Origin of the sequence: Pantoea sp. B9002 (assembly GCF_013385945.1) — a bacterium.
Classification (GTDB): Bacteria; Pseudomonadota; Gammaproteobacteria; order Enterobacterales; family Enterobacteriaceae; genus Pantoea.
Genome location: NZ_JACAPA010000047.1, coordinates 1 through 57671, shown reverse-complemented (window position 1 = coordinate 57671; position 57671 = coordinate 1). Strand labels below are relative to the sequence as shown.

54 protein-coding genes (1 of these 54 running past the window's edge) are annotated in these 57671 nt (G+C 56.9%); 21 read left to right on the top strand and 33 right to left on the bottom strand.

Features of this window, described 5'->3' with window-relative positions:
- On the top strand, positions 1–1642 hold the 3' portion of the coding sequence (gene betA / locus HX773_RS20910) for a choline dehydrogenase (RefSeq protein ID WP_176973141.1). It extends 41 nt beyond the left edge of the window; only the last 1642 of its 1683 coding nucleotides appear in the window; its start codon lies off the left edge, out of view; its stop codon occupies positions 1640–1642.
- Between the two features lie 194 nt (positions 1643–1836).
- Here the strand turns inward: betA and HX773_RS20905 are convergent, their stop codons facing one another.
- Positions 1837–2970, bottom strand: a complete 1134-nt coding sequence (locus HX773_RS20905) for an MFS transporter (RefSeq protein WP_176973140.1) — start codon at positions 2968–2970, stop codon at positions 1837–1839.
- A 138-nt stretch (positions 2971–3108) separates the two neighbouring features.
- On the opposite strand from HX773_RS20905, the gene HX773_RS20900 reads away from it, so the two are divergent.
- A complete protein-coding gene (locus tag HX773_RS20900) occupies positions 3109–3858 on the top strand; it encodes an IclR family transcriptional regulator (protein WP_176973139.1) in 750 nt (249 codons plus the stop codon).
- Here HX773_RS20900 and HX773_RS20895 read toward each other — a convergent pair.
- The 5 genes from HX773_RS20895 to HX773_RS20875 form a co-directional block, all read right to left on the bottom strand.
- Entirely contained in the window at positions 3855–4166 is a 312-nt protein-coding gene (locus HX773_RS20895; RefSeq protein ID WP_176973138.1) for a cupin domain-containing protein, read from the bottom strand. The genes HX773_RS20900 and HX773_RS20895 overlap by 4 nt on opposite strands.
- A gap of 142 nt (positions 4167–4308) precedes the next feature.
- Positions 4309–4524 carry a YdgH/BhsA/McbA-like domain containing protein gene (locus HX773_RS20890; RefSeq protein WP_154157496.1) on the bottom strand — a complete coding sequence of 72 codons (216 nt, stop codon included), beginning with the start codon at positions 4522–4524 and terminating at the stop codon, positions 4309–4311.
- 194 nt (positions 4525–4718) lie between these two features.
- Entirely contained in the window at positions 4719–4934 is a 216-nt protein-coding gene (locus tag HX773_RS20885; RefSeq protein WP_176973137.1) for a YdgH/BhsA/McbA-like domain containing protein, read from the bottom strand.
- Positions 4935–5055: 121 nt separating this feature from the next.
- Positions 5056–5949, bottom strand: a complete 894-nt coding sequence (locus HX773_RS20880; protein WP_176973136.1) for a dihydrodipicolinate synthase family protein — start codon at positions 5947–5949, stop codon at positions 5056–5058.
- A gap of 116 nt (positions 5950–6065) precedes the next feature.
- Positions 6066–7154, bottom strand: a complete 1089-nt coding sequence (locus tag HX773_RS20875; protein ID WP_176973135.1) for a YncE family protein — start codon at positions 7152–7154, stop codon at positions 6066–6068.
- A 451-nt stretch (positions 7155–7605) separates the two neighbouring features.
- On the opposite strand from HX773_RS20875, the gene fhuE reads away from it, so the two are divergent.
- A complete protein-coding gene (gene fhuE, locus HX773_RS20870; protein WP_176973134.1) occupies positions 7606–9759 on the top strand; it encodes a ferric-rhodotorulic acid/ferric-coprogen receptor FhuE in 2154 nt (717 codons plus the stop codon).
- Positions 9760–9821: 62 nt separating this feature from the next.
- On the opposite strand, the gene HX773_RS20865 is transcribed toward fhuE, so the two are convergent.
- Together HX773_RS20865 and HX773_RS20860 are read right to left on the bottom strand one after the other, a co-directional pair.
- The gene (locus HX773_RS20865; protein ID WP_176973133.1) at positions 9822–10373 is read right to left on the bottom strand and encodes a C40 family peptidase; all 552 of its coding nucleotides are present in this window, start codon (positions 10371–10373) and stop codon (positions 9822–9824) included.
- 239 nt (positions 10374–10612) lie between these two features.
- Entirely contained in the window at positions 10613–11590 is a 978-nt protein-coding gene (locus tag HX773_RS20860) for an isopenicillin N synthase family oxygenase (protein ID WP_176973132.1), read from the bottom strand.
- 511 nt (positions 11591–12101) lie between these two features.
- On the opposite strand from HX773_RS20860, the gene HX773_RS20855 reads away from it, so the two are divergent.
- The gene (locus HX773_RS20855; protein WP_176973131.1) at positions 12102–13070 is read left to right on the top strand and encodes an ABC transporter substrate-binding protein; all 969 of its coding nucleotides are present in this window, start codon (positions 12102–12104) and stop codon (positions 13068–13070) included.
- Positions 13071–13077: 7 nt separating this feature from the next.
- A complete protein-coding gene (locus HX773_RS20850) occupies positions 13078–14493 on the top strand; it encodes an amidohydrolase family protein (RefSeq protein WP_176973130.1) in 1416 nt (471 codons plus the stop codon).
- 5 nt (positions 14494–14498) lie between these two features.
- Here HX773_RS20850 and HX773_RS20845 read toward each other — a convergent pair whose 3' ends face one another.
- Positions 14499–16019 (bottom strand): MDR family MFS transporter, encoded by a 1521-nt coding sequence (locus HX773_RS20845; RefSeq protein ID WP_176973129.1) that lies wholly within the window; start codon positions 16017–16019, stop codon positions 14499–14501.
- A 79-nt stretch (positions 16020–16098) separates the two neighbouring features.
- Here HX773_RS20845 and HX773_RS20840 point away from each other — a divergent pair, with 79 nt between their 5' ends.
- From HX773_RS20840 to yahO, 8 genes are all read left to right on the top strand, one after another.
- Complete coding sequence (locus HX773_RS20840) at positions 16099–16764, top strand: TetR/AcrR family transcriptional regulator (protein ID WP_176973128.1); 666 nt, start codon at positions 16099–16101, stop codon at positions 16762–16764.
- A 148-nt stretch (positions 16765–16912) separates the two neighbouring features.
- Positions 16913–17155, top strand: coding sequence for a type II toxin-antitoxin system antitoxin HipB (hipB, locus tag HX773_RS20835; RefSeq protein ID WP_176973127.1), 243 nt, complete (start codon positions 16913–16915; stop codon positions 17153–17155).
- A complete protein-coding gene (locus HX773_RS20830; RefSeq protein WP_304623164.1) occupies positions 17149–18462 on the top strand; it encodes a type II toxin-antitoxin system HipA family toxin in 1314 nt (437 codons plus the stop codon). Before hipB ends, HX773_RS20830 begins: the two co-directional genes overlap by 7 nt.
- 91 nt (positions 18463–18553) lie before the next feature.
- Positions 18554–19120: a peroxiredoxin gene (locus HX773_RS20825; RefSeq protein ID WP_176973126.1), complete on the top strand. Its 567-nt coding sequence runs from the start codon at positions 18554–18556 to the stop codon at positions 19118–19120.
- Between the two features lie 15 nt (positions 19121–19135).
- Positions 19136–20368, top strand: coding sequence for a protein-disulfide reductase DsbD (locus HX773_RS20820; protein WP_176973125.1), 1233 nt, complete (start codon positions 19136–19138; stop codon positions 20366–20368).
- A 17-nt stretch (positions 20369–20385) separates the two neighbouring features.
- Positions 20386–20943 (top strand): sigma-70 family RNA polymerase sigma factor, encoded by a 558-nt coding sequence (locus HX773_RS20815; protein ID WP_176973124.1) that lies wholly within the window; start codon positions 20386–20388, stop codon positions 20941–20943.
- Positions 20930–21559, top strand: coding sequence for an NrsF family protein (locus tag HX773_RS20810; protein WP_176973123.1), 630 nt, complete (start codon positions 20930–20932; stop codon positions 21557–21559). The genes HX773_RS20815 and HX773_RS20810 overlap by 14 nt, the downstream gene beginning before the upstream one ends.
- A 162-nt stretch (positions 21560–21721) precedes the next feature.
- Entirely contained in the window at positions 21722–21991 is a 270-nt protein-coding gene (gene yahO, locus HX773_RS20805; protein ID WP_176973122.1) for a DUF1471 family periplasmic protein YahO, read from the top strand.
- Positions 21992–22148: 157 nt separating this feature from the next.
- Here yahO and HX773_RS20800 read toward each other — a convergent pair whose 3' ends face one another.
- Positions 22149–23216 (bottom strand): SDR family oxidoreductase, encoded by a 1068-nt coding sequence (locus HX773_RS20800; RefSeq protein ID WP_176973121.1) that lies wholly within the window; start codon positions 23214–23216, stop codon positions 22149–22151.
- A 100-nt stretch (positions 23217–23316) separates the two neighbouring features.
- Between HX773_RS20800 and HX773_RS20795 the strand changes: the two genes are divergently transcribed.
- Positions 23317–24219, top strand: coding sequence for a LysR family transcriptional regulator (locus HX773_RS20795; protein ID WP_176973120.1), 903 nt, complete (start codon positions 23317–23319; stop codon positions 24217–24219).
- A gap of 90 nt (positions 24220–24309) precedes the next feature.
- Here the strand turns inward: HX773_RS20795 and HX773_RS20790 are convergent, their stop codons facing one another.
- From HX773_RS20790 to HX773_RS20760, 7 genes are all read right to left on the bottom strand, one after another.
- Positions 24310–24960 carry a methionine ABC transporter permease gene (locus tag HX773_RS20790; RefSeq protein ID WP_061719142.1) on the bottom strand — a complete coding sequence of 217 codons (651 nt, stop codon included), beginning with the start codon at positions 24958–24960 and terminating at the stop codon, positions 24310–24312.
- Complete coding sequence (locus HX773_RS20785; RefSeq protein WP_176973119.1) at positions 24944–26044, bottom strand: methionine ABC transporter ATP-binding protein; 1101 nt, start codon at positions 26042–26044, stop codon at positions 24944–24946. The genes HX773_RS20790 and HX773_RS20785 overlap by 17 nt, the downstream gene beginning before the upstream one ends.
- A 2-nt stretch (positions 26045–26046) precedes the next feature.
- The gene (locus HX773_RS20780) at positions 26047–26853 is read right to left on the bottom strand and encodes a MetQ/NlpA family ABC transporter substrate-binding protein (protein ID WP_176973118.1); all 807 of its coding nucleotides are present in this window, start codon (positions 26851–26853) and stop codon (positions 26047–26049) included.
- 20 nt (positions 26854–26873) lie between these two features.
- Positions 26874–28235 (bottom strand): LLM class flavin-dependent oxidoreductase, encoded by a 1362-nt coding sequence (locus tag HX773_RS20775; protein ID WP_176973117.1) that lies wholly within the window; start codon positions 28233–28235, stop codon positions 26874–26876.
- Positions 28232–29434 (bottom strand): SfnB family sulfur acquisition oxidoreductase, encoded by a 1203-nt coding sequence (locus tag HX773_RS20770; protein ID WP_176973116.1) that lies wholly within the window; start codon positions 29432–29434, stop codon positions 28232–28234. Before HX773_RS20770 ends, HX773_RS20775 begins: the two co-directional genes overlap by 4 nt.
- Positions 29435–29443: 9 nt before the next feature.
- Positions 29444–30649 carry an SfnB family sulfur acquisition oxidoreductase gene (locus HX773_RS20765; protein ID WP_176973115.1) on the bottom strand — a complete coding sequence of 402 codons (1206 nt, stop codon included), beginning with the start codon at positions 30647–30649 and terminating at the stop codon, positions 29444–29446.
- A gap of 443 nt (positions 30650–31092) precedes the next feature.
- The gene (locus HX773_RS20760) at positions 31093–32523 is read right to left on the bottom strand and encodes a hypothetical protein (RefSeq protein ID WP_176973114.1); all 1431 of its coding nucleotides are present in this window, start codon (positions 32521–32523) and stop codon (positions 31093–31095) included.
- Positions 32524–32747: 224 nt separating this feature from the next.
- Between HX773_RS20760 and HX773_RS20755 the strand changes: the two genes are divergently transcribed.
- Together HX773_RS20755 and HX773_RS20750 are read left to right on the top strand one after the other, a co-directional pair.
- Positions 32748–34142: an amidase gene (locus HX773_RS20755; protein ID WP_176973113.1), complete on the top strand. Its 1395-nt coding sequence runs from the start codon at positions 32748–32750 to the stop codon at positions 34140–34142.
- Between the two features lie 118 nt (positions 34143–34260).
- Positions 34261–35214, top strand: coding sequence for a helix-turn-helix domain-containing protein (locus HX773_RS20750; RefSeq protein WP_176973112.1), 954 nt, complete (start codon positions 34261–34263; stop codon positions 35212–35214).
- Here HX773_RS20750 and HX773_RS20745 read toward each other — a convergent pair.
- The 7 genes from HX773_RS20745 to HX773_RS20715 form a co-directional block, all read right to left on the bottom strand.
- Entirely contained in the window at positions 35203–35781 is a 579-nt protein-coding gene (locus tag HX773_RS20745) for an ANTAR domain-containing response regulator (protein ID WP_176973111.1), read from the bottom strand. The two genes, HX773_RS20750 and HX773_RS20745, sit on opposite strands and share 12 nt — an antisense overlap.
- A 270-nt stretch (positions 35782–36051) precedes the next feature.
- Positions 36052–36756, bottom strand: coding sequence for an ABC transporter ATP-binding protein (locus tag HX773_RS20740; protein ID WP_176973110.1), 705 nt, complete (start codon positions 36754–36756; stop codon positions 36052–36054).
- Complete coding sequence (locus HX773_RS20735) at positions 36749–37480, bottom strand: ATP-binding cassette domain-containing protein (protein WP_176973109.1); 732 nt, start codon at positions 37478–37480, stop codon at positions 36749–36751. Before HX773_RS20735 ends, HX773_RS20740 begins: the two co-directional genes overlap by 8 nt.
- The gene (locus tag HX773_RS20730; RefSeq protein ID WP_176973108.1) at positions 37477–38505 is read right to left on the bottom strand and encodes a branched-chain amino acid ABC transporter permease; all 1029 of its coding nucleotides are present in this window, start codon (positions 38503–38505) and stop codon (positions 37477–37479) included. The genes HX773_RS20735 and HX773_RS20730 overlap by 4 nt, the downstream gene beginning before the upstream one ends.
- The gene (locus tag HX773_RS20725) at positions 38505–39374 is read right to left on the bottom strand and encodes a branched-chain amino acid ABC transporter permease (protein ID WP_176973107.1); all 870 of its coding nucleotides are present in this window, start codon (positions 39372–39374) and stop codon (positions 38505–38507) included. The genes HX773_RS20730 and HX773_RS20725 overlap by 1 nt, the downstream gene beginning before the upstream one ends.
- 11 nt (positions 39375–39385) lie before the next feature.
- Positions 39386–40627, bottom strand: coding sequence for an ABC transporter substrate-binding protein (locus HX773_RS20720; protein ID WP_008109387.1), 1242 nt, complete (start codon positions 40625–40627; stop codon positions 39386–39388).
- Positions 40628–40955: 328 nt separating this feature from the next.
- Positions 40956–42068, bottom strand: coding sequence for a lactonase family protein (locus HX773_RS20715; protein ID WP_176973106.1), 1113 nt, complete (start codon positions 42066–42068; stop codon positions 40956–40958).
- A gap of 388 nt (positions 42069–42456) precedes the next feature.
- Between HX773_RS20715 and HX773_RS20710 the strand changes: the two genes are divergently transcribed.
- On the top strand, positions 42457–43095 hold the full coding sequence (locus HX773_RS20710; protein WP_101761716.1) for a LysE family translocator: 639 nt from the start codon (positions 42457–42459) through the stop codon (positions 43093–43095).
- A gap of 142 nt (positions 43096–43237) precedes the next feature.
- Here HX773_RS20710 and HX773_RS20705 read toward each other — a convergent pair whose 3' ends face one another.
- From HX773_RS20705 to HX773_RS20690, 4 genes are all read right to left on the bottom strand, one after another.
- Positions 43238–44038 carry an inositol monophosphatase family protein gene (locus tag HX773_RS20705; RefSeq protein ID WP_176973105.1) on the bottom strand — a complete coding sequence of 267 codons (801 nt, stop codon included), beginning with the start codon at positions 44036–44038 and terminating at the stop codon, positions 43238–43240.
- 14 nt (positions 44039–44052) lie between these two features.
- A complete protein-coding gene (locus tag HX773_RS20700) occupies positions 44053–45114 on the bottom strand; it encodes an ABC transporter ATP-binding protein (protein WP_008109395.1) in 1062 nt (353 codons plus the stop codon).
- Positions 45111–47333, bottom strand: coding sequence for an iron ABC transporter permease (locus HX773_RS20695; RefSeq protein ID WP_176973104.1), 2223 nt, complete (start codon positions 47331–47333; stop codon positions 45111–45113). The genes HX773_RS20700 and HX773_RS20695 overlap by 4 nt, the downstream gene beginning before the upstream one ends.
- 139 nt (positions 47334–47472) lie before the next feature.
- Positions 47473–48501, bottom strand: coding sequence for an ABC transporter substrate-binding protein (locus HX773_RS20690; protein ID WP_176973103.1), 1029 nt, complete (start codon positions 48499–48501; stop codon positions 47473–47475).
- Between the two features lie 217 nt (positions 48502–48718).
- Here HX773_RS20690 and HX773_RS20685 point away from each other — a divergent pair, with 217 nt between their 5' ends.
- On the top strand, positions 48719–49753 hold the full coding sequence (locus tag HX773_RS20685) for a LacI family DNA-binding transcriptional regulator (RefSeq protein WP_176973102.1): 1035 nt from the start codon (positions 48719–48721) through the stop codon (positions 49751–49753).
- On the opposite strand, the gene HX773_RS20680 is transcribed toward HX773_RS20685, so the two are convergent.
- Positions 49711–50646, bottom strand: coding sequence for a LysR family transcriptional regulator (locus HX773_RS20680; RefSeq protein ID WP_176973101.1), 936 nt, complete (start codon positions 50644–50646; stop codon positions 49711–49713). The two genes, HX773_RS20685 and HX773_RS20680, sit on opposite strands and share 43 nt — an antisense overlap.
- A gap of 132 nt (positions 50647–50778) precedes the next feature.
- Between HX773_RS20680 and HX773_RS20675 the strand changes: the two genes are divergently transcribed.
- Positions 50779–51459 carry an SDR family NAD(P)-dependent oxidoreductase gene (locus HX773_RS20675; protein ID WP_176973100.1) on the top strand — a complete coding sequence of 227 codons (681 nt, stop codon included), beginning with the start codon at positions 50779–50781 and terminating at the stop codon, positions 51457–51459.
- Positions 51460–51601: 142 nt separating this feature from the next.
- On the opposite strand, the gene HX773_RS20670 is transcribed toward HX773_RS20675, so the two are convergent.
- Complete coding sequence (locus HX773_RS20670) at positions 51602–52540, bottom strand: LysR family transcriptional regulator (RefSeq protein ID WP_176973099.1); 939 nt, start codon at positions 52538–52540, stop codon at positions 51602–51604.
- Between the two features lie 82 nt (positions 52541–52622).
- On the opposite strand from HX773_RS20670, the gene HX773_RS20665 reads away from it, so the two are divergent.
- Both HX773_RS20665 and HX773_RS20660 read left to right on the top strand, forming a co-directional pair.
- Positions 52623–53444 (top strand): MBL fold metallo-hydrolase, encoded by an 822-nt coding sequence (locus tag HX773_RS20665; protein WP_176973098.1) that lies wholly within the window; start codon positions 52623–52625, stop codon positions 53442–53444.
- 4 nt (positions 53445–53448) lie between these two features.
- Positions 53449–54777 carry an amidase gene (locus tag HX773_RS20660; protein WP_176973097.1) on the top strand — a complete coding sequence of 443 codons (1329 nt, stop codon included), beginning with the start codon at positions 53449–53451 and terminating at the stop codon, positions 54775–54777.
- 40 nt (positions 54778–54817) lie between these two features.
- Here HX773_RS20660 and HX773_RS20655 read toward each other — a convergent pair whose 3' ends face one another.
- From HX773_RS20655 to HX773_RS20645, 3 genes are read right to left on the bottom strand one after another with little or no spacing between them, the layout of a single operon-like run.
- A complete protein-coding gene (locus HX773_RS20655; RefSeq protein WP_176973096.1) occupies positions 54818–55225 on the bottom strand; it encodes a DUF2000 family protein in 408 nt (135 codons plus the stop codon).
- 34 nt (positions 55226–55259) lie between these two features.
- Entirely contained in the window at positions 55260–56117 is an 858-nt protein-coding gene (locus HX773_RS20650; protein ID WP_176973095.1) for an AraC family transcriptional regulator, read from the bottom strand.
- A gap of 21 nt (positions 56118–56138) precedes the next feature.
- On the bottom strand, positions 56139–57437 hold the full coding sequence (locus tag HX773_RS20645) for an SLC13 family permease (RefSeq protein ID WP_176973094.1): 1299 nt from the start codon (positions 57435–57437) through the stop codon (positions 56139–56141).
- Positions 57438–57671: the final 234 nt, after the last annotated feature.

Sequence of the window (57671 nt, the reverse complement as noted above, 5' to 3'; positions counted from 1 at the left end):
GGGTTCAGCCGGTAACGTGCTGGCCACGCGCCTGACCGAAGACGCCAACGTCAGCGTATTGCTGCTGGAAGCCGGCGGCCCGGACTATCGCCAGGATTTCCGCACGCAAATGCCCGCCGCGCTGGCTTTCCCGCTGCAGGGCCGCCGCTATAACTGGGCTTACCAGACCGATCCTGAACCGCATATGAATAACCGTCGCATGGAGTGCGGACGCGGCAAAGGTCTGGGCGGATCGTCGCTGATCAACGGCATGTGCTACATCCGTGGTAACGCGCTGGATTACGATAACTGGGCGAAGCAGCCGGGACTGGAAAACTGGAGCTATCTCGATTGCCTGCCTTACTTCAAAGCCGCCGAGCGTCGCGATATCGGCGGTAATGACTACCACGGCGATTGCGGCCCGGTCAGCGTAACCACGCCAAAAGCCAGCAATAATGTGCTGTTCCACGCGATGGTGGAAGCGGGCGTGCAGGCCGGTTATCCGCGTACCGACGATCTGAACGGTTATCAGCAGGAAGGTTTCGGTCCGATGGACAGAACCGTGACGCCGAAAGGCCGTCGCGCCAGCACCGCACGCGGTTATCTCGATCAGGCCCGTTCGCGTCCTAACCTGACGATTGAAGTTCACGCGCTGACCGACCGCATCCTGTTTGATAACAAACGTGCCTGCGGCGTTAAATGGCTGCAGAAAGAGCAGTCGCATGAAGCGCGCGCGCGTCGTGAAGTGCTGCTGTGCGCCGGCGCGATTGCCTCGCCGCAGGTATTGCAACGTTCGGGTGTTGGGCCAGCAGAGTTGCTGAGAAGTCTGGATATTCCGTTGGTACACGATCTGCCGGGCGTGGGCGCGAACCTGCAGGATCATCTGGAAATGTATCTGCAATATGAGTGCAAACAGCCGGTTTCGCTGGCACCTGCGCTCAAGCTGCACAATCAACCGGCGATTGGTGCCGAATGGTTATTCAATGGCAGCGGCATCGGTGCCAGCAACCAGTTTGAAGCGGGTGGTTTTATTCGTTCCGATGAAGAGTTTGAGTGGCCGAATATTCAGTATCACTTCCTGCCGGTGGCGATTAACTACAACGGCTCGAATCCGATTAAAACGCACAGCTTCCAGGCGCACGTCGGCTCCATGCGCTCGCCAAGTCGTGGCCGCGTGCATGTCACCTCGAAGGATCCGAATGCGCATCCGAGCATCCTGTTCAACTACATGTCGGACGATCAGGATTGGCGTGAATTTCGCGCGGCGATTCGCATCACCCGCGAAATCATCGCGCAGCGCGCGCTGGACCCGTTCCGCGGTCGCGAAATCTCACCTGGTTTAACGGTGCAGAGTGATGATGAGCTGGATAAATTCGTGCGCGAACACGCCGAAACTGCTTATCACCCATCGTGTTCGAATGCGATGGGTTATCACGAGATGGCGGTGGTCGGGAATGATGGCAAAGTGCACGGCGTTGAAGGCTTGCGCGTGGTGGATGCGTCAATCATGCCGCAAATCACCACCGGCAACTTAAACGCGCCAACGATTATGATCGCCGAGAAAATTGCCGACATGATTCGCGGTCGCCCGCCGTTACCGCGTGAAAACGTGCCTTACTATGTTGCCAACGGCGCACCGGTGCGCCGCCAGCCGCAGTCATAATTCATCAAGGGTTCACGTTCAGCGTGAGCCCTTTTTTCTACTGATTTGCCCTTCCCCGACGAAAAAAAGCCAAACCGCTCAAGGTTATCCACAATCCCCGTGCGTAGAGTCGACGTTATCCTGTGGATAAAACTCGCCTCGCGCCACACAGCGCCCGATGCACGCATACGGTTACTTTTCGCACGATTATCAAATCACACGGTGACCGAGCGCGCCACTTTTCCCATGGCAAAAACGTTGACTGCCGCTAACAGCGCGGCCGCAGCAAAGGCGCTGACGAAACCGCCGGGCAAATACGCCATAAAGGCCGCAAGAAACTGGCCAGAAAAAATCGCCATCGATAAACGCGCCAGCTGGCGGCCTCTTTCCTGCGGCTGGCTGATCTCCACCGTCAGATGATTAACCAGCGGAATCGACAGGCCAAATCCCATGCCGAGCAGAATACCGCCGGGAATAAACAGCACCATGTTAGCCGCAGCGGCAAACTCCAGATGGGCCAGTAGATAGCAGACAAACGCCATCACTAAGGTTGGATAACCGCCAAAACGCTGCGACACATCGGGCATGATGGCGGCGGCCAGCACCGCCACCAGCGAAACGAAAGAGAGAAAATAGCCAATGTGCGCGGCATCAATGCCCATCGCGGCAAAGCGTTGCGGCAACATGATCACTGCGGTGAAAAAGCACATCATCGAACAGAGCGCGGCGAGCCATACCGGACGCAGCGTGCGATCGCTGTTTCCCGCCTGCTCATCGATAGATTCAGATGCCACCGGCTGCGGCGGACGTGGCACGCTGATCAACACCATCAGCAACATCAGCCAGGCAAACAGGTAAAGCAGATACGGCCAGCGCCAGCTGATGGAGGCCAAAATGCCGCCAATAAACAGAAACAGCACGCCACCCAGTTCGATGGACATGCCTTGCCGCGCCATCATTTTCAGCCGCGCTTCACCGCTGTAAAAACTGGCGATCATGCTGGTACCTGCCGCCATCACCATCGCGGTGGCGCAGCCTAATAAAAGACGATCGATGATCTGCGGCAGCGCGCCCGGCAACCACGCGCCTGCGACGCCGAAAAGGCCGTAGCAAAACAGTCCGATCAGCAGCAGTGAATAAGCGCCCCAGCGATCGATAGCACGTCCCGCCAACGGACCCGCCAGCACCACGCCGAGCGATGGCAGCGTGACCATCCAGCTCGCCAGATGCGTGACGCCAAGTTGCGCAGCGATTTCGCCGAGTCCGGGCACAATCACGCAGCCCACCATAATTGTCAGGCAACTGACGGCTAATAAGGTAAATGCGCCGGTAGGTTTAAGGGATGACACATTAACTCCTGATATCCACATAATGGACATTAAATCCGAATACTGGACGTCAGTGTTAGAGGAATCGGCGGCGCTGTCAATCACCGTGCGCCATCGTGCTATAGTGACGCCAGCTCAAACGCACGGAATCCTCTAAAAATGAGTGTGGAAACAGAAACTAACGGATCACAGGTGATCGCACGCGCCGCCACGATTCTGCGCGCGCTGGAAGATCGTCCGGCGGGATTAACCATGTCTGCTTTGGCGAAAATCACTGAGTTGCCGCGCACCACCGTGCATCGGCTGGTGACCTCGCTGATTACGCAACAGCTGTTGTTGCAGGATAGCGATGGCATCAAACTGGGTCCCGCGCTGGCTCGCCTCGCGGCATCGGCGCATACCGATATCATTGCGCTGGCGCAACCGGCGATGGCGACACTCGGCCGCCGCACGCGTGAAACGGTCGATCTCTGCGTCTGGCGCGGCAGTCATACCGTGCTGGTGAGTCAGTTTGTTTCCGATCGGGAGTTGCGTGTGGCCTCGCCGGTGAGCACCGCGTTTCCCTCGCACTGCGCGGCACACGGCAAAGCGTTACTGGCGGAGCAATCCGCTGAGGCGCTGGAGAGCTTGCTGCCGCAGCTGAAAGATGTGCGCACCGAGAAAACGTTGCAGGATGCCAAGGCGCTATTGAAAGAGATCGCCCTTACGCGTCAGCAAGGTTATGCGATCGATCGTGAAGAGCATGCGCGCGGGGTGTGCGGCATCAGCGTGGCGCTGCAAACCGGCGCGGGTGAGCGTTATGCTTTAGCGATAGCCGCGCCGGCATTGCGTTTTGATGAGCAGTTCGCGCATTTGCTGGCGTCGCTGCTGCAGGCAAAAGCAGAGATTGAAGCGCTGGTGGCGCGTTAAACCGAACCTTCTTTTTCGATCACTAATACGCGCGCTTCGCCTTGCGGGTGCGCAACATGCTCGGTGCCGATGCTGGCGTAAAAAATGTCGCCGCTATTCAGCAGCACTCTCTTCACCTCGCCCGCTTCGCGGTAATGCATCTCTACCGCGCCATCCAGCACCGCAAACACTTCTTCGCCATCATTGATGTGCCACTTGTAAGGTTGATTGGTCCAGTGCAGACGCACACTGGTGCCGGCGAAGTTGGCGATGTCTAACGCATCCCAGGCTTTGGCGGGTGAGAAGTTTTTGCTGACGTAGGTTTTCATGCGATATCCGTGTGGAGGAGAACTGCGTTGATGATACACACAGCGCTGGCGTGCGGCGGGACATGCGCAGGCCATTTACAGACATTCAGATACAACAAAGCCGCCCGGAGGCGGCCTTAACACAACTGCTTGTGCGATTAACTTATTTGTACAGCTCGGCAGTCATGTGTACGCGGTTGTTAGTGTTGGCGCTGGTGATTTTGTACTGAGCGCCCTGCTCTTGCGCCTGCGCTGCGATTTTCGCTTCTGCACCATCCAGTGTTGAAGACTGAACTGAAATACTTTGTGCAAAGCTAGCAGCAGACATCATTGAAAGAGCAGCAACAGCGGCGATAGACAGTGTTTTGATGGTTTTCATGGTCATAATCCTTAGTGGTTTAATAAGAAGGCTGTGTGCCTTCGATGAAAGTAATAATAACTCAGGTTATCGTTTCAATATTAACCATTAGTGCGATCACGATAACTTACGTAACTATACAGTTCCAGCGTTATATCGACAAAAAAGGCCGCCCGTAGGCGACCTGTTCTGGCACATCCGTATGCAACCATCCGTTATTTGTAAAGTTCTGCAGTCATATGTACGACGTTACCATTGCTCGCTTCCAGAATTTTGTATTGCTCACCATTCTGTTTTGCCTGAGCAGCGATTTTGGCTTCAGCGCCATCCAGAGTCAGCGAAGTGGCTGAAACGGTCTGTGCGAAGCTGGCAGCAGACATCAGTGAAAGAGCGGCAGCAGCGGCGATAGTCAGAGTTTTGATAGTATTCATGGTCGTATTCCTTTGGTTGTTTGATTTGAAGGCTGTGCGCCTTCGATGGAAACAATAATACCCAATGAAACTATTATCAGATTAACTATTAGTGCGATCACAGTTAACCAGCTCATTATCACTATGCCAACTCGAGTTCGTTGATGACCCTTTTCACCTCGGCCACATCCGCCGCCGACAGCGAACGCAATGGGCGCGGCAGGCAATCATTCTCTGCCAGGCCCAGCGAGCTGGCCGCTGCAGCGATAACGCGAATACTGCCGCCATGCCGGGTAAACAGCGCCCAAAGCGGTTCCAGCCTTTGCGACTGTTCAGCCACCGCCGCAAAATCTCCCGCCATCGCCGCATCCGTCATTGCTTTGGCGATGCGCGGGAACAGTCCGCCGCATACGGAATACCACACTTCACAACCGGCGATTAGGCCTGCTGCGGCAAAGGCATCGCCGCTGACGCCAATGGTGACGTCTTCAGGTAATTGCGCGCGCAAAGCGCTTACCCGTTGCGTCGCCGCGGTGATATCGGCAGGCACGCCGGGAATTTTGATCGAAGCGATATGCGGCAGCGTGGCGATACGCGCATGCAGCGCATCGGAGAACACAAAGTGGCTGGTGCCAGGATTGTCATAAATGCACACCGGCAGCGAAACGTGGCGCGTGACATCCTGATACAGGCCAAACACCTCGTCATCATTGAGCTTCTGATAGGAAACCGCAGGCAATAGCAATGCGCTGGCACCCGCCTGTTGCGCATCCTCGGCAAGACGCATCACTTCATCGGTGCTTACCGCGCCAATGCTGACCATCACCGGAATCGCCTCCGCATGCTGCACCGCCAGCGTCGCAACGCGCTTGCGCTGTTCGCGCGTGAAATAGGCGTAGCTGCCAGTGGATCCCAGCACGCCAAGCGAATCCACTTTTGCTGCAGTGAGCCGCGCGAGGATGGTGAGAAAAGCGTGCTCGTCGATACCAGAAGCATTCAGCGGGGTCAGGGGAAACGCACTCAATCCTTTAAACATAGCCAGCGCCTTATTCATTATTAACAGAGGAAAACAGCTTAACCTGCACTGTTATAAGCCATCAGAAACAAAAATGCCCTCTTACGAGGGCATGGATTATCGCTACAGGTCGGGGATTATTTCAGTGCGATGCGCGCAATCTGATCCTGGCCTTTGGTTGAGGAGTCTTTGTTGAACTCCGCTTTCAACGTGACATACAGCGTGTTGTTGTCCGGGCCAATCAGCAGGCTGTTTGGATTGTTATCAAACGACCAGCTGTTTTTCACCGCGTAAGTGGTGGCATCCAGCTGCAGCACTTTCTTCGATTCGCGCTGGCTGATGTAAATCTCATTACGCTTAGCGTTGAATTTAATCGCCAGCGCATCGCCTTCAATACGCTTGATCACTTTGCCGGTGCGCTCATCAAAGACCAGCGTGGCTTTGCCTTTCGAATCGTCGGTGACGAACAGGCGGCCGGTAGCCGGATCTTCCGCCATATTCAGGAACAGATACTCTTTACCGTCGCCGGCGGTCCAGCGCTTCTCAATTTTGAGGGTGCGTGGATTGATCACCAGAATCTCGCCCGCGCCGTTGGTCGCGTAAATGCGCTCAGTCAGCGGGGAATAGATGATGCCGGTGACCCATTTGCCTGCATTCTTGATGGTGGCTTTCAGCTTGAAGGTTTTCACGTCAACCACCGAGATGTAACCCGGATCGGCTACGCGACCGACATACAGCTCGTTGCCGTGCCACAGCACTTCACGCGCGCCCGCCGGATAACCTTCTTTATCTTTCTTGCCCGGGAAGACTAAACGTTCCAGCACTTTGCCGCTCTGCGCATCCACTTTTGAGATAGCGCCATCCAGCGAGTTGGTGGTGTAGAACACGTTGCCCGCTTCATCGATCGCCGTACCAAAGTTTTTCAGATCGGTATGAGTAACGCCTTTGGTTTCCAGTGTGGTTGGGTCGAGACGATAAATCACACCACCGTTAACGTCTTTAAAGCTCTGCGCGCTGGCAACGTATAACGCTTTCGCAGCAGGCGAGTACGCCATTTCATACAGGCCGTCGCCCAGAGTGCGCTGGGTCAAAGAAGTATCAACTGGCTTAGCAGCGGCGGCTGGCGCTTCGGCTTTTTTAGCCGGAGCCTGGCAAGCGGTCAGGCTGAATGCAGCGACGATCGCTGCCGCTACGGCGGCTTTGCGCGGGCTAAATAACGATTTCATGCTCAACTCCATCAATGGATGAACGACTCCGTTGCGCGCGTGCGCGTACGGAAAATACAAGAAGAATGAGAATCATACGCATTAGCATGAACTTAGCAACTTTCTCGACGATCTTCCTTACGTTGCCATAAATCGATTCCAGCTTGCCGCACACCTTTCTTTGCCTAAAACTTCCAAATATCGCCTTAAAAACATGAAAACATTAGCAATTAACAGGTTATTTTCACCCCTAAACCATTGATTCATAGCCCACTTACACATTATTACAATTACAGTTGAAACCTTCCGCAGATTCTTTAAAGCAAATGATTATCATTGGCTTTCTCAATAAATGTGCAGTGGCGGTTTACGTGCCTGCTCTTCTGCCCTTTTCAGCGGATGAGTCATACCGTAAACGATAAAAAACGAAGCAAAACAGCTTCCTATAACACGAGTTTCTACAGGAAATTTTATGTCTGGCATCAGGAAAACCTTTAACGTCTCACTGCTGGCGGTGACGATCCATGCGCTGCTTACGCCAACCCTGGCACAGGCGGCAAGCGATGCGCAGCAGGATTTGGTGGTCGATGCATCCGCAACCGGCGACAGCGATAACAACGAAAAGCAGGATTACGCGGTAAAAACCACGCGAGCGGGCACCAAATTGTTGCTGACGCCACGCGATGTGCCGCAATCGATGAGCGTGGTAACGCAGCAGCGCATGCAGGATCAAAACCTGCAATCGGTGAACGATGTGCTGACCAACGCCACCGGCATCTCGACCAATCTGATCGACAGCGAGCGCTCGGAATACTATTCACGCGGCTTTAAAGTCACCAACTTCTCGTTCGATGGCATCCCAACCTCGGTTAATGACGCCTGGAACTACGGCGATGCCGCATCTGATACCGCCATTTACGATCGTATTGAGATCGTACGCGGCGCCACCGGATTGATGACCGGCGCGGGCAGCCCGTCAGCGTCAATCAACATGGTACGCAAACACGCCGACAGCAAAACCTTTACCGGCACGGTCAGCGCCAGTTACGGCAGCTGGAATAAACAGCGTTATGTTGCGGATCTCTCTGCGCCACTGAATCAGGATGGCAGCCTGCGCGGCCGCGTGGTGACCGGTTACAGTGATGAAGACAGCTGGCTCGATCGCTACCACAAAACCAAAAAATTCCTCTACGGCGTGATTGATGCCGACATCACCGAGCACACCACGCTGTCGCTGGGCTACGACTACGAAGATGCCAACACCGGCAATCCAACGTGGGGCGGCTTGCCGATGTTCTACAGCAATAACGCCACCACGCATTACGATCGCAGCCTCAACACCGCCGCCAACTGGGCGCGCTACAACACCAATTCGCGCAAAGTGTTCGCCGACATCGATCATAACTTCGATAACGGCTGGAACATCCACGTCAACGGCACGCACGCCGAGAACACCTTCAACGATAAGCTGCTGTATGTGATGGGCAGCGCCGATCAGGACAGCGGCGAAGGCACCACCGGTTACGGCAGCATGGATCGCGGCAAACGTCAGATGGATTCGTTCGATGGCTACGCCAGCGGCCCGTTTGAGCTGTTAGGTCGTCAGCATCAGTTAATGGCGGGCGTGAGCTATAGCCGCCAGCACAACGCCACTTACAGCCAGGATGGCGTTACCGATCTGGAAAACTATGACATCGCCTCAAGCGATATGGGCATTTTCAATAACAGCTGGAACGGCAACATTGCCGAGCCGCAGTGGCAAGGTTGGTATCAGAATGCCGACGATACCATTCGCCAGAAATCCGCTTACACCGCCGCGCGCTTCTCGCTGGCCGATCCGCTGTCGTTGATTATTGGTGCGCGCTATACCCAGTGGAGCACCAACGGCAGCAGCGGCGACATGACCAACAATAACACCACGCCTTATGCCGGTTTGGTGTACGACATCAACGATAGCTGGTCGGCGTACGGCAGCTATACCTCGATCTTCCTGCCGCAAACCGATCGCGATATCAACGGCAAATATCTGTCGCCGGTTACCGGAAAAAGCTATGAAACCGGCCTAAAATCGGCCTGGTATGATGGTCGATTAACCGCGACGGTGGCGGTATTCCGTATTGAGCAGGACAACGTGGGTCAGGCGATTAATGGCGTCTACTTGAGCGGCACCGAACAGGCTTATGCGCCCGCCAAAGGTGCGGTCAGTAAAGGTGCGGAGTTTGAGCTGAATGGTGCGCTAACGGATAATCTGCAGCTGACGTTCGGCGCTACACGCTACGTAGCGCGGGATAAAGAGGGACGTTTCAACAGCTATCAGCCGCAAACTTCCTTCAAGCTGTTCACCCGTTATCAGCTACCGATGTTGCCAGATCTGACGGTCGGCGGCGGCATCAACTGGCAGAACCGCGTATTTGAGGATGCCACAAATGCCAGCGGCGATACCGTGCGCGTTTATCAGGGCAGCATTCCGCTGGCTTCGCTGTTTGCGCGCTATCAGGTGACGAAGCAGGTGGCGGTGCAGGCGAACGTCGATAACCTGTTTGATCGCGAATATTACAGCTACATGAACAGCTATGTTTATGGCGCGCCGCGCAGTGTTTCGATGAGCGTTTCGTATCAGTTTTAACTATTCGTAGGGTCGCCATTCATGGCGACCCATTCAAACTTCGGCGCATTAATGCGCACCCATCAAACCTTGTTTTTATAATTGAAACTGATCTGCGAATTCTGTTCTTTCGGCAAACGGCGCGCCTCTAAATAAACCGATTTCCAGTACGGATTATTTAGCGAAGAGCGCATCACGCCCTGACTCACCGACGCGTGCAGGAACTGATGATCGGTGTCATAAAAGCCGACGTGCAGCTCACGTTTAATGCGGAAGAACACTAAATCACCGGGTTGCAAATGCGCCTGATCCACCGGTTTGCCCATGGCAATTAACTCTTTGGTGGTGACGCGATCCATCGGAATATTGAAACGATCTTTCAGCGTGCGCCAGACAAATCCCGAGCAATCGACGCCGGTTAATTGCGTGCCGCCCCACTGATATTTGGTCCCTTCCCATGAATGCATTTGATCGTGCAACGCCGCAATCACCGGAATTAAATCGGGCTGCTTGCCACCGTCGGCCGAGGTATCAACGCTCTCCTCTGCAGGCGCGTGCGAAGACTTCGAAGAACAACCAGCCAGAGTAAAAAGAAACAGGCAGGCGATAACTTTGCTGGCGGCAGAATTGATCATGTGTTGGTGTTTTCGCTGAGGGAGACAGAGGTTAGAGATTTATACCGTAAAAAAGTTGCAGAAATAAATAGGCGCGCGGTGAAATCTTTTATTTTCCGGTTGTTTTTACCTAAGTTTACGCAACGGTAACATCTTGTATTTGAGTTAAAAATCTATTTCCCGCGCTGCGTTTTTTCTGTGCAGGAGAATATTTTCGCTCCTGCACAGAATGACATCAATTTCGACTTACAGCTGTACGTTTAATACTTGCCAGAGAAATTGGCGCTAATACGCTGCGCCAGATAATCCTTCGCGGAAATAGGCGGATATTTGTTCTCCGGTCCTTCAATAATCACATCTTCGTTAGCCTGGCAGAAAAACGCCAGGCTGTAGCGTGCCGGCACCGATTCCCCCGGCAGCGGATTGCTGACGCGATGGAAATTCGATGGCAACTTGTCATCACTCCAGCGCATCAACATATCGCCGATATTACAGGTAATTAAGCCTTCCAGCGGCGGGATCGGCGTCCAGATTTGCTCCTCCATCTCTTTGCCCGGACACACCTGCAAACCGCCCTGCCCATCACGCTGGAACAGCAAGGTCAGGCAATCGAAATCGGTGTGCGCCCCGGCGCGCCACGGGCCATCTGGTTCGCCGCTGATGGCAAAGTAGTGCAGCATCCGCAGCGTGCTTTGGTAGGTTTCGCGCGATGGCTCATGCGCTTTGGCAAAGAAATCGTCAGGGAATCCCAGCTTCAGGGCAAAACAGGAGAGCAAACGCATGCCGACTTCCCAGCACTGACGCTCGAACTTCAGTACATCATGCTGGAAACCCGGCAAAGTGGCATCATCCGGCCACAAGCCTTCCATACGCGGACGCGTCACCTGATACGACTCTTTTTGGTCCGGTTTGCCGGTGGATGGACGGATTTGCGCGCGATATTCCCAACCGGCATTGCGGCTCAACGGATGGCGCGCTTTGTCACTTTGCGGCAGCGCGAAAAAGCGCTGCGCGTTGGCAAAAGCCGCATTAATGTCGTCGAGCGGAATACCGTGGCCGGAAACCTGGAAAAAGCCAATCTCAGTGGCGGCTTGCCACAGCTGATCGGCTATTTCCGCTTTACGTTGGTCGAAATCGGACAGATCGATGATGCGCACATCACGAGCAGCTTCTACCCCGCGCGCGCCCATACGCGATTCTTTCGCCAGTTCATGCATGTCATAAGTGGTCTTTTCCATTGGTGCACCTCGTTATTGAGCGATAACGGATGACCCGCCCGCAGCGTGGCAGTCATCCCCGCGCCTGCTGAATGCCGCAGGCGATCGAGCAATGACCCACCGGGTGAAACCACGGTTGACAGCTTCTACTCAGTTTCAGCCAAGCAAAGGCTGTGCCAGCTCGCCGTGCGTCATAAAATCAATATGTTAGGGAATCTGCCGCATCCGGCCTGCACAATGGCGGTGCAAAACGCGTTGATTTGCCTCATAACGGATCAGTCAATGAACCAAACGCCCGGCATCATCAAGCTTAAATATATGACTTTCAGTGGGTTACACGAATGGCATGCGCTTTGCTAAATCCCCACTGAGTATAAGCGGTCAGCGTGACACCCGATGCACGCAGGACATTGCTCTACAGCATTAGCTGTACCTCGTCAGGGGACGATGCTTTTATCAAAGCATCGTGAGCATGCCCTTCGCCGCTACGCCCCTGATGACGACAACAAACTCAACGTTTATTGGGGGTTTTATGACAATGTCGCGTTTCCGTTTCTCCTTATTCGCTGCTCTGCTGAGCACCTCTCTACTGTCGCACGCCGCCGACAAACTGGTATTGCAAACCACTTGGGTCGCACAGGCTGAACAAGGCGGTTATTACCAGGCGCTCGCCACCGGCATCTATAAAAAATACGGGCTGGATGTTGAGGTGCGTTCCGGCGGCCCGCAGCTGAATAACATGACGCTGCTACTGGCGAATCGTGCTGATGTCATCGTCAGCTACGACCTGCAAGTGCTGCAGGGCGTTGAGCGCAACTTCCCGCTGAAGGCCATCGCCGCGCCGTTTCAGTTTGATCCGCAAGGCATTGTCACCCACGGCGATGTGAAGTCGCTGGATCAGCTGAAAGGTAAAACCGTGCTGGTTTCTGCCAGCGGACAAGCCAGCTGGTGGCCGTGGCTGAAAGGCAAATATCAGCTGCAGGATGGTCAGGCGCGCCCTTACACCTTCAACATGCAACCGTTCCTCGCCGACAAAAATACCGCGCAGCAGGCGTATGCCACCTCCGAAGTGCAGCAAATTAAAGAAGTGCAGCCGGACAGCAAGTTCTATCTGTTTGCCGATTACGGCTATCCGGCGTACGGCGGCATTCTGGTGACGCGCGACGATTTGCTGCAAAAAGAGCCGGACGTCATGAAGCGCTTTGTTGCGGCATCGATGGAGGGCTGGAAATCCTACCTCGCCAATCCGGCTGCCGGTAATGCGCTGATCAAAAAAGAGAACCCGCAGATGACCGACGCAATACTCGCCTTCGGCGTATCGCAAATGAAAGCGCTGCACCTGATTGACGGCGGTGATGCCGCGCAGCAAGGCTTAGGCGTGATGACGGATAAACGCTGGCAGGCAACGCGTGACTTTATGGTCAACGCCGGTTTACTCAAAGCGTCCACCGACTGGCAAAGCGCGTTTAGCACGCAGTTTGTCGCGGCGAAAGCGGAGTGAGGTGCTCATGAGCCAACTGTTGATAAAACACTGCGCCGCGATCCTGACCGGCGATAAACAGCAACCGCGTAGCAGCGCGCGCGATATTCGAATCCGCGATGGCCTGATTGCGGAGATGGGCGAACTCGACGCTGTCGCCGATGAAACCGTGATCGACGCCCGCGATTGTGTGGTCTATCCCGGCTGGGTGAACACCCATCATCATCTGTTTCAATCGCTGCTGAAAGGCGAGCCGCAAGGTCTGAATCTTAGCCTGGGCGGCTGGCTGGCCGCGACGCCGTATCGCTTTCGTGGTGCCTTCGATGAACAGACATTTCGCATCGCCGCGCGGGTGGGTCTGGTCGAGCTGGTGCGTTCTGGCTGCACCACCATCGCCGACCATCACTATCTTTACTGGCCTGATATGCCGTTTGATGGCGCAGAAATCCTGTTCGATGAAGCCGACAAGCTGGGCGTGCGCTTCGTGCTGTGTCGCGGCGGTGCTACGCAAAGCCGTGGCTTAGAGAGCGACTTGCCCACCGCGCTGCGCCCGGAAAGCTTCGGCAGCATGATGAACGATGTCGATCGTCTGGTGGCGCGCTATCACCAGCCGCAGGATAACGCGATGCGCCGCATCGTGATGGCACCGACCACCACGCTGCACTCCACCACGCCGCAGGAACTGCGCGAAAGTGCGCGCCTGGCGCGTCAGCTCGGTATCCGCCTGCACAGTCATCTGTCGGAAACCGTTGATTACCTCGATGCCGCACGCGCGAAGTTCGGTATTACGCCGCTGCAGTTTTGCGCCGAACACGACTGGATTGGCGATGACGTGTGGTTTGCGCATCTGGTGAAACTGCTGCCGGAAGAGATCGCCATGCTGGGCGCGGCTGGCAGCGGTATCGCGCACTGCCCGCAGAGTAATGCGCGCCTCGGCAGCGGCATTGCCGATTTGGTGGCGATGGAGCATGCGGGCGTGAAGATCTCGATTGGCGTCGATGGCGCGGCCTCGAATGAAGCGGCGGATATGCAAAGCGAAACCCACGCCGCCTGGCAGCTCCAGCGCGCACGCAAAGGCATGCTGGCGCAGCCGCGTTATGCCGGTGGAAGCTTTGAAGGCGGTGGCGATGCCGCCAGCATTGAAGATGTGGTGCGTTGGGGCACATCCGGTGGCGCGCAGGTTTTGGGCTTAAACACCGGCCGCCTTGCACCTGGCATGGCTGCCGATATCGCCATCTATCGGCTCGACGATCCGCGCTATTTTGGTTTGCACGATCCCGCTATTGGCCCGGTGGCCAGCGGCGGACGCGCCAGTTTGAAAGCGCTGATTTGTGCCGGAAAACTGCTGGTGCAGGATGATGTGATTGCCGGACTGGATTTGGCTGAACTGGGCCGCGACGCTGCGCAAGCGGTAAAAACCTTGCAGCAGCGCGCGGCGGTATAACCGCGTTAAGCCGCTGCGTCTTTCTTGCGCAGCGGTGATTCAGGCAGAAACAGCGACAGCACAAAGGCCAGCAGCATCACGCCCGCCGCCATTTGAAAGGCTGAATGCACTGCATCGCCAAACACCTGCAAATAGGCTTGCTGCACATCATGCGGCAAACGATGCACCGCCTCAGGATCGAGCGTACGCGGTAATTCTTTGCCCTGCTCCACCAGCGTGGTCAGGCCCGATTTCAGCACCTGACTAAACACCGCGCCAAACAGCGCCACGCCAATCGAACCGCCAACCGAGCGGAACAGCGTGACCGACGAGGTGGCGACGCCGATGCGATCCGGCGTCACGGTGTTTTGCACCGCCAGCACCAGCACTTGCATCACCATGCCCATTCCCATGCCCAACACGCAGGCAAACAGGTAGATATGCCACAGCGGCGCATCAATGGTCAGCGTGGTCAGCAGCGCCATGCCGATAGTCGCCAGCAAGGTACCACCAATCGGGAACAGGCGATATTTGCCGGTGCGACTAATAATGCGTCCGCTGACGATAGAAGTGATCAGCAATCCGCCCATCAGCGGCAGCAGCTGCAAACCGGCTTCGGTCGGCGTGGAGCCCTTCACCACCTGCAAATAGAGCGGTAAAAACGTCACGCTGCCGAACAGCGACATGCCGACAATAAATGCCATTAAACTGGCGAGTGAAAAACTACGGTTGCGGAACAGCGACAGCGGAATAATCGGTTCCCAGGCGCGGCGTTCTTCATAAATAAAGCCGATCACGCCAATCACACCGAACGCCAGAATGCACCACAACAGCGGATCGGACCATGCGCGTAGCGTGCCGCCTTCGCTGGTAAACAGCGTAATGCCCACCAGCGCCAGGCTGAGAAACACCGCACCGGGATAATCAATCTCATGCGGCTTGCGTTTGTTATCGGTCTTGAACACCGCGTTGATGATCACCAGCGCAAACAAACCCAACGGCAGATTGATATAGAAGATCCAGCGCCACGACGCATGCTGCACGATAAAACCACCGAGCAGCGGACCGATGACGGTTGCCAGGCCAAATACGCCGCCAAACAGCCCCTGATATTTACCGCGTTCTTGCGCTGGAATCACATCGGCGACTGCCGCCATGCTCACTACCATCAAGCCGCCGCCGCCCAACCCTTGCAACGCACGCGTGAAAATCAGCTGCTCCATATTCTGCGCCAGGCCGCACAGCGCCGAGCCAATTAAAAACAGCACCACCGAGATCTGCAGCACGGTTTTACGACCAAACAGGTCGCCAAACTTGCCGTACAGCGGCACCACAATCGTCGAAGCCAGCATATAAGCGGTGACGATCCACGACAGGCGATCGAGCCCGCCCAGTTCGCCGACGATGGTCGGCAACGCCGTGGAGACGATGGTTTGATCCAGCGCCGCCAGCAACATTACCAGTAATAAAGCGCTCATCAGTAAACGGACAGAAGGAGGATTCTCCTGCCCGCTGCCCGACTGCGGCGCGTGTGTTTGGGGTTTCATAACAGACACCAATTGAAATTAATTAAATACCCAATTAATATTGATCGCAGTCTGACATGAATCAAGTGAGCGAGTAAAGATGACCGCACGAAAAGTCCCTGCTGACGAAATGGCCAACGCCGCCAAACCTCGCCGTCCTGGCCGTCCACGCGGTGGCGCGATCAATGTGCAGCAGCGCGAACGTCTGCTCGACATCACCTTAGCGCTGTATGCCGAAAACGGCATTGGCGAAACCTCACTCAACGCCATTGCGCGCAAAGCGGGCGTCAGTCCGGCAATGCTGAATTACTATTTTCAGTCACGCGAATCGCTGCTGGATATCGTGGTTGAGGAGCGTTTTTTGCCGTTACGCCAGCGTTTGGTGGCGCACTTTATGGATGGCCCGCGCGACCCCGTCACCACGTTCAGCGCCTTTATCCGCGAAGTGGCGGATATCGTTACCACATACAACTGGTTCGCGCCGCTGTGGATGCAGGAAGTGATGCAAGGTGAAGGCGGTTTGGGTCAGCACATCAAAAAGCGTTTTGGTCAGGGCGAACGTGATGAGGTGAAAAAACTGATTGAAGGCTGGCAGCAGCAAGGTTTACTCAACGCCGATCTGGAGCCACAACTGCTGATGACCTCAATTCTCAGCCTGGTGCTAGTGCCTTTCACCCGCTTTGCCAACGATCCCGCTTACCAGCGAGAAATCATTGTTCAGCATACGTTGAGTTTGTTTTGTCAGGGGATCCAACCTACTGCGTAGGGTCGCCATTTATGGCGACATGGAGTTAAGCATATTTATCCTCTGCAAAGGATAAATTTGACATTATCCTCTACAGCGGATAATGTCATCAATATCCTCATAAAAGGATAATCCCGCCTTCCACATTGATTCCAAATGAGAATAAACGATGATTTATAGTCCGCGTCAACTTGCTAATCACGTCAGGCTCATTCGCCAAAAAAACCAGTGGACGCAAAGTGAGTTGGCAAAAAAAGTCGGCCTTAAGCAAGCCACCATATCTCACTTTGAAAACAATCCCGACCTCACCACGCTCGCGACTCTGTTCAAAATCTTACAGTCACTTGATCTAAAAATGGACGTGCAGGAAAAAGATCAATCAGCTGTAATAGGTCAGGAGAATGACTGGTGAAACAGGAACTGATTGCCTGGATGAACGGCGAACGCGTAGGCATTCTCACGCGCCATACCAACGGAGCGCATACTTTCCAATACGACCCAAGCTGGTTGAGCAATCGCCTTGCCAGGCCTTTATCTCTGTCATTGCCATTACAGTTGCCGGTGATCACATCCGCCGCAGTGCTCAACTATTTTGATAATCTACTCCCTGACAGCCCTTTAGTACGCGATCGCATTGTCGCGCGTTATCACGCGAAATCCCGTCAGCCTTTCGATCTGCTGAGTGAAATCGGCAAAGATAGCGTCGGTGCCGTCATGCTGCTGTCACCGGAAAATACACCCGCTGATTTAGGATTGAATTTCGAAAGGCTGGATGAAGAGAAGTTGGAACGCGTGCTATCGGCTTATCAGGCCGATATTCCGTTGGGCATGATCAGTGAAGAACAAGACTTCCGCATCTCCGTAGCGGGTGCTCAGGAGAAAACAGCGTTGTTGGCAATGGACGATGGCTGGGCCATTCCGCATGGTGCAACGCCCACATCGCACATCATCAAACTGCCCATCGGTGAAATTAAGCAACCCTTTGCCACTTTGGATATGCGTGAAAGTGTCGAAAATGAGTACCTTTGCTTAGCGTTGGCGAGAGAATTGGGATTTGCCGTACCCGATGCCAACATCATTCACGCTGGCAAGATGAAAGCTTTGGCCGTGCAACGCTTTGATCGGCGCTGGAACCACCAGCAGACACAATTGCTACGTTTACCTCAGGAAGACATGTGTCAGGCATTCGGCTTACCGTCAGCACGCAAATATGAATCTGACGGTGGGCCCGGCATCGCCGACATCATGCAATTCCTGATGGGATCCAGTAATGCATTGGCAGATCGCTATGCCTTTATGAAATTCCAGGTATTCCAGTGGCTGATTGGCGCAACGGATGGTCATGCCAAAAATTTCTCTGTTTTTATTGAACGCGGCGGAAGTTATCGTCTCACGCCTTTCTACGACATCATTTCTGTCTTCACCTCGATGGGCGGAAATGGCCTGAATATCCGCGACCTGAAACTGGCGATGAGTTTGAAGGCCAGCAGAGGGCGAAAAAATCAAATTGATAAAATTTTCCCGCGCCATTTTTTAGCCACGGCAAAGCTGGTTAATTTTGATCAGAATCGAATGATTGAGATTATCGATTTCTTTATTGCTGAAATGGCGGGCGCGATTGAGCAAGTGACTCGAACATTACCCAAAGATTTTCCGCAGCATATCGGTGAACAACTTTTTAACAACAGCTTGCAGATGTTAGCGCGCCTGCAAAAATAATTTTCCCCCACCGAAACTTTCCTCCCTGCTCCAGCGAACTGAACTACTGAGGCATCCAAATCGGAACTCCCACACATCGCAGGAGCAGAAAATGAAACGCATCAAATCCCTCGTTTGTACCCTGACCATGACCGCAGCACTGGGTCTTTCCGCCTTCAACGCCGGTGCCGCATTGCCGGTGGGCGCGAAAGCGCCGAACTTCGAACTGCAGGGCGCGTTGGCCGGTAAGCCGTTGACCTTCTCGCTGGAAAAGGCGCTGCAGAAAGGTCCGGTCGTGCTCTATTTCTTCCCGGCGGCGTTTAGCGCGGGCTGTACCATTGAAGCGCACGATTTTGCTGAAGCCACAGACAGCTTCAGCAAAATGGGTGCCACGGTGATTGGCGTGACCGCAGGCAATACCGATCAGGTCAGCGATTTCTCTAAACTCGAGTGCCGCGATAAATTCACCGTCGCCGCCGATCCGGGTGCGAAAGTGGCGGCGCAGTATCAAACCACCATGCAGATGAAAGGCAAAACCCTGTCCGATCGTACCTCGTACGTGATCGCGCCGGATGGCGACATTCTGCTGAGTTACACTGACAGAAACCCGGACACGCATATCGAGAAAGCGCTGGCCGCCGTTAAGCAGTACGACGCATCTCACCCACAAGCTAACTAAGCAAAGAGGCCAGCGATGTTAACCGCCCTGCTGGCCGCCTTCATCGGCGGCATCATTCTGAACTTAATGCCCTGCGTGTTTCCGGTGATCTCGCTGAAAGCGCTCGGCCTGTTGCGCCATACCGATAACGCCGCCAGCGCGCGTCGCGAAGGGTTGGGCTTTTTACTCGGCGTTGTGGTGACCATGATGGCGCTGGCTGGCATCTTACTGGCAGCGCGTGCCGGTGGTGCAGCAGTGGGCTGGGGCTTCCAGCTGCAATCGCCGCTGGTGATCGCCTTGCTGTCGCTGGTGATCCTTGCTGCCGCGCTTAACTTGCTCGGCGTATTTGAAGTGGGCTTATCGGTCCAGCGTGTGGGGGGCTCGGTAGATGTCGGTCGCGGTGCCTTTACGCGCTCGGCGATGACCGGCGCACTGGCAATTATCGTCGCGACGCCTTGTGCAGCGCCATTTATGGCGAGCGCGATCGGTTATGCGTTAGTGCAGCCGCCCGCCGTCGCCTTAGTGATCTTCTTTGCGCTGGCCATCGGCTTCGCCGCGCCGTTCACGCTAGTTTCACTGTTCCCGGCGCTGGCGAAATTCCTGCCGCGTCCCGGTGCATGGATGGATGTACTGAAACGCGGTCTGGCGTTCCCGATGTTTGGCGCGTACGCCTGGCTGGTATGGGTGCTGGCGCAGCAGGCGGGAAGCGCGGCGCTGGCCACCTTGCTGGCCGCTTCCGTGGTGGTGGCCTTCGCCGGCTGGTTGTACGGTATGGCGCAACATCGCCACTTTGCCGGTAAAAGTCACAAGGTGCTGTATGCCGTCACGACGCTGCTGATTATCGCGGTCATCGCCCCGCTGCCGACGCTGATCAAACCCGGCGCAGGCCTGGCGGGCGATCAGCTGACGGCGGAAGTGACCAAAGCCAAATGGACGCCGCAAGCGGTTGAAGCGCAGCGTGGTCACGGCAAAGCGATCTTTGTCGATTTCACCGCATCCTGGTGCATCACCTGTCAGGTGAATGAGAAAACCTCGCTCTCAACCCAGGCGGTGAAAGAGGCCATCGCCAAAACCGGTACGCTGTACATGGTGGCAGATTCCACTAAATTTAACCCGGACGTGGATGACACCATGAGTGAGTTCGGTCAGGGCGGATTACCGATGTATTTGGTTTACCCTGCCGACGGCGGACCGCCGAAAGTGCTGCCGCAGGTGCTGACACCGAGTATTGTGGTGAACGCGCTCAACCAGGCGAGCAAGAAGGCGTAAGAACAACAAGGCGGATTATGCAAACAAGCGATAGCGCGCGCGAAGGTTGGCCCGCGCTAATGGAACAGGCGCAGGCGGGCGATCAGCTCGCCTATACCCGACTGCTGAAAGCGCTGGTGCCGGTGATTCGTTCGCAAACACGCAAACAGATCGCCGACGATGCACTGGTAGAAGATGTGATTCAGGATGTGCTGCTAACGGTGCATCGGGTGCGTCACACCTATGATCCTGCCTACCCTTTTTTACCCTGGCTGCTGGCGATTATCTCGGCGCGCGCCATCGATGCGCTGCGGCGACGTGGCCGCCATCAGCAGTGGGAAGTTAACGACGATATCGTGCCGGAAGCCGCCAGTGCGCCAGACGCACCGCAGCAGGACTCGCAGGAAGAGCTGGCCGGATATCTGCGCCAGCTGCCTTCGCGTCAGCGCGAAATTGTCGAACATGTGCATCTGCGCGAAATGAGCCTGACGGAAGCAGCCGCGCACAACAATCTGAGTGTTGCCGCGGTGAAATCGCTACTGCACCGCGCGCTGACCAATCTGCGCCGCTTTGGAGCCAATCATGACCGATCATGACCTGTTAATTGAAAAACTCGGGCGCGAGATGCGGCCGGTTAAACCGCTGCGTTCCACCGGCAGGCGCGTCTTCGCCTGGCTGCTGCTGGCATTGCCCAGCGGCATTGCCGCCAGCTTTTTGGTGCAGCGCAGTGTCACCGACTGGGCGCAACCCGGCGCGCTGCAGGCGATCTTGCAATTGGTGCTGGCCTTTGTGCTCGGCACGCTGGCAATTCGTAGCGCTTTCAGCATGAGCATCGCCGGACGCCGCAGTATCAGCTGGAAAGCGCTGCTGCCGATTGGCCTGCTGTGGCTCGGCATGAGCATCAGCCAGATTCCCGGTGAAGTGCCGATCGAACATGACAATGACAGCGCGCGCTGCTTTACCTTTTTGCTGGTGGTCAGCACGCCAATGATGGTGCTGATGATTGCCAGCCTGCGCCGCACCCGCGCACTGCATCCGGTGCGCAGCCTGGCGATGGCCGGCTTGGGCGTCTCCTGCATGGCGGTGACGCTGCTGGCATTTTGCCATCCGGTGCATCTGCATCCGCTGGATTTTGTCATGCATCTGGCGGCAATAGCGACGATTGTGGCGATGACGGTGCTGGCGGGGAAACGTTGGGTGACGTTGAAGTGAGTCGAGTGAAAGAGTGCAATGGTTAAGTTAATTTTTTGGTGTGATATGGCTACACAAAAGATTAAAAATCAGCTTACTCACATTGTAAATACGCTATTTCTAAACTATAGAATAATAGCAATATAATTACATCCCCATCAATTACCTCATCCAAGGATACGTATGAAAAAGTTAATTTTTGTATTATTAGCAAGCTCTGTATCTTTCAGCTCACTCGCCGCAGACCTGATGACAAAAGTAGAGTTTGAAAAGGTAAAAGATCAATATGTAGAGGTAGGAAATATTTCCACCTCAGGTGAAACAGATCCCGCCAGCGCCAGAGAGGAACTGTCTAAATTGGCCGATGAAAAAGGCGGCGATATCTTTATCGTAACCTCCGCGAATACCAATAACAAAATACATGGTACCGCCATCGTTTATAAGAAAAAGTAATTTTCTATCTTGCCTCAGCATGAGCTTATCAATATGACTTATGCTGGGGCATTATATTTAATTTCCGATGAGGTTACCGACAATAAAGCTGGCGGTGATTAGTTATAACCTAATTATGCAAAAGCGGCCCATGCGAGCCGCCCGTTTCAATCAATATTTACTGCGGAATCACTTTCTCCGCTTTCAGACGATCAAATAACTGCGTAAATGAATCCAGCGTTGAACGATAACCGGTGAAGCCCGCTTTGCGGCTCTTGCTCATGTCGGTGAACGCTTCCATCGGACGTCCCAAATCCGCGTCGGTATGCCACCAGGATGCCAGTTTAGTGATGTCCGCTTCACGCAGCTGATAACGCGCCGCCACCTCGCGCCACGCTTCGGCGGCATCCTGCATGCGTCCTTCCAGTGGCATCATCTGCGCCGGATAATCCGCCGCTTCCACGCCGAAGTAAGCCGCCAGACGTGGCCACAACCAGCTCCAGCGGAACACATCGCCGTTCACCGCGTTGAAGTCCTGATTGGCCGCTTCTGCCGCAGTCGCGGCCCACAACAACTGTTCCGCCAGTAGACCGGCGTCGGTCACATCAGACACACCGTTCCACTGCTCTGGCGAACCTGGGAAGATAAACGGCAAACCTTGCTCGCGGCACAGCGTGGCATACACCGCCAACGTCTGGCCCATATTCATCGCGTTACCCAGCGCAAAGCCAACGATCGAGTGCGGACGATGCACGCTCCAGCGATAGCCATACTTCTCCGCACCGGCAAACACTTCGTCTTCCTGCGCGTAATAGAAGTTCTCGACCGGCTGGCGTCCCTGCTCTTCGCGGAATGGCGTCACCGGCACTGCGCCTTTGCCATAGGCTTCGAACGGGCCGAGGTAATGCTTCAGGCCGGTCACCAGCGCCACATGCGATCCATTCAGACGCTCGCCCAGCGCTTCAATAACGTTACGCACCATGCCGCCATTGACGCGGATATTCTCTTTCTCATTTTCCTGGCGCGACCAGACGCTAAAGAACAGCGCATCCGGCTGCTCTTCTGCCAGCGCAGCACGCACCGCATCAGCATCCGTCAGATCGGCGGTCAGGCTGCGGCAACCTTCCGGCACTGCGCCACGTCCGCGCGATAAACCGCTGACCTGCCAACCTTCGCGCTGCAATTTTTCCGCCAGCGCACGTCCAATCACACCGCTGATGCCTACAATCAATGCCTGCTTTTGCATTTCAATTCTCCTCAGTTTCAGTAATGATGAGTTTAATAGAGAATTTAATTCCCATCTCTGGCATTAATTCACAGCATTCACAACCTGAGTTCACGAATCCATGCACGATCAGCGCCTGAAAGATATCGTTCCTTTTGTTGCCAGCGTCGAGAGCGGCAGCTTTGCCGCCGCCGCTGAGCGCCTGCATCTCACCGGTTCAGCGGTGAGCAAAAGCGTGACGCGGCTGGAAACCCGCCTTGGTTCGCGGCTGCTGGAACGCACCACCCGCAGCCTGAAACTCACCGATGCCGGTAACGCCTATTACCAAACCTGCTTGCGCATTATGGAGGAGCTGGCAGAAGCCGAAGCGGTGCTGGCGGCGCAGCGCACCATTCCTTCTGGGCGCTTGCGTTTAGCGGTGCCGAACACCTATGGACGCCTCGGCGTGATGCCGCTGCTGATTCCGTTTTGCCACCAGCATCCGGATGTGGAGCTCAATCTGACTTTTTCGGATCGCTTCATTGATCTGTTCGATGAAGGGATTGATGTTGCAGTGCGGATTGGTGGATCGCCGGATCTGCCCACCTCGCTGGGTTGTCGCCAGATGGGCCGCGAACGCATGGTGTTTTGCGCATCACCCGATTATCTGGCGCGCGTGGGTCGGCCCACCAGCGAAGCCGAATTGTTGCAGCATCAGGCGATCATGTATGAACGCGTCGATGGCAGCACGAAACCGTGGCTGTTTACTACGGAAGATGGCTATCCGCACTGGCGCAACCTGCCGCACCGCATGGCGCTGGGTGATGTGGATGCGCAGATGCAGGCGCTGTGTGCCGGATTAGGCGTAGCGCAGATGCCATCGTGGCTGGTACGTGAACCGCTGGCGCGCGGCGAGCTGGAGATCATTCTGCCCGAGCAGCAGCCGGACGGCCTGGCCTTAACGCTGATTTGGCCGCGCCGCAAGCAGTTACTACCTAAAGTGGATGCGCTACTGGCGGCGTTAGAAGGATTACAGATCAGATAGAAACATAAGGTCAAAAGAGCGCGATGAATCGCGCCGCTACCAACCTGTACACATACCGTAGCGGCGCAATTTATTGCGCATTTCTTAATATCAACGGTGATTCAACCGGCGCGATAACCTGTCGCCAAAAAACTGCAGCACCGTCACCAGCGCCACCAGCACCACAATCACCGTCAGCATCACCTGCATATCAAAACGCTGATAACCATAACGATACGCCAAATCGCCCAAGCCACCCGCGCCAATTGCACCGGCCATCGCCGAGGCGTTAATCATCGTCACCAGCGTAATGGTAAACCCGCTCACAATGCCGGGCCGCGCTTCAGGCAGCAGCACATGCCAGATAATATGCCAGCGATGAAAACCCATCGCTTGTGCCGCTTCGGTCAGCCCTTTATCCACTTCGCGCAGGCTCACCTCAGCGATACGCGCAAAGAAAGGCGTCGCCGCCAGCGTCAGCGGCACCACCGCCGCCCACACGCCGTAGGTGGTGCCAACGATCCAGCGGGTAAAGGGAATCAGCGCCACCATCAGAATCAAAAACGGGATCGAGCGGAACAAGTTCACCACCCAGCCCAGCACGCGATTCAGCAGCGGGCTGGGAAACAGATCGCCGCGTCCGGTCACCACCAGAATCACCGCCATCGGCAAGCCCAGCGCCAGCGCCAGCAGCGACGACACGCCCACCATCAGCAACGTATCCAGCAGCCCAATCCATAAACGATCAATAGCCAGTGACATAGCCCGGAATCTCCAGTTGGTCCGCAATCGGGGTTAACCGCGTCCGCGCGGCGTCAGCGTCATGCTGCGCATCGAGCAGCAGCAACATTTGCCCGGTCGGTTTGCTGTCCACCCACTCCACCGCGCTATAAATTAACGTCAGTTCCCCGCCAACCCGCGCACTTAGCGCCGCCAAATCCGGCTGCGCGCCTTGTCCGGTGTAGCGCAAACGCACCAGCAGACGCGAATCACCACTCTCGCGCGTCGGCGTCAGCAGCGGTTGAATCGCATCCGGCAGCGCGCTGAACTGCGGATTGAGCAGCTGTCGCGTGGTCTCCTGTTGCGGGTCGCTATACACCTGCCACACCGGCCCGCGCTCAATGATTTCGCCCTGATCGATCACCGCCACCTGATGGCAGAGATCGTGCACCACGTCCATTTCATGGGTAATCAGCACAATGGTGATGTGGCGCTGCTGATTGATCTTCTTCAGCAGCGCCAGAATCGAGCGCGTGGTCTCCGGATCGAGCGCCGAGGTGGCTTCATCACACAGCAGCAGTTCCGGATCGTGCACCAGCGCGCGTGCAATGCCGACGCGCTGCTTCTGCCCGCCGGACAATTGCGCCGGCCACGCGTGCTGGCGCTGCTCAAGGCCCACCAGCGCCAGCAGTTCATCCACTTTGCGCCGCCGCTCTGCCGCAGGCACGCCCGCCACTTTCATCGGCAGCTCGATGTTTTCGCGCACCGTTTTCGCCGACAGCAAATTGAAGTGCTGGAAAATCATGCCGGTACCGCGTCGCCAATCCACCAGCTGACGATCGCTCAGCGTGCCGAGATCGATACCGTCAATCACCACCTGACCGCGCGTAGGATTTTCCAGCCGATTGAGGCAGCGGATCAGTGTCGATTTACCGGCCCCGCTGCGGCCAATGATGCCAAAAATCTCGCCGCGCTTAACCTGCAGATCGACCTCTTTCAGCGCATCCTGAGTTTGATCGGGATAGCGTTTACTCAAGCCACGAATCTGCACGTGAATTTTCCCTGCCGTCTCGGCCGTCGGTGACAGCAACGCATCGCGCTCGCCGGGTAGCGTCAGGCTCACCATGCTTACTGGCTCCAGCCCGGCTGATACAGCTTGCCGTAGAAATCATCGAGTTTGGCGCGCACCACCGGCGAATGCTGATAGATATCAACGAACTTCGCCAGGCGCGGATCGTTCTGATGACCGTCGCGGATCACGAACTGAATCACGTATTCCGGATGTTCCAGGCCATCAAACAGCAGCGCATTGTTCGGATCGATGGTCTTCGACAGGCGCAGATAGTGCGGATAACCCTGCGCTAAATCGACTTCATCCAGCGAACGCGACAGCTGCACCGCTTCCACTTCGATAATCTTCAGATGCTTCGGATTGCTGACAATATCATCCACGGTAGATTTGAGGCCCGCGCCCGGTTTTAAGGTAATCAGCTTAGCTTTTTGCAGCAGCAGCAGGCCGCGCGCGCCGTTAATCGGATCGTTGGCAATCGCCACCGTGCCGCCATCGGGAATCTGGTCAATCGCGGTATGTTTCTTCGAATAGAGGCCGATATTGTTAATGATCGCTGGCGCGAACGGCACCAGATGGAATCCGCCCTGCTGATTGGCGTTCTCCAGGAACGGTTTGTGCTGGAAAAGGTTCACATCGATATCGCCGTTTTCCACGCTGACGTTCGGCGCGGTCCAGTCGGTGAACTCCACCAGCTCAACGTTCAAACCCTGTTTTTTCGCCTCGGCCACCGCGGTTTCCAGCGGCGGCGCAAAGGCCGCAGTAGTACCGACTTTCAGTGGTCCGCTGTAGTTTTCGGCGGCGACGGCGCTAAACGCCAGCAGTGCGACGCTGGCAGCCAGCGCAAAATGACGTGCAATTTTCATATCAGATCCCTGAGGTTAAATTAACGAAGGTTAACGCCGTCGCGCCAGCGCGCCGCCGGATGGCGATCGGGCAAGCGGTCCTGCTGTTGAAAAATTTTCTGCCGAAGCGAACCGGGCTGATACGCGGTCTTGAAGCGGCCGCGCTGCTGTAATTCCGGCACCACCAGATCGATAAAATCGCGGTAACTTTGTGGATTGAGGATGCGCGTCAGGTTAAAGCCGTCGATATCGCCTTCATCGATCCACTTAATCAGCGCATCCGCGACCTGGCTCGGATTGCCGACGATCAGCGGATAGCGGCTGCCCATCGCGTGCTGCTCCAGCAAACGACGGCGCGTCCAGCCGCTGAAGGCTTTGCTCACCGATTCTATGGCGCGCGTGTCGCCGGTCTGAATCGGCTCATCGAGTTCGAACGCCGCCAAATCCAGGCCAATCGAGCTGGAAAAATGCGCGATACCGGCTTCCGGGCTGGCGTATGCGAGGTAGCTTTGATGCTTCTCCTGCGCTTCGCGTTCGGTGGGCGCGACAATCACGCTGACGCCCATAAAGATGCGCAGATCGTCAGGATGACGTCCGGCCTCCACCGCCGCCTGACGCAAGCGCGTTGATTGCTCGCGCATCGCTGCCGGTGACGCGGCATTCACAAAGCTGCACTCGGCGTGACGTCCGGCAAACTGCACGCCGCGCGCCGAGGAACCGGCCTGGAACAGCAGCGGCGTGCGCTGCGGCGACGGGCTGCTCAGGTGATAACCCTGCACCTGATAGAACTCGCCCTGATGATTGATTTCATGGATTTTATTGGCATCGGCGTATTGGCGATTGGCTTTATCCTGCACCAGCGCATCATCCTGCCAGCTGCCTTCCCACAGCTTGTAGGTGACATCGAGAAACTCATCGGCCTGATCGTAGCGGCGATCGTGCGCCAGCAGCTGTTGCTGGCCCATGGCACGCGCGGCGCTATCAAGATAACCGGTAACGATGTTCCAGCCGATGCGCCCTTTGGTCAGGTGATCGAGCGTGGAAAGGCGGCGCGCGAACGGATACGGCGCTTCATAACTCAGGTTGGCGGTGACGCCAAAACCCAGATGCTGCGTAACGCTGGCCATGCCGGAAATCAGCATCAGCGGATCGTTCACCGGCAGCTGAATCGACTCTTTGGCGGTCAGGCCAATGCCTTGCTGATAGACGTCATACACGCCGAGAATATCGGCGATAAACAGCCCATCAAACAGCCCGCGCTCCAGCAAGCGCGCCAGATCTAGCCAGTAATCCAGCGAGTTGAAATCCACCGAGCGATCCTGCGGATGCGTCCACATACCGTGATGAATGTGCCCAACGCAGTTCATATTGAAGGCGTTAAGCAGAATCTGTTTTTGACTCATATTGTCCCCCGACGCGGCGGCAACACGCCATTCAGCAGGTAGTTGCCGATTGCCGGATATTTCCAGCGCACCGGATCGTGCAAGGTGTGGGTGCGCGCATTGCGCCAGTGACGGTCGAAGTTATGCTCGCGCAGGCTGGAACGCGATCCGCCGAGTTCAAACAGCAAGTTACTGGCCTCGAGCGACACGTCCGTGGTCCAGGCGCGCGCTTTCGCCACTTCCACCGACGCCAGCGCCACGTTTTCAGCGCTGGGGTCGCGCTGCGCCACGTCAACCGCATCACCCGCAATCGCCAGCAGCGCATCACCTGCACTCAAACGTGCGGCCAGACGACCGGTACGATCGAGCGTCAGCGGATCGTCGCTGGCACGATCCACGCCGCTGTCCGGCCACGGCCGCGCGCGCTGACGCAGGAAATCGAGCATGTCGTCAAACGCCGCCCGCGCAATGCCCTGATCGATAGCGGCATGCATTATCTGCGCGAATGGTCCAACGGTGCTCGGATGCTCAAACGCCGTCTGGAACGGCACCACATCTTCCGGCGCAATCGCCACGTCGCGGAACTGCACGCTGCCGCTGCCGGTGGTGCGCTGACCAAAGCCGCTCCAGTCATCAATCACGTTGACGCCGTGCTGATGGCGCGGCACAAACACCAGCTGCTCTTTGCCATCATCGGCAATCGCCAGCGTCGGAATGCGGTCGGCATACAGCGCGCCGGTGCAGTAAAACTTGTTGCCGTTGAGGCGCAATCCTTCCGCCTGCTGCGAAACCGCCGTAGAACGCTGATGCGCGGCGGGCGAACTGAATTCCGCCAGCGCATTGCCGTGATGCACGCCATCCAGCACTTCAGCGTAGAGCCGCTGTTTCTGCGCCTCGCTGCCGTTGATGCGCAACACTTCCAGCGCGTAAAAATGGTTCTGCGGCACCTGACCAATCGAACCGTCGGCGGCGCTCAAAAGCACGAAAATCTCTGCCAGTTCGGCGCTAGAAATCTCAATGCCGCCAAAGTCACGCGGAACGGTGATGGCGCCGAGCCCGGATTGAAACAGCTGCTGTAACTCGGTGTGCGGCAGTTCACGTTCGCGGTCGCGCTGGGCAGAACCAGCACGAAAACGTTCCGCCAGCTCCTGCGCGACCTGCAACGCCTGCTGGGCATGAGTGATGCGCGTCGCGCGCTGTTTAGGCGATACCTGCGTCATGGTTGCTCCTTAAATCCACGCATGACGCGCAGGCAGCGCATCATTGAGGTAATAGTTGCCGATGGCATGAGTTTTCCAGCGCACCGGATCGTGCAGCGTGTGGGTGCGCGCATTGCGCCAGTGACGATCAAGACCGTGGCGCAGCAAGGTGCCGCGACTGCCGCCCCACTCCAGCAGTTTCTCGCTGGCCCGCAGTGCTACTTCGGTGGTCAACACTTTGGCTTCGGCTACCGCAATCGATGCGCGCGCGCAGTTTTCGGCGGTCAGCGCCTGTTGATCGATGCTGTCGAGTACGCGGGCAGCACGCGTCAGCAGCGCATTGGCGGCGCTCAGTTCAGTGCTGATGCGGCCCACATCGGCGAGGATGTACGGATCGTCAGCATTGCGGCTGACATTGGCATCCACCCAGGGTCGCGAGCTGCTGCGCACAAACTCCAGCGCCTCATCCAGCGCGCCTTGCGCAATACCCGCATCAATCGCCGCCTGAATGAGCTGAGAAACTGCGCCGCGCAGCGTCGGTTTTTCAGCGGCGGGCAGCGACATCAATAACGCCGGATCAACCACAACCTGTTGCAGCTTCACCGTGCCGCTGGCGGTAGTGCGCTGGCCGATACCGGACCAGTCATCGATAATCTCCACGCCCGGCGTCGGCAGCGGAATAAAGGCCATTTTCGGCTGCTGATCGTGCATCGCCGTGGTGACCAGAATGTCGGCGAACAGCGCGCCGGTAGAGTAGAACTTCTCGCCGGTGAGCTGCACGCCTTGTGACGTTGTCACCAGCTGCGCCTGCACATCGCGCGTGTGTTTGGTGTTTTTCTCCGGCCCGCCGTTGCCCAGACGCTTGCCCTGCACCACCGCGTTCAGCAGCTGCTGCTGTTGCGCCGCAGAACCTTCGCCAAGGATGAACTGGATCAGACCAAAGTGGTTTTGCGGGATTTGCCCCAGCGACGGATCGCTGGCGGAGATCAGCCGAAACACTTCGGCCATGGTTTGGTACGACAACCCTGCGCCGCCAAATTCGCGCGGCACGCTGATGCTGCCAAGTCCTAATGCGGTGAACTGGTTGAGCAGCGCGATGGGGTAAATGCGCTGTTGATCGCGCTCGACTGCGCCGCCTTTCGCCTGTTCGGCCAAATGGCGTGCGGCGGCGATGGCTTCTTCATCGCTGTTGAATACCGCCGCACGGTTAATAATCTCGTCACTGTTTTGCGTCATAGCTGATTTCACTTTTACTGCACAGCGAATAGTAAGCCTGCACTGAAAAACTCAGCAGGCCGTGGAATTAATAACGGATTGAAAGCGATGATAATCAGCGGGGTTAAAGCAAGTAAATAGCGCGGTTATGCTATATCCGGCAATGCGTTGCCATTATTAAGCTATGGATTTATTTAAGCACAACAACAGGCTAGCGGCGGCGCTGCGGGCAATTAGCGAGTATAAAAAAGCGGCGAGTAATTCTTAAGATCAAATAACGCTAAGAAAAGTTTAATTCCGCAAATAATGATGTTTGCACATACTCGTAGCGGCGCAATTTATTGTGTAATGCCGATCAGTTAAGCACCGCATCACATCACCGCACATTCCGTAGCGGCGCGATTTATCGCGCAATGAATTGCGCCGCTACGGTGCTGTGCGAAGTTTAATAGCGGCGCGGAATGTTAATTATTTAATTGCGCATCAAATTGCGCGGCGGCGAAACTTCGGGTGGATTCACTTTTCACACTATGCGGAATCTGCACGCTATCGATCAACTTCGCCAGCTGATAGGTTTTCACCGTCTCATTTTGCGTCAGTTGCTGCGCATAATTCGCGGTCAAATCCCCTTTCTTATTCTGCGTCACCGACGTCTGGCTGCGCTCTTCATCATCGATCAAATGATACTTATAGTTTTGCGACGACTTCTGTTCAGTCACCTTCGCCGCTGAGGCAGAATCCAGCGCGGTGTGGAAGCTGGCCTTGAGTTTAAACAGCGTTTGCTGGGTCAAATCCTGGGTATCACCATGCGTTTGCGCAGCGGTTTTTTGCGCCACGTTCAGGGAGAACGTGTCCTGCTCTTCCGGCTTATACGGATTGCCGGACACCGGCGTCTGCTGATAGCTCGCCGAGAAGTCCGCCAGTCCGCTGATCGCGCCGTTCTTCGCCGCGTTGGCATCAATCGACTTCACGCGCTGCGTATTGATGCTTTCAGCCGCTTTGCCTTCGGTGGTATTGAGCGCGCGGAAGCTGTCTTTAAACAGCGTCAGCATGTCGCTATCGCCGTGACCACGTGAAGCTGCCTGATCAAATTTGCTGCTCCACTGATCCAGCGCCGCCGCCTGCTGTGCCACGCTGCCCGCTTGCGTCAGTTTCGAGACATCGGTATCGAGTTTAATGCTGACATCGCCGTTGTGGAAGCCAAGCCAGCGCTCCTGATCGTCGGCATGCAAGTTCAGCGACTGCGTGACATTATTGCCATTACGCAGATCGGTCTTCAAATCGACGCTTTTCAACACGGAACTATCGAACTTCATCAGATCGCTGATATCGAGTTTGGTGGTGCTGCCATCCAGGCCATCTAACGCCTTCTGCAAACCGGCGGATAGCTGCCCCATCGCCGCCGCTTCATCGTTGCTCAGCTGGCCGCCGCTGGTTTTCAGCTCCACCACCATGCCGCCTTGCTGACGCGTCATCTGCAAACTCACCTGCACGCCAGATTGGGTAGTGATGGTCAACGCCAGCGCACTTTGGCTGCTGCTTTGCGCACCGTTCAGCGCTTCCGTCGCTGGCACGCTTAAGGTCACGTCGCCACGATTACTGGCCAGATTACTCAACAAGGTGCTGCCTAGACCGTTCATGCCGACGCCGCTGGCATGCGCGGCACCGTTGAGCTGCGCTTGCAGGCTGCTGGTGACATCGACGGAACTCTTAACTTGTGCGGGCTCGATTTTGTAGATCGCAGCGATGGCGTCACTCGCCTCGCTGAAGGTGACTTTGGTCGACGCTTCCGCCGTCAGAGCGTTTTGCGCGGATTTGTTGTTCACCGCTGGCGTCACCACCGCATTCGATGCGATTAAATTTCTCAGTACGCTGCTGCCAATCCCATTTAGCATGAAAATAATCCTCGTTGTGTACTATTCCTAAGAGTTATCGGCGTATTAGTGAGCAGCTTTAGTCACCTTTACATTATTCGGTCGCCATAAATGGCGACCTTCTCAAAACAACTGCCCAACCTGGCATTCCAGACATACCATCTGTCCGCCTAAACACAGCCGCACTTCACGCAGTGACTTAGGTTATTCATCAACACATCTCTCACTCACGGGGTAAGGTCACGATGGATAACCTGCATTACAAAAGCTTGCTGGAAATTGGCCGCTTGATTCAGTCGGGCGAAATCTCTTCGGTAGAGGTCACGCAAACCCTGCTGACGCGCATCGATACGCTCGATCGCGACTTACACAGCTACTTCTACGTGATGCGCGACAGTGCGCTGCAACAGGCGGCGGAAGCCGACGCCGAAATAGCCCAGGGCAAAATGCGCGGTCCGCTGCATGGCGTACCCATCGCGCTCAAAGATCTGATCTGGACCAAAGACGCGCCCACTAGCCACGGCATGATCATCCACAAAGATCGTTACCCATCAGAAAACTCCACTGTGGTGGAGCGCTTCCGCGAGGCGGGTGCGGTGATTCTCGGCAAACTGACGCAAACCGAAAGCGCCTTCGCCGATCACCATCCCGATATCACCCGGCCAAATAATCCGTGGGGCAGCGCGCTGTGGACCGGCGTCTCCTCCAGCGGATCCGGCGTCGCCACCGCCGCAGGTTTATGCTTCGGCTCAATTGGCACCGATACCGGCGGATCGATTCGCTTTCCCTCCAACGCCAACGGCCTGACCGGCATTAAACCGACGTGGAGCCGCGTCACGCGTCACGGTGCCTGCGAACTGGCGGCATCACTGGATCATATCGGCCCGATGGCGCGCAACGCCGCCGATGCCGCCGCCATGTTGCAAGCCATTGCCGGTCGCGATGATAAAGATCCCACTTCCAGCAGCGAGCCGGTGCCGGATTATCTGGCGCTGATGACGCGCGGCATCAGCAAAATGCGCATCGGCATTGATAAAAGCTGGGCGCTGGATAAAGTCGACGAGGAGACGCGCGCCGCGCTGCAATCGGCGATCGCCACCTTGAGTTCGCTCGGCGCGACGCTGGTGGATATCACCTTGCCCGATACCGAAAAAGCCGCCGCCGAGTGGAGCGCACTCTGCGCTGTGGAAACCGCGCTGGCGCATCAAGAGACTTATCCGGCGCAGAAAGAGCAATACGGTCCGGGCCTGGCGGGTTTGCTGGATCTCGGTCACAGCGTCACCGCGCTGGAGTATCAGCGTTTGCTGCTCAGCCGTGCGGCGCTGCGCGGCGATATCTCCGCGCTCTTTACTCAGGTTGATCTGATTCTGGCACCGGCTACCGCGTATGCCGGATTAACCTGGGACACCATGACCCGTTTTGGTACCGATCAGGCACTGTTTAACGGCGTACTGCGCTATACCAGTGCATTCGACGCCAGCGGACATCCCACCATCACCTTGCCGTGCGGCAAAACCGCAGGCGGCGCGCCGATTGGCTTCCAATTAGTGGCAGCACATTTCGCCGAAACCACCATGATTCAGGGCGCGTGGGCCTTCCAGCAGGTCACCGACTGGCATAAACAGCATCCTGCGTTATAAATCTGCGTTCTTTACCGCCCCGATAGCTTCGGGGCGGTCATTTCACCCGCTCATGGCCTGAAACTTGCTTCAACTCCCTGACTTCCGCCCTTTTTCGCCATGTTTAGGGGATGCTGATATGAAAGAGCTTTTCACCACCGACGATCTCGATAACCGTCATCGCTTCGATGCCTGGCGTGATGCGGTGTGTTCACGTCTGATCAAAGCCGAAGCGCGACAGATGCATTCGGGCACTTTTTCCGGCAGCTTTGCCTATTCGATGCTCGGTCACATGGATATTGCCAATCACGTATCGCACACCGCGCTGATGTGGCAACGCACGCCGGAGTGCATCCGCCGCCATCCTAATCACGATTTCTATCTGGGCTACGTGTGCGCTGGCAGCGGCACGCTGCGGCAGAATGGCCATCAATCACGCGTCAGCGCTGGCGACGTGGTGATTTACGATGCCGCCACGCCGTTTGATTTTGCGATGGAGAAGGTGGCGATCAATATCGTGCATCTGCCGCGTCACATCATGGAGAAGGAAGCGCCTGCCACCGCCAAACTGGCGGGAAAAACGCTGGATCTCACGCGCCCCGGCATGGCATCGCTCAAACTGCTGCTGCAGGAAGCGTTCGTGTTTAATCCCGACCACGAGAACCCGTTTCTGGCCGAGCAGTTTGCCAACACGCTGCTGAATATGATTTCGGTGAGCGTCAATTTGCAGCACAGCGAAGAGGCGCTGAAGCCGGATCTCTACTCACGCGTGGTGAGTTTTCTGCGTCACAACCTGCAGGAGCCAGAGCTGTCGGTGGCGCAGATCGCCAATGTGCATCACGTCTCGCCGCGCACCATCAGCCGGGTGTTTGCCGCGCACGGCACCACGCCGATGAACTTCCTCTGGCAGGAGCGTTTGCAGGCGTGTCATCGCATTCTCGCCGAAGGCAAAGCGCGCAATATCACCCAGGTGGCGTTGGATCACGGCTTCAGCGATATGTCGCACTTCAGCCTGGCGTTCCGCAAAGCTTTTGGTTACACGCCCAGCAGCCTGCTACGGCTGCCGGACGCGCCAGCGCCGTTACTTTTGTAGCGTGGTGATTACGCGCTCGGCGGTGTATTCCATGCTGCTACGCGTGTTCATCGCTTCACTGCGCATTAAGCGATACGCCCCCGATTCATCCAGCCCGAAGGTTTGCATCAGCACACCTTTGGCCTGCGCCAACCTTTCTCCGCGCGCTTTACGCGCCTGCTGCATCGCACGCAACCGCTGCTGATGACGCACGGTTTGTAGCGTGCCGATCATCTGCACAATCAAGGCAAACGGATTGAGCTCACGCTCGGCGATAGCGTTCGGCTGGAGTTGCAGCAGCAGCGGAAACAGCCGCGCGTTGTGGCTATCCGCCAGTGCGATGAGGGGAATATCCCTTTCGCGCGCGCTGTTGAACAGAGGGGATAACAGTGGCTGCTGATGTACTTCTATCGCCACCAGCAGCAGTTGCGTATCGGCGGGGATTGACGCTGCTGGCGGCCAGCTGTGCTGAGCGTGACAGCCCAACTGCGTCAGCGAGGCGCAAAACGCGCGCACGCTCTGTGAATCAGGATGGAAAATATGCAGCCGGACACCAGAAAGCGTTGCCAGTAATGATTGTTCAGTCATGGTTCACCCTATGCGCATCCCGAATGAGGAAGCCTCACAGTAAGCGAGCGGATGGGTTAACGCTTTGCTGATGCTGCCGGGTGCTGTGTCAGGGCGGACAATGTCCTCTGCGCGCTGATGCCCTCACCCCGGCCCTCTCCCACAGGGAGAGGGAGACGCTGCCACATGCACGCCCGCTCAATCGGTTCCCTCTCCTGTGCGGTGGGAGACGCTGCTCGATCGGTTCCCTCTCCCGCGTGCGGGAGAGGGCTAGGGTGAGGGTAAAACAGCTCAAACATGAAACCCCAAAAACTGCTCCGCCACGCTGGCGCTCGACTGGGTTTTCGGATCGATCTTCTGCACAATCTGCCCCTTTTCAATCACATGAATCTGGTCAGAGAGCGCGTAAAGAAACTCGATATCCTGCTCCACCAGAATGATCGAAATATCCATCTCATGGCGCAGCCGCCGCAACGTCTCGATAATCTCCTCGCAGATATTCGGTTGAATCCCTTCCGTTGGCTCATCCAGCAGCACCAGCTGCGGCTGGCCGCACAGGCAGCGCGCCAGCGCCAGCAACTGCTGCTCGCCGCCCGATAGCGCACCGCCCGGATGCGCCAGCAGGCGTTTCAGGCGCGGAAAATACGCCAGCATCTGCTCGATAATCTCTCCGGCGCGGGAGAAGTGTTTCACGCAGCCCATGCGCAGATTCTCCTCCACCGTCAGCTGCGGGAAAATCTGTCGCCCTTGCGGCACAAAACCGATGCCCGCCACCGCACGCTGGTGCGCCTGATAACGGGTAATATCGATGCCGTTCAGCGCGATCTGGCCTTGCCAGGCCGGCAGTTCGCCCATAATGGTGCGCAGCAGCGTGGTTTTGCCCATGCCGTTGCGGCCCAGCACGCCGGTAAACGACTTAGCGCCGACAAACAGCTCGGATAAGTTCAGCACCGGAATCTTGTTGTAACCCGAGACCATCTCTTTTATTTCAAGCATGTTTAATCTCCAGATTGCCGAGATACGCCTCTTTGACCCGCGGATTTTGCGTCACCTCGCGGAAGCTGCCTTCTGCCAGCACCGCGCCCTGGTTAAACACCGTCACCTGTTGCGCAATCATGCTGATGAACTCCATGTCGTGTTCCACCACCACCACCGTGCTCTGCTGATTAATCGCCTTGATCAGCTGCGCGGTTTTGCGCACTTCCTGATGCGTCATGCCCGCCGCCGGTTCATCCAGCAGCACCAGCTGCGGTGTGGAGATCAGGATCATCCCCAGCTCCACCCACTGCCGCTGACCGTGCGCCAGTTCCGAGAGCACCGCATGTTGCAGATCGACCAGACCGATATCCTCCAGCACCTGTTCAATCGCCGCCGGCAGCGCCGCTTTCGCCAGCTTATTCGCCGCCGCCTGCCACAGATTTTCCCGCACGCTTAAGCCTTCGAACACGCTCGGCACCTGAGTTTTAATGCCAATCCCCAAACGCGCGATTTCCCATGGCCGTTTGCCGGAGATCACCTGTTCGCGATAGCGACACTCGCCGCGCGTCGGCGTCACCTGGCCACTCAGCATCTTGAAGAAAGTACTTTTACCTGCGCCGTTGGGGCCGATCAGGCAGCGCAACTCACCTTCGCGTAAGATGAAATCCACCTCTTTTACTGCATGCACGCCGCCAAAACTGACGCCCATTTTGCGGGTTTCCAGTAACACGTTGGTCGTCATGGTTTCACCTCTCTGACCTGCGCGCGGCTGGCGGGCGCGGCGGGACGCTTGCGCCGCCACACACGCTGCAAGGTCGGCAAAATGCCGCCCGGAATCAGCAACACAAACACCGCCAGAATCACGCCGAGCACTAAATTGACATCCACGGTTTGCTGCGCGCCCAGCCGCGTCACCATCCATTGCAACAGCACGCAGCTGATCACCGGACCCAGCAGCGTGCCGCGTCCACCGACAATCACCCAGATGATGATCTGCGCCGACTGGCTGATGCTGAACACGCCGGGACTGACAAACGCGCCCCAGTTGACGTACAAACAGCCCGCCAGTCCGGCAATCGCCGCGCCGATGGCGAAGGTCGCCAGCTTATGCGCCGGCACGTTGTAGCCGAGCAATCCGGCGCGCTGTTCGTTCTCACGAATCGCCACCACGGTTTTGCCAAAACGGCTCAGCAGCACGAACTTCAGCAAGGCGTAGCACAGCGCCAGACATCCGGCGGTGACCATAAAGATCGCTTCGGGCGATAAAATGGCATCCGGCTGGAACGGCAGGTTGAGCGTCGGCACGGAGGGAATGCCATTAAAGCCGCCCAGCAGCGCCTCGCCGATGTGGTATTCGCTGCCGGAGGTGGAGTTAACCCAGTTAAACAGCACCAGACTCACCGCTAGCGTGATGGCGCCGAGATAGACATCGCTGACGCCGCCATAAAAAATCACATAGCCGAGCAGCAGCGAGAACAGCGTTGGCAGCAGCACCGCCATCACCACCGCCCAGGTCGAATCGCCCCAGTTGATGGCGCAAATCGCATAGGTATAAGCCCCTAAACCAAAAAACGCCGCCTGACCAAAGCACAGGATGCCGCCGTAGCCCCAGATAAACGCCAGGCTCAGCGACAACAAACCCATCACCAGAAACACCGTCAGGGACAGCAAGGTGTAGAGCTCGATCGCGCCTGACAGCCACAGCGCCACCAGCACCATCGCCAGTGAGGTGATGACAATCTGGATCTTTTCCGAGAACAGTTTCATTACAGCGATCTCCTGAAGAAGCGTCCGGTGATGCCCTGCGGCAGCAAGCGCAGCAGCACAATGGCGCTCAGCAATAGCGCAACCGCACCAAACACCGGCGTGGAGAAGTACGTCACCAGCTGCGAAATGGTGCCGAACAGCGTCGAGGCGGAGAGCGTACCGGCGATGATGGCGCTGCCACCGCCAATCACCGTGATAAAGGCTTTTGCGATAAAGCTGACGCCGATGGTCGGGATCACGCCGGTAATCGGTGCTAACAGCGCGCCGCCCAAACCCGACAGCGCCGCGCCCAGGCCAAACGTCAGGCTGTAGATCTTGCCCGGATTGCTGCCGAGCGCCGCCGCCATGCGCGCATTCTGCATGGTGGCGCGCGCGCACAAACCTAAAGTGGTAAAGCGCAGCAGCAACCACAGCGCGCCGAGCAAGCCGACCGCAAACACAATCATGAACAGCGAATAACCGCTGGTGCTGTAGCTGCCGATGCTGACGCTGGGCAGCGGTGAACTGATGCCCAGCGTGGTGTTGCCGAACAGCATGGTGGCGGCACCAATCAGCGCCAGGCTCAGCCCCCACGTCGCCAGCATGGTGTCGATCATCCGTCCATACAGATGACGGATAATCACGCGCTCAATCACCGCGCCAAACACGCCCACGGTGAGCGGCGCGATCACCAGCATCGAAATCCAGATCGGCACGCCCCATTGATTGGTGGCGAGAATGGCGCTGTAGCCGCCCAGCATCATGAATTCGCCGTGCGCCATATTGACGATTTTCATCATGCCGAACACCACCGCCAGCCCGACGCTCATGATCACCAGCACGGCGATGGCATTGAGCACTTCAATGGCGTAGATAATGAACAGATCCATAGCGGCTCCTGTTACAGCTCAATTTGATACTGTTTGGTATCGCGCGGATTTTTCTTCAGATCGCACACCATCGCGGTATCCACCGGCGCTTGATCGGTGAAGGTTTCCAGAATTTTCATCTGATGGTTTTCCACTTCGGCGATATGCACATCCAGCGAACAGTGATGCGTCGCCGGATCAACGCTCAGCTTGCCGCTCGGCGAGGTCAGCGTGACGCCGGACTCCAGTGCCTCAATCACCTTCATGCGGTCGATATCGCCCGCTTTGCGCACCCCTTCCGCCCAGATCAACATGCCCTGATAAGCGCCCATCGCGAGGTCGCTGATGTACGGCGTATTCGCGCCGTAGCGCGCATGGAATCGCTCGACGAACGCTTTGTTTTCCGGCGAGGGAATTTCCTGCATATAGTTGGCGGCCACCAGGATGCCGTTGCTCTCTTCCGGTGACAGAATGATATGTTCGTTCCCACCGCCAAACACCGTGGAGGCAATCGGGATCTTGCCGCTCATACCGGCGGCATGCCACTGGCGATAGAAGGAGATGTGCGCGCCACCGACCAGCGCTGACCACACCATGTCGGGTTTGGCGCTCTGAATTTTAGAGATCGCCGCACCAAAATCGGTGACATCCAGCGGGAAGAATTCAACTGCCATCACTTCGCCGCCGTTATCGTGCACCGACTTTTTCACCCACGCCGAGACGATTTGGCCGTAGTTATAATCTGCCGCCAGCACGTAGACTTTTTTGCCCCACTTCTTCACCGCATAAGGCACCAGTTTTTCCACGGTTTGCGCCGGCGTCGAACCGGAAGAGAAGTAGTTGCGATCGCATACGCCGCCTTCATATTGCGCCGGATAAAAATAGAGCGAACGAAAACGATCCAGCACCGGACGAATAACTTCACGCGAGGCCGAGGTAATGCCGCCGTGCACCACCGCCACTTTATCTTTCAGCGCCGCCTGCTGCGCATATTGCGCATAAAGCTGCATATTGGATTGCGCATCGTAATTAATCACCTGTAACGGGCGACCTAATAAACCACCCGCTGCGTTGATCTCCTCCGCTGCCAGATTAATGGCGTTCGACATCGGCTTGCCGTAGATATCGAGCCCGCCGGATAAGTCGAGAATACTGGCGATTTTGATGGCGTCTTTGCTGTCAGCGGCGAAAGAAAATTTAGGCGCAACGCCCGCTGCCAGGCCTAATGCCGAAACTGCTGAACCCTGGATAAATGAACGACGACTAATAGCCATAGCAACCTCTTGAAAAGAGAAGGATAAAATAGGAGTGTTTCCGGGAGGCCGGAGAGAATAAAAGCGATCGGCAGACGGCGCTGTCTGCATTAACAAGAGGGTTGCCACATCGTTGGGGCGTTATTTTTTATAAAGCAAGAAGTGGGCCAAATAAATTAGACACCGCACCTACACGTAGCGGCGCGATTAATCGCGCAATAAATTGCGCCGCTACGACAATGTGCGCACTGTTAAATGGCAATTGGCACCAATTAGGTGCGCGGTCGCCATAAATGGCGACCCTACAAAACCGATAATGTCGCCATTTATGGCGACCAAAATTAATCACTCAATTAAAAAACTTAATATCCGTCGGCGTGGCAATCTTCGCCACTTCACCCGCCGCTTTCAGCACACCGCTTTCTGCATCGAAATGGAACAGAGTGATGTTATTGGTGAACACGTTTGCCACATAAAGGTATTTGCCGCTGGCATCAAAGGCGAAAGCGCGTGGTTCAATACCATCCGCTTTGTAGCGCACTGGCGATCCCAGTGAACCATCCTGCTCAATGCGGAACACCACTAGGCTGTTATCCGAACCGCGATTAGCCGCAATCACAAACTTGCCGTTCGGGCTGAGGATAATGCCGCCGCCGCTGCGATACTCGGCGCTGCTGTTTTCCGTATTCAGTTTGACCTTAGCCTGCTGCTCCAGACGATCGTCCTGCACCGCAAACACCACCACTTCACCGGCCATTTCGGTAGTGACATAGGCGTGTTTGCCATCCGGTGAAAACACCATGTGGCGCGGGCCAGAACCGGCCGGGAAGGTGACATCGCGTGAAGTATCCGCTTGCAGCGGCTGAGCGTTGCCCGCGTGATAGGCATAAGCGTGCAGTTTGTCGCCGCCGAGATCCGCGGCGTAAAGGTATTTGCCATCATGAGTGAACGTGGTGGAGTGCGCATGCCCGCTATCCTGACGATCTTTCACCGCACCGCTGCCGCTGGCAAACGGGAAATTCTGCGCCTGCTCGCCGAGCGAACCGTCGTGATGAATCGGGAAGACCGCCACGCTGGCACCACCTTTTGCCACCGAATAGTTGGCGACAAACAGGAATTTCCCGTCCGGGCTGATGGTGGCATGCGTTGGCTGCTGGCCGTGGCTATCCACCGCATTGATGACGCGCACCTTGCCGCTGTGATCAATCGCCAGCGCAGTTACAGCTCCGACGTTTTCTTCATTGGTGGTGTAGGCAAAACGCCCGTCGTGCGATTTCACAATCCACGATGGGCTTTTCATTTTGATGAAATCGAGCGGCGTCAGCGTGCCGTCGCTATTGACCTTCAAACGGTATAAACCTTCGCTGGGATGACCTGGATTTTGCACTAACGGCGCATCCGGGATGCTGGTCCATGTGCCCACTAAGGCCGTTTGGTTGTGATGTTCCGCTGCAGTTGCCATTGCACTTCCCGCTAATGTGAAAACAGCTAGCGATAATGCCACGCTTAAACGTGACGCCAAAACGCCAGACACAGTTTTATTGTGATTTTTCATTGTCGTACCCACCATAATCGGAATGTTCTTTATAAAAATCGTTAGTCGAGTTGGATTTTTTATTGTGATTGCGCCGATGCTGCAGGCCGCATAACGACTATAGTGGGATTGCTTTGATTCGCGCCGAACGGGCGTGATCGTGTTCACATTATCGTGGATTCATCCGCAGTTAGAGCACGATTACCTCCAAACGTGTCAGTCGGAATAGCACAAATGCGTAATTCTTATAATTACTGTGTTTTACCGGCATGCTTTAATGATGCCCTCTTAACATGCCAGGGATGCTGACGTTGCTATGCTGCAGTTTTCAAATGGTTTTCTGCTGAGTTTGTCGTTGTGCCTTGATATCGGTCTCGCCAATATCGCCATGATCACGCTGGCGATGCAACGTGGCTATTTTCACGGTTTTTGGTTGGGGATTGGCACCTGCATTGGTGACTTAATCTATGCGGTGCTGGCGTTGGCGGGCATGGCGATTGTGTTGCAGTTCACCGCCGTGCGCTGGGTATTGTGGATTGGCGGCGGTGTGATGCTGCTGTGGTTTGCCGGGAAAATGTTGTATGCGGCGTTGCAGAAGCAGGCTGCACTGCCGGAAACCGAACAACAGCCCTATCGATCGCTGCTGCGCGAGTTCAGTCGTGGCGTGATGCTGGCGATGTCATCGCCGACCGCGATTTTGTGGTTTGCCAGCGTTGGCGGTGCATTGATTTCCCGTATGGGACACGGCAGCGCGGCGGCAACCTCATCGTTTCTTGGTGGCTTCTTTATTGCTGGCGTGGTGTGGACCTGCGTGCTGTGCCTGGTCGGTAGCATGGGCGGCAAGTTGCTGGGGCAGCGTTTGTTGAAGTATTCCTATCTTGCTTCTGCGTTGATTTTTGTTTATTTCGCCATCTATGTGATTTGGTCGGGTTATCGGGAATTTATTCTGGTTTGATAGATTGTTGTTATTACAGAAAGCACAGATCGTAGCGGCGCAATTTATTGCGCGATAAATCGCGCCGCTACGGAATGTGCGTAGATTTATTCTTGTGCGTAAATAATCGCCATTACGCCATTCATGGCGACCGCAACCAAAATCACAATCCGGCAATCCGTTTCAAATCCGCTTCCGCACCTGGCGCAACCGCCAATACCTGCGCACCTTTCAGCAAACGTTCGCCTTCGGTGTTGAACGGGTGATACCAGCCGCCCGCCTCTTTCACCAGGCAATAACCGGCCAGGCAATCCCATGCATGCATATAGGGTTCGTAATAACCCACCACGCGCCCGGCCGCGACCCACGCCAGCATCAATGCGCCGGATCCAATGCGGATAAAATTCCCGCCGGCCGCCAGCAGCGACGCAAGGATTTTCCCCACTTCATCCGGGCTAACGTGGCTGTTGGCACCAAAACCGGTGACATGGTTTTGCAGCGTGCGACTGGCATCCACCTGCAAGCGCTTACCGTTGAGCGTGGCGCCCTGTCCAATCGCCGCCACGTAACACTCCTGATAAGTGGGCGCGAAAATCACGCCAATCACCGGCACGCCGTCGTGCAACACCGCCACGGACACGCACCAGTTCGGCATGCCGTTGAGGAACGGGCTGGTGCCGTCGATCGGATCAACCACCCACGTATAACCCGATGAACCTTCCTGCAATCCGTACTCTTCCCCGAGAAAACCGTCGTCGGCAAACTGCGCGCGAATCTGCTGGTCGATCATCTGTTCCACTTCGCGGTCAGCGCGCGACACCACATCCTGCAAATCGTATTTGGTCTCGACCACCAAAGTTTCACGCTGATGGAAATACTCCAGCGCCTTCGCGCCGCCGGCGCGTGCCACCTTCTCCGCTAAAATCAGGCGCGATAACAGCGGGTCATTGTCTAATTCACTCATCATCCATCCTCAAATTAACCGGCAATCAGGGCCAAACCCTGAGGTTTAAAATCAATCGCGACGTTCGATGCCAGCGGCAACTGCTGCTCCATCTCGGCATCGACAATAAACAACGAACCCAATTCGGTGGCGACTTCATATTCGATATGGTCGCCGAGCCACGTGCTGTGCGTCACTTCGCCGCGCAGGGCACCCGCGCCTTCTCCGCGCAGCGTAATAAACTGCGGTCGCACCGACAGCTGGGCCGCGCCGGTTTTCAAGCCGTTGCCGCGCACGCGATAGCGCTGGCTGCCGAGTCGCACCAGCGCTTCGCTGCCATCAAGCTGCTCGACTTCGCACGGCAGAATATTGGCCTCGCCCATAAAGTCGGCGATAAACACCGAGTTCGGCGCGTGATAGAGACTTTCCGGCGCGCCCTGCTGGGCAATATCACCCTCTTTCATGACAATAATCTTATCGGAGACCGCCAGCGCCTCTTCCTGATCGTGCGTGACGTACACCGCCGTGAAACCGAGCCGCTGTTGCAGATCGCGGATATCGGTGCGCACCCGGCGACGCAAACGCTCATCGAGATTCGAGAGCGGCTCATCCAGCAGCAGCACCTGCGGCTCCAGCACCAGCGCGCGCGCCACCGCAATGCGCTGTTGCTGCCCGCCAGAAAGCTCAGACGGCAATCGCTGGCCCTGATGTTCAAGGCCCACCAGCTTCAACCCTTCGCGCGCGCGGTCCTGCGCTTCACGCTTATTCATACCCGACGACTGCAAGCCATACATGATGTTGTCGAGCGCGCTCATGTGCGGGAACAGCGCGTAAGACTGAAACACCATCGCCACGTCGCGCTCGTTGGCGGGCAAGTTGGTGACATCTTTGCCACCGATCAAAATGCGTCCGGCGGTGGGATGCTCCAGCCCGGCCAGCAGGCGCAGCGTGGTGGTTTTGCCGCAGCCGGACGGACCCAGCAGCGTCACCAGCGTGCCGGGCTCCACCGTCAGCGAGAGATCGGGAATCGCATCAAAACCGGCAAAGCGTTTAGAGACGTGTTCAAACACTACAGATCCAGCGGTTACGCGTGTCATACGGCTCTCTCCTGGGTTAATGAGGTTGTAGCGGGCGGCACCGCAATATCGACCGGACGGGCCACGCGGCGCAGACGCCGTTCGCCCACCAGCCACTGGAACATGCCGATGATCAGCAGCATCACGACAATCAAGACGGTTGAGTAAGCAATTGCCACACCGTATTCGCCGTTTTCCACCAGCCCGACGATGTAAGAGGTTGCCATGTTGTATTGCGCGCTCACGAGGAAGATCACCGCACTGATTGAGGTAATGGCGCGCACGAAGGCGTAGACCAGCGCGGCGCTAATGGCCGGTTTCAGCAGCGGCAGCACCACTTTGCGCAGCGTGCGGAAGCTATTGGCACCCAGCGTTAATGACGCTTCATCAAGACTTTTATCCAGCTGGCTCATCGCCGCGATGCCGCCGCGCACGCCAACCGGCATGTTGCGGAATACAAAGCAGGCAACGAGAATCATCGCGGTACCGGTGATCTCCAGCGGCGGCAGGTTATACGCCATCACATAACTGACGCCGATAACGGTGCCGGGAATGGCGAAGCTCAGCATCAGCAGGAACTCAAAGGTCTGTCGACCGGCGAACTTCTGGCGCACAATCAGCCATGCGGTGAGCAGGCCGACAATCGCCGTCAGCGGTGCGGCAATCAGCGCGATCTCCAGCGTGGTCCAGAACGAGTTCCACGCCACGCCGCTCCACAGCAGATGCCCGTCGCTGAAGCTGACGCCGAAGGCGCGCACGTAATGCTCGATGGTCAGCGCATCATTCAATCCCCACGACTGCACAAAGCCGCCGACCACAATCATGCCGTAGATCACCAGCGTGAACAGGCCCCACGGAATCACCATGCCGTACACGCCAAAGCGCAGCACGCGCGGCAGCTGCACATGTTTGCCGCCATCGCCTTTGCCGGTAACGGTGGCGAAATTCTTGCCGCCGAGCCACCAGCGCTGCAGCACAAAGGCCGTCAGCGTGAAGCACAGCAGAATCATCGCCAGCACCGCCGCGCGGCTCGGATCGTTCTGTGCGCCAACCACCGAGAAGAAGATCTCAGTGGAGAGCACGCCGTGACTGCCGCCCAGCACCATCGGGTTACCGAAATCGGCCATGCTTTCGATAAAGCTAATCAGAAAGGCGTTGGCTAAACCCGGCGCCATCAGCGGCAGCGAGACGCGTGTAAAGGTGCGCCAGCGATTGGCACGCAGCGTTTGTGATGCCTCTTCCAGCGACGGACTGACGCCTTCCACCACGCCAATCAGCACCAGAAACGCAATCGGCGTGAACGATAAAACCTGCGCAATCCAGATGCCGGTTAAGCCATACAGCCAGCGGCCCGGTTCGATGCCAAACAGCGCCGCCAGATGTTCGGTTACCACGCCGGAGCGGCCAAACAGCAGGATCAGCGCCAGACCAATCACAAACGGCGGCGTGATGATCGGCAGAATGGTCAGCATGCGTAGCGCTTTCTTAAACGGCAGCGGCGTGCGCGTGGCGGCTAAAGCAAACGCCAAACCGAGCAGCGTTGATCCGGCAGCGGTCATCAGCGCCAGCCACAACGTGCGCCATGCGGTGCCGCAGGTGCCGCCCGACAAACAGGACAGGCTCCAAATCGACGGGTCCTGAATGTTGCTGATTAAGCCATCCGGCTTGAAGCTGCCGTCCACGTCCTGTACCGACACCACAAACATGCTGAGCACCGGATAGAGCACGAATATGCTCACCAGCGCGGTGAGCAGCACCAGCGACGCCACCACAAAGGCGTCGCCTTTCATCACGCCGCGTTCGGCCAGCGCGAAGGAGAACAGCAGCAGGAAAGTGGTCAGCAACAGCAGCGCACCCGCGCCCATCGCCGGCTGGCCCGATGCGAGCGCGCCGAAGCGGTTTTCCAGCCACAGCCAGCTCCAGCCGCTGTAGCCAATGGCGTGACCTTCGATGATGAGGAACAGCACGCCAAGCGCACTGAACAGCAGCAGCAAACGGCTGCGCGCCGTGCCCGGCAGGATGCCGCAGCCGGCGCACAGCACGAACAGCGCGATGGCGATGATTAGCCACGGATGTTCACCCACTTGCCACAGCGCGGGCGCGTTGGCGCTGTCGCTCCACAGGCTGGTTAACCAGCCGCTGCTGAAGAAACCGGCTTCCAGGCTGAACCACGGCAGCAGCAGTAACGCCACTGCGCCGATGATCAGCGCGCCTGTCAGACGGCGATTATTTGCATTCATCCAATCCCCCAAATCGTCATTGCGAGCACGTATCCGTAGCGGCGCGATTTATCGCGCGTTTTTGATTTCATCAATCGAACCGCATGCACCGACGAACATCGCGCAATGAATTGCGCCGCTACGGTGTGAGCAAATTCTCTTACTGCGCGCTGGCACCGATCTCTTTATCCCAACGTCCCAACAACGCTTTACGTTTGGCCGAATCGCCGTAGGTCTTGAAGTCGTAATCGATCAATTTGATGTTCTCAAAGCGCGGCGCGTACTCTGAAATCTCCGCGTTACGGTTCGACGGCAGCTGGAAGGATTTGGCCTCTTTCATATGCGATTGCGCTTCGGCGCTCAGCGCCCAGTCGTACCAGACTTTAGCGTTGGCGAGGTTACGCGCCCCTTTAACAATCGACATTGAGCCAATCTCATAGCCGGTACCTTCGCACGGCGCGACGGTCTTGATCGGGAAACCATCGACTTCCATCGCCACCGCATCATGCATAAACACGATGCCGACGGTGGTTTCGCCACGCGCCGCCGACTTCACCGGCGCGGAGCCCGATTTGGTGTATTGCGAAATATTGGCGTTAAGCTTTTTCAGGTAATCAAAGGCCTGATCTTCACCCATGATCTGCACCAGCGTCGCCAGCGTGTTGTAGGCCGTGCCCGACGAGTTCGGGTTGGCGATTTGAATCTCGCCTTTAAAGCTTGGGTCCAGCAAATCGGCCCAGCATTTCGGCTCTTTCAGCTTTTTCGACGCCAGTAATTTGGTGTTGTAACCCCAACCGAGCGCGCCAGCGTAAATGCCCACCGTGCGGTAACTGGAGTTTTCCGCCTGCTTCTGCGCCCAATCCTGCTGCTGATCGAGCAGCGGCGATTTGTACGGCTGCGTCAGCCCCTCTTCCGCCGCCTGCATATGTGGATCGCCGGTGCCCGCCCACCAGATATCGGTGCGCGGATTGCGTGCTTCGCTGCGCAGACGTGCATAAGCTTCGCCCGCCGAGAGGCGCACCATGCTGACTTTGATATCCGGATGCGCTTTGCTGAAGATGTTGGTCATGTGCTCGCACACCACCACATCGGCGGAGCAAACCATGTTCAGATTGCCCGCTGCCGAGGCGGCAAACGGCAGTGCAGTGCAACAGAGGGATAGCGCGATGGCCATTGAGGTGACTCGCATAGTGTTCTCCTGGATTGTAGGGTTGGTGCTTCATTGGCACCTTTTCTTGCACGTGTGTGCAAAGTAGTAATGAACAAGAAATGTCCTGTCAAACACCACGCTGCGCAATTGTTAGGCGATGTCACAAAAATGCAACAAATGAGATCTAAAGCGGTTTGCACAGCTTTGCAATCTGAGGCAGACTCAGTTGCAGCCAGATTGTGAAGAGGTGTTGAGCATGCAGCATGAGAAAGCGGTGGTAAGCGCGCAGGATGTCGCTGAACGCGCGGGCGTTTCGCGCTCGGCGGTGTCGCGCGCCTTTACGCCGGGCGCCAGCGTGTCACCGGCAACGCGTGAACGGGTGATGAAGGCGGCGGAAGAGTTGGGTTATCACGTCAATCATCTGGCGCGCGGTCTGGTGCGCAATCGCAGCAGCATTGTCTGCCTGATCGTCTCGGAAATCGCCACGCCCTATCGCGCCAGTCTGGTGCGCTGGCTGACGCAGTTTTTGCAGGAAGCGGGCAAAGTGGCGATGCTGATCAACACCGATCGCTCGGATAACAGCGTTTCAGCGGCACTGCAGCAGGCGATTAATTTCCGCGCCGATGCCTCAATCATTCTCTCCGGCATGCCGGATCGCACCATCACGCGCCAGTGTTACAAGCACGGCCAGCGCATCATTTTGATTAACCGCGACGAAGCGCTGCCGGGCTCGCTTAGCATCAATCTCGATGCCGAAAGCGCCGCACAAACGGCGGTGATGGCGTTTCAGCGCGCCGGTTGTCAGCATCTGGCGTTTGCCAATTCGCTGGCGGGCACGCCGAGCCTGAAAAAGCGCGAAGACACCTTTGTCCTGGCGGCCGAACGGGCGGGATTAAGCGTGACCATCGAACGATTTGGTACCACTTCGTACGAGAGCGGACAGATTCTGGCGCACCGCTTGCTGACGCGTCATCAGCGGCCCGACGGCGTGTTTTGCGTCACTGATTTGGTGGCCTGCGGCTTTATGGATGAAGCGCGCCACCGCTTTGCCCTGCGCGTGCCGGAAGATCTCTGTTTGATCGGTTACGACAACATCGCGCAGGCCGGTTGGTCATCCTACAATCTCACCACGTTTTCCCAGCCGGTTGAGCAGTTCGCGCAGGATGCGGTGAAGTGGTTGATACAAACCGAGCAGGAGGAAACCGGCTTCACGCCGCAAGGTGAACAACAGCACGATAGCCTGCTGTATCAGGCCGATGTGGTGTGGCGTGGATCGGTGCGCGGCGGCTGACAAACACTTTTTACCACGCCGCGCAGCCAACGATGCGCCGCGTCATTTTCCAGTCGCGGATGCCACAGCTGTGACACGGTCATTTCTGGCGTGGCGAACGGCAGTTCAAACATCGCTAAGCGGGTGCTTTTTTTGATCAACGGATGATGCAGAAACAGCGAACGCGGCACTAATGCGACGAGATCCGATTCCTGCGCCAGCGCCACCGCGCTGGAGAATGCCGCTACCACCGCCGCCACTTTGCGGGTTAATCCAGCCTGCTGCAGCGCATCATGAATCGGCCCGCCAAGCTCACCGCGCCGTGACGCCACGATATGACCAAAGGCCGCGAACTGGGTGATATCCCGCTGCTGCGTGAGCGGATGTCCGGCGCGCACCACGCCAACGAAGCTATCGCGGAACAGCGCCTGCAGGCGAATCTCCGGGCCCATATTGCCCAGCACGCCAATCTCCAGATCGATGTTGCCTTCACGCAAATCGCGCGCGCTTTTTTCCGGCTTGGGCACAAAACTCAGCCACGCGTGCGGTGCCTGGTGCGCCACGGCAGCGATCAGCGCGCTGCCAAAGGCTTCGACGAATCCTTCATTGGTACGCAGGGTGAAACCGCGGTCTAACTGATGCAGATTCAGCGACTGCGCCGTCGGGCTTAACACCGCTCGCGCCTCGCGAACCGTGTGATGCGTGCGCTCGCGGATCGCTTCGGCATACGGTGTCAGCACCATGTTGCGTCCGGCGCGCACTAACAGCGCATCGCCGGTGGTGGCGCGTAAGCGTCCCAGCGTGCGGCTCATCGCCGATTCACTCAACCCCAAACGGCGGGCAGCGCCAATTACGCTGCCTTCAATCAGCAGCGCATCCAAAGCAATTAACAGGTTCAGATCGGCATCATTCATGCGGTTTATCCTCGCCGATTCGGCATTTTAAGACAAGGCGTCTGGCGCAGGTTAATACTGCGAGTGCTGCGCGTTCCGCCTGCCCTCGCCCGGCGCTACACTCTTCTTATCGCAAACACCGAGGAGAACATCATGAAGATATTACTGATTGGCGCATCGCGTGGCCTGGGTTTAGCGCTGGCGGAAACCATGCTGCAGCGCGGTTATCAGGTGGTCGCCACCGGACGTGAAAACTCGACCGGGAATTTGCAGCAGCTGGCCGATCGCTCCCCCTCACAGCTGACGGTGGAGAGCGTGGATATCAACGAACCGGAACAGGTCGAAGCGCTGCATACGCGGCTGGCGGATCGGCAGTTCGATATGCTGTTCGTCAACGCGGGGGTGAAAAATGATGACCGCGAAACCATCGCCGATGTCTCTACTGAAGAGTTTACCCGCGTGATGGTGACCAACGCGCTCAGCCCGCTACGGGTGATCGAGACCTTTAAAGATCGCGTCACGGCCAGCGGCACTATTGCGGTGATGTCATCCGGCCAGGGCAGTTTGACCAACAACACCAACGGTAATTACGAGGTGTATCGCGGCAGCAAAGCGGCGCTGAATATGTTTATGCGCAGCTTCGCCGCACGCAGCGCCGGCGATCGCACGCTGTTGCTGATGGCGCCCGGCTGGGTGCGCACCGATATGGGCGGCCCGGAAGCGCGCCTGACCATTGAGGAGAGCATCCCGAATTTGCTGAACACCATGGAAAGTTATGCTGGGCGACGCGGGATTCATTATCTGGATTATTTAGGCCGCGTGGTGCCGTGGTAAGTGCGAATTAGATTTATGCACATATTTATCGCGCTGTTTTAAAAGGCGCGCAATGAATTGTGTAATGCCGATCAGTTTAGCATCGCATCACATCACGGCACATTTCGTAGCGGCGCGATTTATCGCGCAATGAATTGCGCCGCTACGGATCATCCGTAGATTTACGCTGTATCAGCCCGCGCAGAATATCCCGCAGCCAGCGGTTGGCGGCATCTTCGCTGCGCGCGTTGTGCCACAGCAGCGACACTTCATAATCCGGCATGCTCACCGGCACGGGCGCGGCGCTCAGACCGTATAAATCGCACCAGGATGGCACCAAACCCTGCGGCACCGTAGCGAACAGCGGCAAACGCTTAAGCAGCATCGGCAACGCGGAAAAGTTCGGCGTCACATAGCGCACGCGCCGCGCCACACCTTGCTGTTGCAGCTGCCGATCCAGCGCGCTTTCGCTCACACCGCGATACGACACCAGCGCATGCTCGTAACTCACGAACTGCTGCAACGTCAGCGGCGCATCGAGTTCAATTTGCTGCCGATGCCAAACCGTGCTGAAACCGGCGCGCAGGATCTTTTCGCGCGTGAGATCGCGGCTGGTTTCATTGCCGACCGTTATCACCACATCCGCCTGCTGCTGCTCCATCAGCGGAATCGCCTGCCACGGATCGGTGGCGATTACTTTCACATCAATATTCGGCGCCACGCGGGCCAGTTCTGCCAGCAGATCCGGCATCAGCCAATGCTCCAGCCAGTCGCTCATGCCAATACGAAAACTGTAGCTATCTTCTGCCGCGTTAAACGGCTGCTGCGTGAAGATCACGCGATGCAGATCCTGCATCAGCGGCGCGAACTGCTGCACCAGCTGTTCGGCGCGCGGCGTTGGCGTCATGCCGTTTGAGGCGCGCACAAACAGCGGATCGTCAAACATCTCGCGCAGCCGTTTTAGCGCCGCGCTTACCGCCGGTTGTCCAAGATAGAGCCGATTTGCCGCCTGCGTGACGCTGCGCACCTCGTACATCACCAGCAACACCACCAGCAAATTCAGGTCGATGCGCGAGAAATCATTTTCGTTGATGCATTGCATGATTTTAATCGATTTAAATAATGATATTACCGCCAGTATAGTGAGGCTTCTTCGCAGCAACCAAAAAATTTAGGAGCACCTCATGACGATTCGCGTCGGCGATTGCCTGATTACCAAAGTGAGCGAACAAACCGCCGCCTTCCCGCTGGGCGTGCTGTTTACGCCGCATCGCGCGGAAATGAGTGACGAATTAGCAGAGCAGCCCGCCGAGATGTCGATTCATAGCTGGGTGGTGCGCACCGGTGAACACACCATCATTATCGATACCGCCACCGGCAACGGCCGCAACCGCGATAACAAGCCGCTGTTTCACCAGCTGAATACGCCGTATGCCACAAACCTCGCGCAGGCGGGCGTTGATCCGGCGGAAGTGACGCTGGTGCTGATGACGCACATTCATACCGATCACGTTGGCTGGAACACCCATCAACAAGACGGCGAATGGCAGCCGATGTTCCCGCATGCGCGCTATATCTGCTCGGCGCGGGAACTGGCGCACTGTCAGCAGAATCCAGCGGCGCGGGAACTCTATCGCGACAGCATTCTGCCGCTGATCGCGAGCGGACAGCTTGAGACCATTGATGTGCAGGATTCCCCGCTGTTTGCTGGCGTGCTGCGCTATCTCTCCACGCCGGGTCACAGCGTTGATCATGCATCGATCGTGCTGGAAAGCGCCGGTGAATCGGCAATCTTTGCCGGTGACGTGATGCACAATGCAATCCAGTTTCAGAACCCGCACTGGAACTCACTGTTTTGCGAGGATAGACCGCTGGCCGTTTCTTCGCGGCAACGCGTGATGGACTGGTGCGCACAACATCAGGCAATCTGGTTTAGCACTCACTTTAATGGCAGCTCGTGCGGACGCGTCACGCGCGACGGGCAATGGATTCCGCTGGAGGATTAACCTGATGCAATACGCTTATTATCTCACCGCTTCGATTAACGACTTACAGCAGGCGCTGACGCAGCGCAGGGTGAGCGCTCGCCAGTTAGCCACCTTCGCGCTGCAGCGCATTGCCGAGGTGGATCAGCCGCGCTACAACGCCATCACCTGGCTGTTTGCCGAACAAGCCTTAGCGGCGGCGGACGCCAGCGATGCGCGTCGTCAGCGCGGCGCAGTGGCGGGACGTCTGGAAGGTATTCCGCTGCTGATCAAAGACAATATCGAAGTGCAAGGCTGGCCAACCAGCGCCGGTTCGGTGCTGCTGCGTGAGGTTATCGCCAGCGATGATGCGCCGCTGGTTACCCGACTGAGAAAGGCAGGTGCGATTCTGATCGGCAAAACCGCCATGCATGAACTGGCCGCTGGCATCACCGGCGCGTCGTCGTTGAGCGGTTTTACCCACAATGCGTGGGTTGAGGGCCGATCGCCGGGCGGATCGAGCAGCGGTTCCGCCGTGGCGGTGGCGGCAGGTTATGTGCCGCTGGCGATCGGCAGCGATACCGCCGGATCGGTGCGTATTCCGGCAGCGTTTAACCATCTTTTTGGCCTGCGCATGACGCGCGGTGCAATCAGCATTAACGGCATTGTGCCGCTGTCGCCAACTCAGGATATTCCCGGCCCGCTGGCACGGTCGGCGGCGGATTTACGTTTAGCGTCTGAGATTTTGAGTGGACAACAGTTTGCGGAGAGCGATGAGCCGCTGCGCATCGGCATCTGGCAGGAAGGTTTTGCTGCCGAGGAAGGCGAGATTAATCAGGCGGTGCGCGCGGCGCTGGCAGATTTCGCGCCGCGTGAGGTGAGTTATCCGCAGCTGGAGACGTTGGCCGCTGAGGCCAACATCATCGGCTACGAATTTGCTGGCGCACTGGCGGCGTATCTGGCGGATAAACCGCAGGCGCAGAGCCGCACGCTGGCGGAAGTGGTGGCGTCCGGGCGCTATCATCCGCAGCTGGAGACGGTGTTTACCACGCGGGCACAGCATCCGGGCGTGGAGAGTGAAGGATATCGGCAGGTGCAGCAGCGTCAGCGCGATCTTTATTTGCAGCTGGCTGAATTTTTCGCCGCGCAGCAGATCAATCTGCTGGCTTATCCGGTGGTGCGCCATGCGCCGGTTAAGCACGGTGAGATGCAGGAAGGCAGCAACGCGCTGATTTCAGCGGTGACCGGCGCGCCGGCGATCAGCATTCCAGCGGGATTCAGCGCCGAAGGTTTGCCGATTGGGCTGGAGCTGCTGGCGCTGCGTGGGCGGGAAGATTTGTTGCTGAGTGCGGCGGATAAATTCAGGTGCGCATAAATGCGCACCCTACGGTCACCATGCCGGGTGAACACCCTGTTTACCCGTGCAACGCCAACCCCTTAATCGCCTTATCCACCGCTTTCTTCGGCCCGCGCAGCGCGATACCGACCAGATTCAAATTATCGGCATCCTCCGCCCTAAACACTTCGCGGTTCGCCGCGTCGTGGCCGGTGGAAAACATCGCTTCCACGTAAGGAATAATGGTTAACTCGCGCTCCAGCCCCTGACGGTGCGCACGCTGCAAACCGGCTAAATCCCCGGCAAACACCAGCATCGGCTGGCCCGCCATGTTGCCGTACTGTCGCGCTTTGGCATCAACATAAGGTTCGCCCATCATCTCGGGTGCGGCGGACGCCACGCCAGTAGCAAGAAACGCCACCACATTCAGGCGCTGCCAGGTGGCTAAATCATCACGTACGATCAGGGCGATTTTGGTATCAAACATCTGCAACAACTCTCCAATGACAACGAAAACCTCATCATCTAAGAGCAGGCGGGGAAGCGTATAGAACGTTTGTGCACTGACGTTGATATGCGGCGGGCGTCATGCGATAGGCGCGCTGAAACCAGCGGCCGAGATGGCTTTGGTCGGCAAATCCAACCTGCGCCGCCACCTGCACCGGCTCAATGCCCTGCGCCAGCAAGGTGCGTGCGCTGCGCAAACGCAAACGCACCAGATAGGCATGCGGCGATTGGCCGAACGCCTGTTTGAACTGGCGCGTCAGGCGAAACCGATCGATGCCGGAAAGGCGCGATAGCTCATCCAGACCAATATCCTGCTCCATAAAATCGTGCAGATAGTCGCGCAGCAGCTGCATCTGACGCATCGCTTCGCTGTGCTGCAGGCTGGGTTTGGTATCCAGATGGCGCGACAGCATGGTAAGCAAATGATCGAGGCTTTGATCGCGCGCCAACCGCCCTTCGCCCTGATGCACTGCAAACCAGGCTTGCTGAATCGCGCTGGCTAACAGCGCATCGTCAGTCAACGTGTGGCGGAAAGCGCCTTCGATATTCGACACATCGCCTAACCCACGACGTTGCATCATCTCCGCCACCCAACTCTGCGGCAGATAGAGCATCACGTAGGTGAAACCCTCAGCGTCCGGCGCATGTCCGTCGTGTACCGCGCCCGGTTCAATCAGAATCGCCCGGCCCGGCGTGCTGGTGTGCAGCGAACGATGGCAGTTGAAACGTTGTAAACCTTGCTGCGTCACGCCCACCAGCAGTTCGTCGTGATCGTGCGGATCGTAAGCGTGCCCGCGAAAGTGCGCGTTGACGCTTTCTATTCCGGTCTCATCGTCACGACGAAAATCAACCCAATCGTTATTGGCTGGCATAGGTAATCTCTGGCAAAGATATCAGGCATAGCCTAGCAGCCGAAACCATAGATAATCCAGCGGTAACAGCAACACCGCGCTAAGCACAAAAATCAGTGCGCACAGCTGTAAACCGGCCTTCGCCGGAACGTTGCCGAGTCCCATAGCCACCACCACCGGCGAAGCCTGATACGGCAGCAGCGGTGTGGCGTAGGCAAACACTTGCAGCATAATCACAGTGAGCAGTGGAAAACCGGAAGCGTTTGCCAGCTCTTGCGCCATCGGCGTCACCATCGCCGGAACGCCATTGGCGGTGAGCACAAAATTCAGCAGCGAGACTAGCGCATTGAGTACTGCGAAATTGCCGAATGAGGGATGATCCTGCAGCGGCAATACGTTAAGCATCGCGTTGGCGATCATCCGTCCCAAACCGGAATCTACCACCAGTGTAGCGACGCCAAGGATCCCGGCAATGTAAATGCAGGTGCGGAAATTCACCCCGCTGGCAAAGTCCTCGCTGGAGATAAAACCTACGCATGGCAGCAAACAGATACAGGCTGCCGCCAATCCCACCCACGCAGCCGGTAAGCCGTGCACGCTGTCGGTCATCCACAGCAGCAAGGTGATCGCCAGCAGGCCAATCAAGCGCCATTCGCTGCGGCTGAGCGCGGTTAAGCTGTCGCGCTGGTGAACCGCTTTGGGCTGCGCACGAAACAGAAAGAGCAGGCAACCTATCAATAACAATCCTTTAGCGATGCCCACCACCGGCATATGCAGCAACCACCACGGCAACCATTGTAGATGTAGCTGATACGCGCTTTCCGCCGCGCCGCTCAGCACCAGATTCGGCACGTTGGCGGGCAAAATACTGGCGGAGAGCTGGAACGTGCCAAATCCCACCGCCAGCGCCAGGCCAATACTGCCTCGACTGCCCGCTTTGATTCCCGCACGTTCGCCCATCGCCAGCACCACCGGCATGAGCAGCGCGATGCGTCCCATATTCGAGGGCATAACAAACGCCAGCAGATAAGTCAGCAGCACGGTGCCAGCAATCATACGCGGCCAGCTTTGACTAAGCGGCACCACCAGCCAGTTGGCCCAGCGCTGCGCCAAGCCGACTTTGCGAATCGCCGCGCCCAGTACAAAACCGCTGAGCACCAGCCAAAACGCCGACGAGGCAAAACCGCTGAATACGATGCTGGCGGGTGCCAGCTGTAGCAACATTGCCGCCGCGAAAAACAGCAGCGCGGTGACATATTCCGGCAAACGCGCGCTGGCCCACAGCAAAATGGTGATGGCCACCACCAGCGCGGTGAGCCAAAAGTTGAGATCTGAGGACATGGGTGAACTCCCTTTCTTTTTCAGGTCGCCATGAATGGCGTAATGCCGCTTACTTAAGCAATAAATTGCCTATGTATCCAGGTGCGCATGAATGCGCACCCTACGAAAACCTCGCCAAACAACTGTAGGGTCGCCATTCATGGCGACCGTTTTACGCTTGGCGACCCACCGAGAGGGTGCGGTTGCTGGTCGCCATGAATGGCGACCCTACGAGCTGAGGGATCCCCAGAAATA

Excerpts from the sequence above, each read along its gene's own strand:
- HX773_RS20670 (WP_176973099.1), bottom strand. The coding sequence starts at position 52,540 with ATGCAATGCATCAACGAAAATGATTTCTCGCGCATCGACCTGAATTTG.
- HX773_RS20855 (WP_176973131.1), top strand. The coding sequence starts at position 12,102 with ATGACAATGTCGCGTTTCCGTTTCTCCTTATTCGCTGCTCTGCTGAGC.
- HX773_RS20820 (WP_176973125.1), top strand. The coding sequence starts at position 19,136 with ATGTTAACCGCCCTGCTGGCCGCCTTCATCGGCGGCATCATTCTGAAC.
- HX773_RS20880 (WP_176973136.1), bottom strand. The coding sequence starts at position 5,949 with ATGTTTAAAGGATTGAGTGCGTTTCCCCTGACCCCGCTGAATGCTTCT.
- HX773_RS20850 (WP_176973130.1), top strand. The coding sequence starts at position 13,078 with ATGAGCCAACTGTTGATAAAACACTGCGCCGCGATCCTGACCGGCGAT.
- HX773_RS20810 (WP_176973123.1), top strand. The coding sequence starts at position 20,930 with ATGACCGATCATGACCTGTTAATTGAAAAACTCGGGCGCGAGATGCGG.
- fhuE (WP_176973134.1), top strand. The coding sequence starts at position 7,606 with ATGTCTGGCATCAGGAAAACCTTTAACGTCTCACTGCTGGCGGTGACG.
- HX773_RS20750 (WP_176973112.1), top strand. The coding sequence starts at position 34,261 with ATGAAAGAGCTTTTCACCACCGACGATCTCGATAACCGTCATCGCTTC.
- HX773_RS20760 (WP_176973114.1), bottom strand. The coding sequence starts at position 32,523 with ATGCTAAATGGGATTGGCAGCAGCGTACTGAGAAATTTAATCGCATCG.
- HX773_RS20675 (WP_176973100.1), top strand. The coding sequence starts at position 50,779 with ATGAAGATATTACTGATTGGCGCATCGCGTGGCCTGGGTTTAGCGCTG.
- HX773_RS20845 (WP_176973129.1), bottom strand. The coding sequence starts at position 16,019 with ATGAAACCCCAAACACACGCGCCGCAGTCGGGCAGCGGGCAGGAGAAT.
- HX773_RS20680 (WP_176973101.1), bottom strand. The coding sequence starts at position 50,646 with ATGAATGATGCCGATCTGAACCTGTTAATTGCTTTGGATGCGCTGCTG.
- HX773_RS20645 (WP_176973094.1), bottom strand. The coding sequence starts at position 57,437 with ATGTCCTCAGATCTCAACTTTTGGCTCACCGCGCTGGTGGTGGCCATC.
- HX773_RS20755 (WP_176973113.1), top strand. The coding sequence starts at position 32,748 with ATGGATAACCTGCATTACAAAAGCTTGCTGGAAATTGGCCGCTTGATT.
- HX773_RS20785 (WP_176973119.1), bottom strand. The coding sequence starts at position 26,044 with ATGGTGAGCCTGACGCTACCCGGCGAGCGCGATGCGTTGCTGTCACCG.
- HX773_RS20895 (WP_176973138.1), bottom strand. The coding sequence starts at position 4,166 with ATGAAAACCTACGTCAGCAAAAACTTCTCACCCGCCAAAGCCTGGGAT.
- HX773_RS20650 (WP_176973095.1), bottom strand. The coding sequence starts at position 56,117 with ATGCCAGCCAATAACGATTGGGTTGATTTTCGTCGTGACGATGAGACC.
- HX773_RS20865 (WP_176973133.1), bottom strand. The coding sequence starts at position 10,373 with ATGATCAATTCTGCCGCCAGCAAAGTTATCGCCTGCCTGTTTCTTTTT.
- HX773_RS20745 (WP_176973111.1), bottom strand. The coding sequence starts at position 35,781 with ATGACTGAACAATCATTACTGGCAACGCTTTCTGGTGTCCGGCTGCAT.
- HX773_RS20685 (WP_176973102.1), top strand. The coding sequence starts at position 48,719 with ATGCAGCATGAGAAAGCGGTGGTAAGCGCGCAGGATGTCGCTGAACGC.
- HX773_RS20885 (WP_176973137.1), bottom strand. The coding sequence starts at position 4,934 with ATGAATACTATCAAAACTCTGACTATCGCCGCTGCTGCCGCTCTTTCA.
- yahO (WP_176973122.1), top strand. The coding sequence starts at position 21,722 with ATGAAAAAGTTAATTTTTGTATTATTAGCAAGCTCTGTATCTTTCAGC.
- HX773_RS20740 (WP_176973110.1), bottom strand. The coding sequence starts at position 36,756 with ATGCTTGAAATAAAAGAGATGGTCTCGGGTTACAACAAGATTCCGGTG.
- HX773_RS20660 (WP_176973097.1), top strand. The coding sequence starts at position 53,449 with ATGCAATACGCTTATTATCTCACCGCTTCGATTAACGACTTACAGCAG.
- HX773_RS20775 (WP_176973117.1), bottom strand. The coding sequence starts at position 28,235 with ATGAGTCAAAAACAGATTCTGCTTAACGCCTTCAATATGAACTGCGTT.
- HX773_RS20860 (WP_176973132.1), bottom strand. The coding sequence starts at position 11,590 with ATGGAAAAGACCACTTATGACATGCATGAACTGGCGAAAGAATCGCGT.
- HX773_RS20705 (WP_176973105.1), bottom strand. The coding sequence starts at position 44,038 with ATGAGTGAATTAGACAATGACCCGCTGTTATCGCGCCTGATTTTAGCG.
- HX773_RS20770 (WP_176973116.1), bottom strand. The coding sequence starts at position 29,434 with ATGACGCAGGTATCGCCTAAACAGCGCGCGACGCGCATCACTCATGCC.
- HX773_RS20825 (WP_176973126.1), top strand. The coding sequence starts at position 18,554 with ATGAAACGCATCAAATCCCTCGTTTGTACCCTGACCATGACCGCAGCA.
- HX773_RS20780 (WP_176973118.1), bottom strand. The coding sequence starts at position 26,853 with ATGAAAATTGCACGTCATTTTGCGCTGGCTGCCAGCGTCGCACTGCTG.
- HX773_RS20700 (WP_008109395.1), bottom strand. The coding sequence starts at position 45,114 with ATGACACGCGTAACCGCTGGATCTGTAGTGTTTGAACACGTCTCTAAA.
- HX773_RS20665 (WP_176973098.1), top strand. The coding sequence starts at position 52,623 with ATGACGATTCGCGTCGGCGATTGCCTGATTACCAAAGTGAGCGAACAA.
- HX773_RS20735 (WP_176973109.1), bottom strand. The coding sequence starts at position 37,480 with ATGACGACCAACGTGTTACTGGAAACCCGCAAAATGGGCGTCAGTTTT.
- HX773_RS20875 (WP_176973135.1), bottom strand. The coding sequence starts at position 7,154 with ATGAAATCGTTATTTAGCCCGCGCAAAGCCGCCGTAGCGGCAGCGATC.
- HX773_RS20840 (WP_176973128.1), top strand. The coding sequence starts at position 16,099 with ATGACCGCACGAAAAGTCCCTGCTGACGAAATGGCCAACGCCGCCAAA.
- hipB (WP_176973127.1), top strand. The coding sequence starts at position 16,913 with ATGATTTATAGTCCGCGTCAACTTGCTAATCACGTCAGGCTCATTCGC.
- HX773_RS20690 (WP_176973103.1), bottom strand. The coding sequence starts at position 48,501 with ATGCGAGTCACCTCAATGGCCATCGCGCTATCCCTCTGTTGCACTGCA.
- HX773_RS20900 (WP_176973139.1), top strand. The coding sequence starts at position 3,109 with ATGAGTGTGGAAACAGAAACTAACGGATCACAGGTGATCGCACGCGCC.
- HX773_RS20730 (WP_176973108.1), bottom strand. The coding sequence starts at position 38,505 with ATGAAACTGTTCTCGGAAAAGATCCAGATTGTCATCACCTCACTGGCG.
- HX773_RS20720 (WP_008109387.1), bottom strand. The coding sequence starts at position 40,627 with ATGGCTATTAGTCGTCGTTCATTTATCCAGGGTTCAGCAGTTTCGGCA.
- HX773_RS20815 (WP_176973124.1), top strand. The coding sequence starts at position 20,386 with ATGCAAACAAGCGATAGCGCGCGCGAAGGTTGGCCCGCGCTAATGGAA.
- HX773_RS20695 (WP_176973104.1), bottom strand. The coding sequence starts at position 47,333 with ATGAATGCAAATAATCGCCGTCTGACAGGCGCGCTGATCATCGGCGCA.
- HX773_RS20710 (WP_101761716.1), top strand. The coding sequence starts at position 42,457 with ATGCTGCAGTTTTCAAATGGTTTTCTGCTGAGTTTGTCGTTGTGCCTT.
- HX773_RS20715 (WP_176973106.1), bottom strand. The coding sequence starts at position 42,068 with ATGGCAACTGCAGCGGAACATCACAACCAAACGGCCTTAGTGGGCACA.
- HX773_RS20790 (WP_061719142.1), bottom strand. The coding sequence starts at position 24,960 with ATGTCACTGGCTATTGATCGTTTATGGATTGGGCTGCTGGATACGTTG.
- HX773_RS20655 (WP_176973096.1), bottom strand. The coding sequence starts at position 55,225 with ATGTTTGATACCAAAATCGCCCTGATCGTACGTGATGATTTAGCCACC.
- HX773_RS20890 (WP_154157496.1), bottom strand. The coding sequence starts at position 4,524 with ATGAAAACCATCAAAACACTGTCTATCGCCGCTGTTGCTGCTCTTTCA.
- HX773_RS20765 (WP_176973115.1), bottom strand. The coding sequence starts at position 30,649 with ATGACGCAAAACAGTGACGAGATTATTAACCGTGCGGCGGTATTCAAC.
- HX773_RS20795 (WP_176973120.1), top strand. The coding sequence starts at position 23,317 with ATGCACGATCAGCGCCTGAAAGATATCGTTCCTTTTGTTGCCAGCGTC.
- HX773_RS20725 (WP_176973107.1), bottom strand. The coding sequence starts at position 39,374 with ATGGATCTGTTCATTATCTACGCCATTGAAGTGCTCAATGCCATCGCC.
- HX773_RS20800 (WP_176973121.1), bottom strand. The coding sequence starts at position 23,216 with ATGCAAAAGCAGGCATTGATTGTAGGCATCAGCGGTGTGATTGGACGT.